The sequence below is a fragment of the Paraburkholderia sp. WS6 genome, assembly GCF_030464835.1.
Lineage (GTDB): Bacteria > Pseudomonadota > Gammaproteobacteria > Burkholderiales > Burkholderiaceae > Paraburkholderia > Paraburkholderia madseniana.
The window spans coordinates 112,728-169,755 of record NZ_JALQCK010000013.1 but is presented as its reverse complement, the minus strand read 5'-3'; the positions used below and the strand labels follow the sequence as shown (position 1 = coordinate 169,755).

Here is a 57,028-nt window from a genome sequence, read left to right as displayed (position 1 = left end):
AAGACGAAAAAGAACTCGGCGTGGTGCTGGTCGATATCGGCGGTGGCACGACTGATATTGCGATTTTCAGCGAAGGCGCGATTCGTCACACGGCGGTGATTCCGATCGCCGGCGACCAGATCACCAGCGACATCGCGATGGCACTGCGCACGCCGACGCCGGACGCGGAAGACATCAAGGTCGACTACGGCATTGCAAAGCAAGCCTTGGCCGATCCGGACGAAATGATCGAAGTGCCGGGTCTCGGCGAGCGCGGTCCGCGCACGCTGTCGCGTCAGGCATTGGCGGCGGTGGTCGAGCCGCGGGTCGAAGAACTGTTTTCGCTCGTGCAGCAGGTGGTGCGCGAGTCGGGTTACGAGGAACTGTTGAGCTCCGGCGTGGTGCTGACCGGCGGCGCGTCGATGATGCTCGGCATGGTCGAACTCGGCGAGGACATTTTCCTGAAGCCGGTGCGCATTGGCGTGCCGGAATACGCGGGCGGTCTCGCTGATGTCGTGCGTAATCCGCGTTATTCGACGGCGATGGGTCTGCTCTTCGAAGGACGCTCGCAACGGATGCGCGGCCGCAAGGTCGCTGTGCAGTCGGGGTCGATGGGTCAGGTCTTCACGCGAATGAAAGACTGGTTCCTCGGCAACTTCTAACGAATTCGCTTTTCGAACGGTTTTACGTAAATACGCGCTGGTGCCGGCGGCTGGCGCGCGACAGGGGGTTGCCCGATCTCCTGCCGAATAACGGCCGAAGTGGCTGCAATTTTTTATCTTGACGGAGGCAACATGGAATTCCAGATGCTGGAAACCGAAACGAACGGCACCATCATCAAGGTGATCGGAGTAGGTGGCGCTGGCGGCAATGCCGTTCAGCACATGATCAACAAAGGCGTGCAAGGCGTCGACTTCATCGTGATGAACACGGACGCGCAGGCTCTGTCGCGTTCGCGCGCTTCCGCGGTGATCCAGCTCGGCAACACGGGTCTGGGCGCTGGCGCCAAGCCGGAAATGGGCCGCGCCGCAGCAGAAGAAGCACGTGAGCGCATCGCCGACGCACTGCGTGGCGCGCACATGGTGTTCATCACCGCCGGTATGGGCGGCGGCACGGGCACGGGCGCAGCACCGGTGGTCGCGCAGATCGCCAAGGAAATGGGTATCTTGACTGTTGGCGTGGTCAGCAAGCCGTTCGAATTCGAAGGCGGCAAGCGCATGCGCGTGGCAGAAGCTGGTTCGCAGCAACTGGAGGATCACGTCGACTCGCTGATCGTCGTTCTGAACGACAAGCTGTTCGAGGTGATGGGCGATGACGCCGAGATGGACAAGTGCTTCCAGTGCGCAGACGACGTTCTCAACAACGCAGTTGCCGGCATCGCGGAAATCATCAACGTCGACGGTCTGGTGAACGTCGACTTCGAAGACGTGAAGACGGTGATGGGCGAGCAAGGCAAGGCGATGATGGGCACGGCGACGGTTGCCGGCGTCGATCGCGCGCGTCTGGCTGCCGAGCAGGCTGTGGCCAGCCCGCTGCTGGAAGGTGTGGATCTGTCGGGCGCGCGTGGCGTGCTGGTCAACATCACGTCGAGCCGTTCGCTGCGTCTGTCGGAAACGCGCGAAGTGATGAACACCATCAAGAGCTATGCTGCTGAAGACGCAACCGTGATTTTCGGCGCCGTGTACGACGATGCAATGGGCGACGCGCTGCGCGTGACGGTCGTGGCAACGGGTCTGGGCCGTGCGGCGAAGAAGCAGCAATCGGCCCCGATGACGCTGCTGCGCACCGGCACGGACAATCAGCCGATCAGCGCGCACGCTGCTTACGCACCGTCGCAGTCGCACGCAAGCACGGCGGATTACGGCGCGCTGGATACGCCGGCTGTGTGGCGCACGTCGCGCGATACGGCGGCTTCGCACGTGCAGGCGCTGCAGGAAAAGGGCGTCGACACGTACGACATTCCGGCATTCCTGCGCAAGCAGGCGGACTGAGCGCACGAGCAGGCTTTCGTTGCGGTGCTGCGGGTTGTACAGCAGCGTAGCACTGGCGGACGAATGCACGAGCGTGGCGGGTGAACGGCGAACAAGCCGCGTATCGTCTGATTCGCGGCAAGGACAAGTGCCCTCTTCGGATTCGCGAAGCGGATGGGGCAACTGTCGCCGGATGGCGGAGCCTGCAGTTAGGCAGATGCTGAAATTCACTGCGACACGACGACGTGCGAACGTACTTCGCATCGATGCAAGGGACTGAGCATGATTCAAGCAGGTGAAAAGCTGCCCGACGCGACGCTCTTCGAGTTCGTCGAAGACACGCGGGCGGGTTGCACGCTGGGGCCTAACAGCTTCGACGTGCGCGAGCAGACGGCGGGTAAGCGCGTGGTGATCTTCGGGTTGCCCGGTGCGTTCACGCCGACCTGTTCAGCCAAACATGTGCCGGGTTACGTCGAGCACGCCGAGCAGTTGCGCGCGCTTGGCATCGACGAGATCTGGTGCGTGTCCGTCAACGACGCGTTCGTAATGGGCGCGTGGGGACGCGATCAGCACGCCTCGGGCAAGGTGCGCATGATGGCGGATGGCAGTGCGGCTTTCACGCGGGCGCTCGGTCTTGAGCAGGATTTGTCGGCGCGCGGCATGGGAATCCGTTCCCAGCGCTACGCGATGGTTGTCGACGACGGCGTGGTCAAGACGTTGAACGTCGAGGCTGCCGGCAAATTCGAAGTCAGCGATGTAGGGAGTATCCTCGCTACGTTGAGCTAGGCACGATTGCGTTCGATGCCTTTGCCTCGAGCCTGCGCGGTTACCGCGTTGTATCAGGGCAACGGCGCATAAGACGCTTTTGTGACGGGCCGTTACTCGGGCCGATGACCGGAAACGCCTCCGTTCCGGACATCGGCCCGTCACGCTTTCCCTGACGGGCGCGCTTTGGGTAATGCAGCGAAACAGATTGATACGTTCCGTGTAACGACGCTCCTTAGGGTATTGGAGTATACTTCGCGCTATGGAATAAAAAGTCCCGATTGGGATTTTCAATCGAATAGAAGATCACCATGTTGAAGCAGCGCACTATCAAATCAATCGTCAAGACAGTCGGCATCGGCCTGCACTCCGGCCGCAAGGTCGAACTGACGCTCCGCCCGGCGGCGGCGAACACCGGCATTGTGTTTTCGCGGGTGGATTTACCCACGCCGGTGGATATCCCTGCGTCGGCAATGGCGATTGGCGATACGCGTCTGGCTTCCGTACTGCAGAAAGACGGCGCGCGCGTGTCGACCATCGAGCATTTGATGTCCGCATGCGCAGGCCTCGGCATTGACAATCTTTATATCGACGTCACGGCTGAAGAAATTCCGATCATGGACGGCAGCGCGGGTTCGTTCGTGTTTCTGATTCAGTCGGCCGGTATTGAAGAGCAGAACGCGCCGAAGAAATTCATCAAGGTCACCAAGCCGGTTGAAATTCGCGACGGCGATAAATTCGCGCGTCTCGATCCGTATTTCGGTTTCAAGCTCAAATTCACCATCGATTTCCGTCACCCGGCTGTGGATAAAACCGGCCAGGCGCTGGAAGTGGATTTTGCCAATACGTCGTATGTGCGGGAAATCGCCCGTGCGCGTACGTTCGGCTTTGCGCATGAAGTGGAAATGATGCGCGAACTCGGTTTGGCGCGCGGTGGCAGCATGGATAACGCCATCGTGCTGGACGAATACCGCATTCTGAACAACGACGGCCTGCGTTACGACGACGAATTCGTGAAGCACAAGATGCTCGACGCGATTGGCGATCTGTACGTGGTCGGCCATCCGTTGCTGGCTTCGTACACGGCATACAAGTCGGGCCACGGCCTGAACAACGCGCTGCTGCGCGAGTTGCTGGCGCATGAAGACGCGTACGAAATCGTCACGTTCGACGACACGCAGAAGGCGCCGCGCGGCTTCGCGTACGAAACGCAGACGGCATTTGCGTAATTTGTGTAGCGCCTTCGGCTGAAATGTCCGAAACGAATGGATGAAAAATAAGCGGCCCTTCTGGGCCGCTTATTTTTTTGTTCAGCGATTTCTCCGATGCCGCGCTGCCATTTTCGCCAAAGCTTCCTGCAGCGGCGAGGGCGCGAGCGATTGGGAGAGCGCGTGCAGCGCGTCCGCGCCGACCGGCGTCATGCGCGCCTGTTTGACCGGCGGCGGCTCCTTCAAAGGCTGCGGCCGCACGCGAATTCTCAGCGCGTTGACCGGCCAGCCACGCTGCTGCAGATCCGACAGCAACCTCGGCTCGATCTGACGCAGGCGGGCGGCCAGCGCATTGTGCGCGGCAAATAGGGCCAGCACGCCTTCCTTGATAAAGCTGGGCTCCACGCTCGTGGCCAGATAGTCCGGCAGCAGTTCGCGCAAATCCTTTTCCAGCGCCGCAATTTGCTCGACGCCCGCGCGCAGGGCCACGAATGCGTCGGTGCGATTCAGCACTTCGGCGACGGGCTGCGGGCGGCGCGCTTTGAACTGCTTGGGCGGCGGCCTTGAAAAGGACGGAATACGGCTCATGTTCGATAGTGACGGCGCGTTCGCACCCTATGTGCGTTCACGCCGCGATTGTACCGCGCGGGATGCACGCGGACCCGCCTCAATGCGTACCGTCGGACGTCGCTGCGGCGGGCTTTCTGTGCCTTGCCGGCGTCGCACGGCTGACACAGGCGCGGGCGGGGGCGCGTGCTAAAATGCGCGATTCGGTGCGACACGCACGCTCGTGTCCGTTAGCTCACGTTACGAGCATCGACTGTAGTAGATGTGCTTTAGGCCCTTCGGGGCACTTTCTAGTAGCTGAGTGTGTGGCCCCTCGGGGTTGCGCCCCATATTTTTGTGAAGCGTGATTCGGGCCATCTCGGCCGATTGATCGCATTGTATTGACCTGATTACCGTCAGGTCCCGCCCAGTCAGCGGCTTCATCTCCGCCGACTGGGCGGGGTGATGTATGCAATTTCCTGCGCCGTCATCGGCAACGGATTCGCGAACTGATACGAGCGAAAGCTCGGTGTGTCATTGTTCGACCTCGTCAGTTTTACGGCGAGGGTAGTGAACCTGCTGTACGACCAGCAGTAGCCTAGGAAGACACGCGTCACTGGCAACGGTGGGGTATGAAGCTCTTCTGACAATGTAGCCCCCGGATGTTTCGGGCAAATCGGTTCCGCGAGGATACGGTTTGGACACTCCCAGCAGCAACGGGGTTGAGGCGCTAGGCTGGCTGATAGGGTTAACGGAAGTGAACTGCTGATAAACCTCGTTAGCATTGCAGTGCCTAAGCTGCTGTCAGGCACTAACCAAAAGGTGTGCGGTTGGATAGCCCGCTCGAATCTCGGGCTACGTCGTTGTCAACGCCGCCGGGGAATAGGCAGAACCTAAGTCAGTCGTGTGACATGCCGGGAACGTGGTAAGCCTGTATGGTTGCCAGCGCATTGAGGCTGGCAGGCGAACCGTAAGGGACGCTGTTGATTGTGCAGGTATGGGAGGACGGAAAAAGCGAACGTCGGGCTGTAATGGCCCGGATAGGGGTTGAGACATCACCCCACGCGAAAGCGGGCAGACTTCCGTCTGGTCTACCGTCGCGAGACGCCTGACTAGCCCTTTAGCTGGATAGAGTGAACGTCGGCCTTGTCTAGCCGTATATGCATACGTTTAGTCATTGCTGAATATTTTTACCCCCTTGCGGGAGCAGATCGCTCCCGCAAGGGGCGATCTGTTCTCCGTTCGGGATTCATTTCTTCGAGCAGGAGAGCAGCATGAAAGTATCTGGTCGAAAGACCGGATCTGCGCTTTCCCACGCGCCAGACAGCTGGTACGCCGTAGATTGGCGTCGGGTTGAACGGAACGTGAGAGGGATGCAGATTCGAATTGCGAAGGCGACGCGGGAAGGTGACTGGCGCAGGGTGAAAGCCCTGCAACGGATGCTGACCCGCACGTTGTCTGCAAAGCTGTATGCGGTACGACGTGTTACGCAAAACCAGGGTGCGCGAACGGCTGGAGTCGATCGCGAGCTATGGGATTCGCCTGAAAGCCGGTGGGAAGCCATCGGCAGGTTGAAGCGGCGCGGATACAAGCCTCTGCCATTACGGAGAGTCTTCATCCCCAAGGCAAATGGGAAGGAACGTCCACTGGGCATTCCGACCATGCGGGACAGGGCGATGCAAGCTCTGTATCTGCTGGCCTTGGAGCCAGTGTCGGAATCGACGAGCGACCTGAACTCTTACGGGTTCAGGCTGAATCGTTCGACAGCCGACGCGATGTCCCAAATCCGCGTCTGTATGTCCCAAGAGGCCTCGGCCAAGTGGGTCCTAGAAGCGGATATCAAGGGGTGCTTCGACCACATCAGTCATGACTGGCTGGAAAACAATGTCCCGATGGACAGAGGAATCCTCCGGAAATGGTTGAAGGCTGGCCTGATTTATCAAGGCCAGCTACGGGCGACTGAGGCCGGTACGCCGCAGGGAGGCATCATCTCCCCGACGTTGGCGAACGTAACGCTGAACGGGCTGGAACGAGAACTGGTGGTGCATCTCGGTGCAAAACTGGGGATCATGAAAGCTAGAAGGCTGAAGGTGAATGTGGTGCGGTACGCGGACGACTTCGTGATAACCGGTGACTCGAGAGAGATACTGGAGCAAGAGGTCCGACCTTGGGTGGAGGCATTCCTTGCGGTTCGAGGGCTGCAGTTATCGGAGGAGAAAACGCGGATCACTCACATTGATGACGGCTTCGATTTCCTTGGGTGGAATTTCCGGAAGTACACGGGAAAGATGCTCATCAAACCGAGCAAAAAGAATGCGCAAGCGTTCTACAGCAAGGTGGCGGAAACGATTAGCAGCAACAAGACGGTGAAGCAGGAGGACATGATCCGACTGTTAAACCCAATGTTGCGCGGGTGGGCGCAGTATCACCATCCGGTTACGGCCAAAAAGGCGTACACCCGCATGGAGCATCTGGTGTTCCGGAGGCTCTGGTGGTGGTCCAAGCGGCGGCATCCGCGAAAGAGCAGCAGTTGGGTGCGACAGAAGTACTTCCACTCAATCGACGCTCGACAATGGGTGTTCGCGGTCCGGACGGTTCGGGACGATGGCAGTTGGGGCCTGACAGAGTTGTACCAACTCAGCGGTACGGCGATCAGGAGACACAAGAAGATCCAAGGAGAATTTAATCCCTTTGATCCGAAGTGGGAGCAATATGGCGAGCAACTGCGGCAGACGCGTCTGTGGGACTCGATGCGTTACCGGAAACAGTGGGCAAAGCTGTACATGTCGCAGAGCGGGTTGTGTGCGCTCTGCGGCTGTGCCCTGACGGACGAAACAGGCTGGCACGACCATCATCTGGAATATCGGATGCACGGCGGGTCAGACAAGTTGTCCAACCGGGTTCTGCTTCACCCGCACTGTCACCAGCAGGTACACGTTGGTAAACTTGCAGTAACTAAGCCGGTTCTGTCGTAGACAGAACTTTGTTTGTAGATTTGAGCCGTATGCGGGGAAACTCGCACGTACGGTTCTCGGGGGGCCCGATCTTCGTAAGAAGGTCGGGCTACCCGACAATTCACTCTTGGACTAAGCCGCCGAGGCCCTTCCGACCCCGGAGCGCACGTGCATGAACTGCACGCCGCGAACCAGCCGAAGCCGCGACGCAGACACCGATCCGATGACCACCGGTTTTCTACAGAAGATTTTTGGCAGCCGCAACCAGCGGCTAGTCAAGCAATATCAAAAGACCGTCACGGCGATCAATGCGCTCGAGCCGCAGATCGAGCAATTGACGGATGATCAACTGCGCGCCAAAACGGGTGAATTCCGCCAGCGCGTCGCGAGCGGCGAGTCGCTCGACAAGCTCCTGCCGGAGGCCTTCGCGGTGTGCCGCGAGGCCAGCAAGCGGACGCTGAAAATGCGCCACTTCGACGTGCAGTTGATCGGCGGCATGGTCCTGCACTACGGCAAGATCGGCGAAATGCGCACCGGCGAAGGCAAGACGCTCGTCGCTACGCTCCCGGTGTACCTGAATGCGCTGTCCGGCCGTGGCGTGCACGTCGTCACCGTCAACGATTACCTGGCCCAGCGCGACGCCGAATGGATGGCGCGTCTGTACAACTTCCTCGGTCTGTCGGTCGGCATCAATCTGTCGCAGATGGATCACGGCGCGAAGCAGGAAGCGTACGCCGCTGACATTACCTACGGCACCAACAACGAATTCGGCTTCGACTACCTGCGCGACAACATGGTCTACGAGACCGATGCGCGCGTGCAGCGAGCCCTGAATTTCGCGGTGGTCGACGAGGTCGACTCGATCCTGATCGACGAAGCCCGCACGCCGCTGATCATCTCCGGCCAGGCCGAAGATCACACCGAACTCTACGTGCGCATGAATGCGCTGCCGCCGTTGCTCGAACGCCAGATCGGCGAAGAGAAAGCGGACGGTACCGGCGTCGAAAAGCCGGGCGACTACACGCTGGACGAAAAAGGCCGCCAGGTCTTCCTGACGGAATCGGGCCACGAAAAGGCTGAGCGTCTGCTCGCCGAATGGGGCCTGATTGGCGAAGGCGAAAGCCTGTACGCGCCGCAGAACATCACGCTGATGCACCACGTGTACGCCGCACTGCGCGCGCACACGCTGTTCTTCAAGGATCAGCACTACGTCGTGCAGAACGGCGAAGTCGTGATCGTCGACGAATTCACCGGCCGTTTGATGTCGGGCCGCCGCTGGTCGGATGGCTTGCACCAGGCTGTCGAGGCGAAGGAGCACGTCAAGATCCAGAGCGAGAACCAGACGCTCGCGTCGATCACGTTCCAGAACTACTTCCGCATGTACGCGAAGCTGTCCGGCATGACCGGCACGGCCGATACCGAAGCGTACGAATTCAACGAGATCTACGGTCTCGAAACGGTCGTGATCCCGACCAACCGTCCGCCGAAGCGGATCGACAAGCAGGATCAGATCTACAAGACCGCGAAGGAACGCTATGACGCGGTGATCCGCGACATCCGCGATTGCCACGAGCGTGGTCAGCCGGTGCTGGTCGGCACGACCTCGATCGAAAACTCGGAACTGCTGTCGCATCTGCTGAAGCAGGCCGGGTTGCCGCACGAAGTGCTGAACGCCAAGCAGCACGCGCGTGAAGCCGAGATCGTCGCCGAAGCGGGCCGTCCGAAGCGTGTCACGATCGCCACGAACATGGCCGGTCGCGGTACCGACATCGTGCTCGGCGGCAATGCCGAAAAACAGGCGTCCTTCATCGAAAAGGACGAAGCGCTTTCTGAAGACGAGAAGCAACGCCGTATCCAGAAGCTGCACGACGAATGGCAGGCGCTGCACGATCAGGTGAAGGCCGCGGGCGGTCTGCACATCATCGGCACCGAACGTCACGAGTCGCGCCGGATCGACAACCAGTTGCGCGGCCGTGCCGGCCGTCAGGGCGACCCGGGTTCGTCGCGTTTCTATCTGTCGCTGGAAGATCCGCTGCTGCGCATTTTCGCGGGCGATCGCGTGCGCGCGATCATGGACCGCCTGAAGATGCCGGAAGGCGAAGCGATCGAGGCGGGCATCGTGTCGCGTTCGATCGAATCGGCGCAGCGCAAGGTTGAAGCGCGCAACTTCGACGTTCGCAAGCAATTGCTCGAATACGACGATGTGTCGAACGACCAGCGCAAGGTGATTTATCAGCAGCGCAATGAATTGCTCGAAGCGAACGACATCACCGAAACGATCGGCGCGATGCGCGGCGGCGTGATCGCCGATATCGTTCACCAGTTCGTGCCGGCCGGCAGCATCGAAGAGCAGTGGGACGTGCCCGAGCTGGAGGAAGTGCTGCGCAACGAATGGCAGCTCGACCTCGCGATCCAGGAAATGATCAACGAGTCGAACTCGATCAGCGCCGACGAGATTCTCGAAGCTGTCGAAGCGGCCGCGGACGAAGCGTACGAATCGAAGGTCGAACAGGTCGGCCGCGAATCGTTCAGCGCGTTCGAACGCTCGATCATGCTGCAAACGCTGGACCGTAGCTGGCGCGAACATCTGGCCGCGCTCGACCACCTGCGCCAGGGTATCCATCTGCGCGGGTATGCGCAGAAGAATCCGAAACAGGAATACAAGCGCGAGGCGTTCGAACTGTTCGCCGCGATGCTCGACGCCGTGAAGCTGGAAGTCACCCGGGTGGTGATGAATGTACAGATCCAGTCGCCGGAACAGTTGGAACAGGCCGCCGAGCAATACGAAGAGCAAGGCAGCCACCTCGAAAACGTCGAGTTCCGTCACGCCGAATTCGCCGAAGCTGCAGCAGCAGCGCCTGCCGCTGCGGAAGCGGCTACCGCCGCCATGATCGGCGACGCGATGAGCCACGGCGCCTCGCACGCCATTGGGTCGGACGTGAGCGTGGACAACGTGCCGAAGGTCGGCCGTAACGACCCGTGCCCGTGCGGCAGCGGCAAGAAGTACAAGCAGTGTCACGGCAAGATCGCATAATGCCGAAAGCGGCGCGCTTTAAGCGCGCCGCTTCGTTTTACACGTTGTTTTGTTGATGATTTCGCGGTGGTTCGGCTACAGGCTCGAGCCATCAGTTACCGATCCCTCGATGCCGGCGCCACGCCGGCATTTTCTTCGACAGGTCGCGACCATGGCTGTCAATTTCCCCTCGATCGATCCCGCTCAACTTCACCCTGTCGCCGGCGTCACGCTGGGCTGGGCGGAGGCGAATATCCGCAAGCCGAACCGCAAGGACGTGCTGGTCATTTCCGTTGGCGAAGGCGCGACTGTTGGCGGCGTGTTCACGCAGAACCGTTTTTGCGCCGCACCCGTCACGGTGTGCCGTGAGAATCTGGAGCGCGTGCGCGCGGGCGGCAAGCCGATTCGCGCGCTGGTGATCAACACGGGCAACGCGAACGCGGGCACGGGTGAGCCGGGCCTCGTGGCCGCGCGCGAAACCTGCGTTGAGCTCGCGCGCCTCGTTGACATTGCGCCGGAACAGGTGTTGCCGTTTTCGACGGGCGTGATTCTGGAACCGCTGCCGGTCGATCGTCTGAAGGCCGGTCTGCCTGCCGCGCTGGCGAACCGCAAGGAAGCCAACTGGTACGACGCCGCCCAGGCGATCATGACCACGGATACCTTGCCGAAAGCCACCTCGCGTCAGGTCGCGATCGACGGCCACACGGTCACGCTTACCGGTATCAGCAAGGGCGCCGGCATGATCAAGCCGAATATGGCGACCATGCTCGGCTTCCTCGCGTTCGACGCCGCCGTCGCCCAGCCGGTGCTCGACGCGCTGGTCAAGCACGTGGCGGACCGCTCGTTCAACTGCATCACGATCGACGGCGATACGTCGACCAACGATTCTTTCATCCTGATCGCGTCGGGCAAATCGAGCCTGCCGGCGATCACGTCCACCGATTCGCCCGCTTATGAAGCGCTGCGCGACGCGGTGACCGAAGTCGCCCAGACCCTCGCCCAACTGATCGTGCGCGACGGCGAAGGCGCGACCAAATTCATGACCGTGCATGTCGAAGGCGGCTCGAGCGTCGGCGAATGCCGCCAGATCGCGTACGCGATCGGCCACTCGCCGCTCGTGAAGACGGCCTTCTATGCATCGGATCCGAATCTCGGCCGCATTCTCGCGGCCATCGGCTATGCCGGCGTGGACGATCTCGACGTCGGCAAGATCGATCTGTATCTGGACGACGTGCTGGTCGCCACCGCCGGCGGCCGCAATCCGGCCTACCGTGAGGAAGATGGTCAGCGCGTCATGAAAAAGAGCGAGATCGGCATTCGTGTCGTACTCGGCCGCGGTAATGCGCAAGCCACGATCTGGACTTGCGATTTGTCGCACGATTACGTGAGCATCAACGCCGACTATCGTTCGTAACCAGGTTTATTGCGCGGCGTTTTGGCCGCTTACCTTACAGCCATGGACAAACTCGAAAAGTTTCTGACCCGGGCCGAAGCCGTACTCGTCCGCCTCGAAGCGATGCTTCCTCCTGCCGAACCGGAGATCGACTGGTCGGCAGCGGTCGCCTTTCGCTGGCGCAAGCGTCAGGGGCGCGGCTATCTGCAGCCGGTGCCCGCCATTTCGTCGATCACGCTCGGCGACCTGCAAAACATCGATCGCCAGAAAGGGTTGATCGAGCAGAACACGCTTCAGTTCGTGCGTAAGCAGCCGGCCAACAACGTGCTGCTGACGGGTGCGCGCGGCACGGGCAAGTCGTCGCTGATCAAGGCTTGCCTGAACGCCTATGCGAAAGACGGCCTGCGCCTGATCGAAGTGGATAAAGACGATCTGCACGATCTCGGCGACATCGTCGATCTGATCGCGCAGCGGCCGGAGCGCTTCGTGGTGTTCTGCGACGACCTGTCGTTCGAAGACGGCGAGTCGGGCTACAAGGCGCTGAAGGTCGCGCTCGACGGCTCGATCTCTGCGCAGTCAGACAACGTGCTGATCTACGCAACGTCCAACCGCCGCCATCTGCTGCCCGAGTACATGAGCGACAACGAGACGTACAAGCACATGGCCGACGGCGAGATTCATCCGGGCGAACTGGTCGAAGAAAAGATCTCGCTGTCCGAGCGCTTCGGCCTGTGGGTCAGCTTCTATCCGTTCAAGCAGGACGACTACCTGTCGATCATCGGTCACTGGCTGCGCCATTTCGGCTGCGACGACGCGGAAGTCGAAGCGGCGCGCGGCGATGCGCTGGTGTGGGCGCTGGAGCGCGGCTCGCGCTCCGGGCGCGTCGCGTGGCAATTCGCTCGCGACTGGTCAGGACGGAAGACCCCGGCATGAACGATGCGCAGAAGAACGTGGCTGGCCGCCCGGTGACTGAAGTCGCCGTCGGCGTGCTGATTCAGCCGGATGGACGCTATCTGCTGGCGCAGCGCCCGGCAGGCAAGCCGTACGAGGGGTACTGGGAGTTTCCGGGTGGCAAGCTGGAGGCGGGCGAGTCGGTCGAGGCCGCGCTAACCCGCGAGCTGCACGAGGAACTGGGTATCGACGTCAAGACGAGCCATCTTTGGCACACGCTCGAACACGATTACCCGCACGCCTACGTGCGGCTGTTCTTCTGCAAGGTCACGCAGTGGTCCGGCGAACCGCACGGCCGCGAAGGCCAGGCATTTGTGTGGCAGGCGCTGCCGGCGGATGTCTCGCCACTGTTGCCGGCGACGATCCCCGTGCTGGAATGGCTCGCGGCTGAGAAAAACTAGGGAAATTATCGGCGGTTTTAAACGGCGCTGCGTGCGCAGCGCCGTCCTGCGCAACTGCGACACGCCGCGCATGCGGTGTGCGTCTGCAACCTGCAGTGCTCAATGCGGGGTGTAGTCCCCGCCAGGCGATTCATCAGACGGCGTTTCTTCCTCCGTGCCGCCTATCTTGTACTTCTCAGCGGCCCAGGCGCCGAGGTCGGTCTGCTTGCAGCGGTCAGAGCAGAACGGGCGGAAGCGGCTTTCTGGAGTCCAGCGGACATCCTTGCCGCAAGTGGGGCATTTGACGACGGTAGGCATACGGTCAGGCAGTCAATCGGAAACGGAACAAGTTACGAATATAGGGGCATTTTTCGCCGCTTTAAAGGCGCGGCCCCGCGATTCAGTTCTACAGGGCAAGCGTTACAGGCTGCAAAGCGTGAGCTGGAACGGCACGTCGACATCCACCGCGCGCGGACGCAAATCGCCGTCCTGCACCGTGAATCGCACCCAGAGCATGTACTTGTTAGCGCTAGCCTCCGGAATCACCCGCAATTCAGGTGCCACCCGTACCTGCATCAACTGGTATGAACGGCCCGACAGCATCTGCTGATAGCTGCCCTGCATCGCCATGACCTTGGACGCCTGACCCGATTCGCGCGCGAGGCGCAACACGATTGTTGCCGCATCGCGCAACGGCAGCAGCGGCGTGACCCATTTGGCGATATCCTGCCGACGCTGATCGGGATGGATCTGCTGCCACGCGTAGTATGAAGGCAAATCGAACTTGCAAGTGCCGCCCGGGATGATCGCGCGGCTACGGATGCTGGCAAGCCACTCGTTGTCGGCCAGATGCTGGCCGGTCTTGCCCTGCATCTGTGAAAGCCCTGACAAGGTCTGCTCGATTTCCCCTAGCACGGCCTCCAGCGCGTTCTGCTCGATCCCCGGATTGCCCCGGAACGGCGCCAGAGTTTGCCGTTGGCGCTCGAGCTCCTTCATCAGATCGGACTTCAGATCCGCGCGACCTGCAACCTCTGAGATTTCGAACAACGTTGTCAGTGCGACGTGATGTTCCCTGGCGTCTTCCTGAGTCAGAAAGAACGTGAAGCGCTCGAACAGATCTTCGAGGCGCAATAGCGTCCGGATTCGCTCGTTGAAGGGATACTCGTAAAGGATCAAGCGGGCTCGCCTCGGGCGTGGTCGGTGACGGGAATGCAGAACATTCTAATGCCGTGAGACTACCCTAGCAATCACGCACTTTTTCAGCGCGCTTTCGCAACTTTTTTCACGTGTTTCAGGCGGTTTGGCGCGTGCTTTGCATGCGTGCCGCTGCATGGCTGAGCAAACCACGCACGCTACAAGCCATGTTCAGCGTATTCTCACGCGCTCGCTAGGGACAGATAGACGCGATGCTGCGCATCGACCTGCGTCTTGAGTGCGTCGAGCGGCGCGTTGTCGTTGTCGTTGTCGATGATGTCGTCGGCTGCGGCGAGGCGTGCTTCGCGCGTCGCCTGGCGGGCGATGATCGCCAGCACCTGTTCACGGCTAAAGCCGTTGCGGCTCATCACGCGAGAGATTTGTGTCTCGACGCTGCAATCGACCGTCAGCACACGATTCACGCGAGTCTTCCAGCTACCTGACTCCACCAGCAACGGCACTACTACGATCACGTACGGCCCTTGCGCCTCGCGTTGCTCGCGTTCGGTCTCCGCACGAATCAATGGATGCGTGATGCGTTCGAGGCGTTTGCGCGCGCCGTCGTCGCTGAATACCAGCGTGCGCATGCGGGCGCGGTCGAGCGAACCATCTGCCGCCACGAACGAATCGCCGAACTCCGCGGCAATCTGCGGCATCGCAATGCCGTGCGGCGCCGTGATGCGGTGCGCAATCAGGTCCGTGTCGACCAGCGGCACGCCGTGCGCGGCGAACAGGTCAGCCACGGTCGATTTGCCGCTGCCGATGCCGCCGGTCAATCCCACAGCAAACATGCTTCAGCCTCCCAACGCCAGATAAAGCGGTGTGCCGAGAAATAGCGTAACAGCACCGCCCGCTGCAAGAAACGGCCCGAACGGTAGGGGTTCTTCAAAGCGCATGCGGCCGCGCCACGTCGCCGCGAGGCCGACCACCGCGCCAGCGACCGCCGCGATCAGCACGATCTGCGGTAGCGCCGCCCAGCCGAGCCACGCGCCGAGCGCCGCCAGCAGTTTGAAATCGCCATATCCCATCCCTTCGACGCCGCGCACCAGACGGAACAGCCAATGCACGACCCACAGCACCAGATAGCCGAAGATCGCACCAAGCACGGCATCGTGGAGGTTCGCGAACATGCCGTTGAAGTTCACGATCAAGCCGGCCCACAGGAGCGGCAGCGTCATCGAGTCCGGCAGCAGGTGGGTGTCGATGTCGATCGCGCTCATTGCGAGCAACGCGGCGCACAGTCCGAAGGCGGCGAGTGCCATGCCGGTTGGCCCATACAGCGCGAGCGCCCCGGCCGCGAAGGCGGCGCTGGCGATTTCGAGCAGCGGGTAGCGCAGGCTTACGCGTGTCTTGCATGCGGAGCAGCGCCCGCGCAACAGCAGATAGCTCAGCACCGGCAGGTTCTCCCACGCGCTGAGCACATGGCCGCAATGAGGGCACGCGCTGCGCGGCACCCACAGGTTGTAGCGGGCGGGCAAGCCGTCGTCTTCGAGCGCTTGTTCGGTGGCCTCGCTGACTTCCTCGCGCCACGCACGCTCCAGCATGATCGGCACCCGATGCACGACCACGTTCAGGAAACTGCCGATCACCAGACCGAACACGATCGCGAATGCGATCTGCAGGCCGTTGGGCAAGCTGCCGAACGCCAGGCCGAGACTGGTTGTGACGTGGCCGGACAGCAGGCCCGAAAACAGGCTGGAAGAAGTATCTGACACGGGTGGAAGGGTAGCCTGCATATAAAGGGTGGGATTCGGCTGCGATGCTACACCACGTTGCCGAGTTGAATAATGGGAAGATACATCGCGATCACCAGGCCGCCGACCAGCGTGCCCAGCACGATGATGACAAGCGGTTCGCACAGGCTCGAGAGCGTGCCGATCTTTTCGTCTACCTGACGATCGGCGAGCGACGCCACATCGATCAGCATCGTGTCGAGCGTCCCGGACTCCTCGGCAACCGCAACCGGCTGCACTACCTCCGGTGGAAAGCAGTGCGCCGCGCGCATCGCGGCGGCGAGCCGTTCGCCGCGCCGCAGCCGGGCGGCGATCTCCACCGTGGCGCGATCGAAGAAAGCGTTGCCGGTGGCGTGAGTCAGTGAATCGAACGCATCCGCGAGCGGTGTGCCGGCCGACAGCAAGGTACCGAGTGCGCGGCTCCAGCGCGCCGCGCACAACGTGCGCAGCAACGAACCGGCGACCGGCATTGTCAGCGATAAGCGGGCGAACCGAATGCGCGCAGCTTCGGAACGTCGCAGCAGAAACGTCATAGCCGAGCCCGCGGCGAAAACCGTGACGACCAGAGGAATGCTCCAGCGCGCGGCACCCGCTGACAAGGCCAGCACGAACTGCGTGGGCGCGGGTAGTTTCGCGCCGAAGCCGTCGAAGATTTGCTTGAAAGTCGGCACGACCCAAACCAGCAACGCGGCGGTTATTGCGATCGCAAGCAACAGGATTGCGACCGGATAGGTGAGCGCCGCGCGCACCTTGGCACGCTGCGCGGCGGCGCGTTCGCGGTCGTCCGCGATCCGGGCGAGGACGGCGGGCAGCGCGCCGGCTGCTTCGCCGACTTCGACAAGTTGACAGTACAGCGCGTTGAACTGAGCAGGGTGCCGTTGCAATGCTGCGGAGAAGCGCAGGCCACCGGTGATGTCGCGTGCCAGCGCGCCGACGATCCGCTGCATACCTTGGCCGCGCGAACCATCCGCTTGCGCCAGCAGTTCCAGCGAAGGCGCGAGTGGCAAGCCTGCGCGCAGCAGACTGGCGAGCTGCCGGGTGAACACCGTGACGTCGGTGGTGCGGATTTGAGGGCGTGGCGCGTGCCCGCGTGCCGCGAGTTCGACGATGAACAGCTTTTCGCGTTTGAGTATGGCTCGTGCGGTGCTGACGTCCGGCGCAATGAGCGCACCGGTTTTCTGTACGCCGTCGGCATCGACGCCGCGCCATCTGAAGCGCATCTCGGCCGCTGGCGGTGGGTGAGTCGTCGCTGTGTTCATGTGACCTCGGTGGCGGCCAGCGCTTCGGTCAGGCTCGTCGTGCCGTCGCGTACACGCGCCAGGGCTGCGTCGCGCAAGGTGGCGACCTGTTCGGTTTGCGCGAGCCGGGCCAGCTCATGGGTGCCTGCGCGTGCCACGATCAACTCGCGCATCGCATCGGAGACCGGCATTACCTGGTGAACTCCGACGCGGCCGCGGTAGCCGATGCCGTGGCAGGCTTCGCATCCGGTGGCGGCGAATGGTTGCCAGCCGTCGAGACGATCGTCGGCGAAGCCCGCTGCTCGCAGCGCCGCTGCCGATTGCGGCGCCGGTGCGCGGCATGCCACGCAGAGTCGCCGCACCAGCCGCTGTGCCGTCACCATCCTTAGCGCGGCGGCCAGGTTGTAAGGCTCGACGCCGATGTCGATCAGGCGCGCGACAGCAGCAGGTGCGTCGTTCGTATGCAAGGTGGACAGCACCAGGTGACCGGTTTGCGCTGCCTTCACGGCAACATCGGCGGTTTCGTCGTCACGGATTTCGCCGACCATGATCACATCGGGGTCCTGACGGAGAAACGCACGCAGCGCCACCGCGAACGTCAGGCCAGCCTTTTCGCGCACGCTCACCTGATTGATACCCGCCAGTTGAATCTCCGCCGGATCCTCTACCGAGCACAGATTGCGCGCCTCGTCGTTGAGCATGTGCAGGAAGCAGTACAGCGAAAGCGTCTTGCCGCTACCGGTGGGCCCGGTGACGAGTACGAGGCCGTGCGGCGCGCGAATCGCGGCATCGACGGCTTCACGTTGCCGTAGATCGAGGCCGAGCGAGTCGAGCGATAGATCGGTGGGCAGTGCGTCGAGCCTGCGTAACACCAGCTTTTCGCCGAACAGCGTAGGCAGCGAGTTGACGCGATAGTCTTCGACGCGACCGGGCGACGTGGCAATACGCAGCCGTCCGTCCTGCGGTACGCGCCGCTCGGCGATATCCATGCGCGCCAGCACCTTCACGCGCGTGATGAACGCATCGCGCAGATGCGCAGGGGGCTGAGGGATTTCATGCAGTACGCCGTCGATGCGCAAGCGCACGCGCCAGCCATGCTCCGCCGGTTCGATGTGCAGGTCCGACGCATTGCGGCGGGTTGCCTCCTGCAAGGTGTCGGTCAATAGGCGTACGGCAGGCGCGTTGTCGGAATCGGGGAGACTCGAGTTGAGGTTGGAGCTGGCACTGGTGTCGGCGGCAAAGGCGTTATGTCTGGGTTTCGCTGGACTTTCGCTATCGACGGCGACAGGCCGCAACGACGCCGCGCGTTGAAAAGAATCTTGCATGAGAGACCGGTGATGAGCCGCCTGTAGAACACGACGACTCCATCATCCGGTAACGCCGCAGGCACCACCATTCAGCCAATCGGCTAATGGCGCGTTTCGAGCCGATGTGCGACGCTGCGCAGCGTGTAGGCCTTAACCGCGCGCCGCCTTGACGGCTTTCGCGCCCGTGCGAGTGGGCGGTTTGAACAGCTTGACGGTGCGGATCGCCTGGTCGTCGCTGCGCATCACTTCGAGTTTCACCTCGCGGATCTGCACGCAGACGTCGCCGTCCGGAATCTCTTCGAGAATCTCGAGGATCAGGCCGTTGAGCGTTTTCGGTCCGTCGGTCGGCAGCGTGAGATGCAGCCAGCGGTTCAGCTCGCGCAGCGGCATGCTGCCCGCCACGATACATTCGCCGTTCTCGTTCCAGCCGCCGCGCGAATTGGCGCTACGCGGAATCGACGTAGTGAATTCGCCGATCAGCTCTTCGATGATGTCTTCCGGCGTGACCAGCCCTTGCAACTCGCCGTATTCGTTCACGACCAGCGCCGTGCGGTGACGGCTTTCCTGGAAGTACTGTAGTTGCTGGAATACCGGGGTGCCGCTCGGCACGAAATACGGCTCGGCCAGCAGTTCGCGCAGCGTCTCGCGCTCCAGTTCCTGGTTGTGCAGCGCAGCCAGTGTCTTGCGCACGTGGAGCACGCCGAGCACCCGGTCGATGTCGCCTTGATAGACGATCAGCTTGTTGTGATAACAGGTTTCCAACTGATGCAGGATCTGTTCGAACGGTGCGTCAAAGTCGAGCGCTTCGATGCGGCGGCGCGGGATCATCACGTCGTCGACAGAAATGTTTTCGAGGTCGAACAGGTTCAACAGAATGCTGCGGTGCTTGGTCGGCATGAAGCTGCCCGATTCGAGCACGATAGTGCGCAGCTCTTCGGTGGAGAGCCGCTGATCTTGCGCGCCTTTGGTATTGATATGCAGCACGCGCAGGATCGTGTTCGCGAACAGATTGACGAACCAGACGAGCGGCTTGCCGACGCGCATCATCGGCGCGATCAGCAGGCTGGCCGGCAGGGCGATCTTCTCGGGGAACGTCGCGCCGACGATCTTCGGCGTGATTTCCGCGAACACGATGATCAGGAACGCAACGATGCCGGTCGCGATCGACAGCACCACATTGTTATGGCCGAAGGTATGCAGCGCGATCGAGGTGGTGAGCACCGGGATGATCGTGTTGAACAGATTGTTGCCGATCAGGACCACGCTCAACAGTTGGTCGGTGTGCGCGAGCAGGCCCTGAGTGGTCTTTGCGCCGAGCGCATTCTGGTTGGCAAGGTGTTTCAGGCGATGGCGGTTGATCGCCATCATCGCCGTTTCGGAAATCGAAAAGAAGCTGGAGCAGATAAGCAGCAGAAAGACGGCGCCGATCTGCGCCCATAAGGGAAGTTGTTCCACGCGTAGTGAAGGATAGGGGACGGGATGGAGAGAATATAGCAGAGGGGGCTGGGCGAGCCGCCTCCGCGGATGGTCTATGAAGACTGGGACAAATCGTATGTTGTGGCAAGGCGTCGGCGGGGCACAAAAAATCGCGACCCAAAACAAAAAAACCGCCAAGCAAGCTGGGCGGTTTTTCGAGCCTTGAACTAACAAGGCAAATCTGGTCGGGGTGAGAGGATTCGAACCTCCGGCCTCTACGTCCCGAACGTAGCGCTCTACCAGGCTAAGCTACACCCCGATTTGGTACTGGACTCTTACGGTGTTTCAGTCTCGTTCAAGACTGTCTTGCCGTCGAGTAAGAACATAATTCTAGCAGGCTATCTTTGAAAATGGAATCCGGAAATGAAGAAATTGCTGCAGCTGCGGCCAGCGCTTCCTGCTTCGCGCACTCAAGCGTGTGATCCAGTGCACCGGAACGCGTGATCGCTTCAAAAATGGTGTCGAAACGATCCGTGCCGCCTTGCTCGATGGCTTCCCGCGCGAGCGCCGACTGTTCGGGCGTGCCGCGTTCGATCAGATAAATCAGCGGGAGCGTGGGTTTGCCTTCGCGCAGATCGTCGCCGGCGTTCTTGCCCATCGATTCAGCCGTGCCCGTGTAGTCGAGCCAGTCGTCCATGATCTGAAACGCGGTGCCGATGCGGCGGCCGAATTCCGCGGCGGCGGCTTCCGTCTTCGCGTCCGACCCTGCCAGCACCGCACCGAGTTGGGCGGCCGCCTCGAACAATTTGGCGGTTTTGTAGCGGATCACCTGCATGTAACGCGCTTCGTCCACGTCGGCGTCGTGCATGTTCAGCAACTGCAGCACTTCGCCCTCGGAGATGATGTTGGTCGCCTCTGACAGGATTTCCATCACGCGCATCTTGCCCACGCCGACCATCATCTGGAACGAGCGAGAGTAGAGAAAATCGCCGACCAGCACGCTCGCAGCGTTGCCGAACAGCGCATTGGCCGTCTGGCGGCCGCGCCGCAGGTCGGATTCGTCGACCACGTCGTCGTGCAGCAGCGTGGCCGTGTGAATGAATTCCACCACCGCGGCGAGTTCGTGTCGATGCCCGGTGGTTTCGCCCAGTGCGCCCGCCACCAGCAGCAGTAGCGCTGGCCGCAGCCGTTTGCCCCCGGCGCTGATGATGTACTCGGAGATCTGATTGATCAGCATCACGTCGGACGCCAGACGGTGCCGTATGACGCGATTGACCTGCTGCATGTCTTCGGCGATCGGAGCGAGCAGGCTGGCGGCGTTGGAGGAGGAGGTGGCAGTCGACGACATGATGGCTGAATTGGGTAGTGCCGCGAATTATAAGGCGAATCGCGACAGTTCCGGGTCGCAGGCTGCGGCACGGCGCGACGGAGGCAACGGCCAGGCCGTGTGCCGGGGCTGGACGGCAAGGCGCCGGGCGGTGCGCGCGGCGACTCTCAATGAGTTTTGACCGAGCAGCTAACTCTATGTATAATCACGGGTTTCCGCGCGCGGTGCGTGGGAAAAATGAACACAGAGTGAGGTTCTCAATGTACGCGGTCATAAAAACCGGTGGCAAGCAGTATAAAGTTGCCGTCGGCGAAAAACTTAAAGTAGAACAGATACCGGCAGACATTGACGCTGAAATCACGCTCGACCAGGTTCTCGCAGTGGGCGAAGGCGAATCGATTAAGTTCGGTACGCCACTGGTCAGTGGGGCTTCCGTCAAGGCTACCGTCGTGTCGCAAGGTCGTCACGCAAAAGTGACCATCTTCAAGATGCGTCGCCGGAAGCACTACCAGAAGCATGGCGGCCACCGCCAGAACTATACCGAACTGCGCATCGACGCGATCAACGCGTAAGCGCAACGGTTAAGGAGCAAATCAAATGGCACACAAAAAGGCAGGCGGATCATCCCGCAACGGCCGCGACTCTGAATCGAAGCGTCTCGGCGTCAAGGTTTACGGCGGTCAGGCCATCAACGCTGGCGGCATTATCGTTCGCCAACGTGGCACGCGTATGCACCCGGGCGAAAACGTCGGTATCGGCAAGGATCACACCTTGTTCGCGCTGACGGACGGCCACGTCAATTTCTCGACGAAGGGCGCAGCGAAGAAGCACATGGTCAACGTCGTCCCGGCAGCAGTCTGAGTTTAATCAGGCACGGGCTTCAGGACCGGAAAAAGGCCCCGCGAAGTTTGCGGGGCTTTTTTTATTGCAGCGCTTTTTGTCCGAAGAATTGGCGGATTGCATGGCCATATCGGCGTGGTTAGCCGATCGGCTGATTGCCCACCGCACGGCGGGCGCGGCAAAATAGCAGCATCTGAAAGCATCAACCCAGCAGCACCATCTAGCAGCACACCACGGGACGGAGTTACGCATGAAGTTCATTGACGAAGCGAGGATTGAAGTCATCGCCGGCGACGGAGGGGATGGCAGCGCGTCGATGCGCCGCGAGAAATTCGTTCCGTTCGGCGGCCCGGATGGCGGCGACGGCGGCCGGGGCGGCAGCGTGATCGCGGTTGCAGACCGCAACATCAACACGCTGATCGACTACCGCTACGCGAAAAAACATTTGGCGCGCAACGGCGAAAACGGCCGCGGCGCGGACTGCTACGGCAAGGGCGGCGACGACATCACGCTGCGCATGCCGGTCGGCACGACTATCACCGATATGGAAACCGGCGAGCTGATCGCCGATTTGACCGAGCACAACCAGAGCGTGCAAATCGCGCAGGGCGGTGCGGGCGGTCTCGGTAACCTGCATTTCAAATCCAGTACGAACCGCGCGCCGCGTCAGAAAACCGACGGCAAGCCCGGCGAGCGCCGCATGGTGCGCCTCGAATTGAAGGTGCTGGCCGACGTCGGTCTGCTCGGCATGCCGAACGCCGGCAAGTCCACCTTCATCTCGTCGGTGTCGAACGCGCGGCCGAAGATCGCCGATTACCCGTTCACAACGCTCGCGCCGAATCTCGGCGTGGTGCGTGTCGGGCCGAGCCGCAGCTTCGTGATCGCCGACATTCCTGGCCTGATCGAAGGCGCGGCGGAAGGCGCCGGCCTCGGTCACCAGTTTCTGCGCCACTTGCAGCGCACGGGCTTGCTGTTGCATATCGTCGACCTCGCACCGTTCGACGAAGCCGTCGATCCCGTCGCGGAAGCCAAGGCGATCGTCAACGAGCTGCGCAAGTACGACGAGCTGCTCTATGAGAAGCCCCGCTGGCTGGTGCTAAACAAGCTCGACATGGTCCCCGAAGACGAGCGCGAAGCGCGAGTGTCGGCCTTCCTTGAAGGCTACGGTTGGGAGGGCCCAGTGTTCGAAATCTCGGCACTGACCGGCCAGGGTTGCGAGAGTCTTTGCTACGCGGTGTATGACCACATCGCCGCGCATTCGGACGCGCAGCGGGCGGCGGAAGCCGAAGATCTCGCTGCTGACGTGCGTTTCCGCGCAAAGCCGGAAGCACCGGCCGCTGCGTCGGACGACTCCAGCGTCGACCCGCAGTAATAACAAGCCTGAGCGCCGGCGCCTGCACGGGCCGCCGGCATGCATCACGCGTCATCTTGGGAGACCGCGCACAATGCGTTCCGTCATCGCAGATTCACGGCGATTGGTAGTGAAAGTCGGCTCGAGCCTCGTTACGAATGACGGGCGCGGCCTCGATCATGCTGCAATCGGCCGCTGGGCCGCGCAGATTGCCGCACTGCGCGCACAGGGCAAGGAAGTGGTGCTGGTCAGTTCAGGCGCTATTGCCGAAGGAATGCAGCGGCTCGGCTGGACCAAGCGGCCACGCGAAATCGACGAATTGCAGGCGGCCGCGGCTGTCGGTCAAATGGGTCTCGCGCAAGTCTACGAAAGCCGCTTCGCTGCGCATTCGATCCAGACCGCGCAGATTCTGCTGACCCACGCCGATCTGGCCGACCGCGAACGCTATCTGAACGCGCGTTCCACGTTGCTGACCCTGCTGCGTCTGGGCGTCGTGCCGATCATCAACGAGAACGACACGGTCGTTACCGACGAAATCAAGTTCGGCGACAACGACACGCTAGGCGCCTTGGTCGCCAATCTGATCGAAGGCGATGCGCTCATTATCCTCACCGATCAGCAGGGGCTTTTCACCGCAGACCCGCGCAAGGATCCGAACGCGACGCTCGTTCAGCAGGCGGATGCCGGTGCGCCGGAGCTCGAAGCAATGGCCGGCGGCGCGGGTTCGAGCCTGGGCCGAGGCGGCATGCTGACCAAGATTCTCGCGGCCAAACGCGCGGCGCACAGCGGCGCCAATACGGTAATCGCGAGCGGGCGTGAAGCAGACGTGTTGTCACGGCTTGCCTCGGGTGAGGCGATCGGCACACAGTTGATCGCGCGCACTGCACGCATGGCGGCGCGCAAGCAATGGATGGCCGATCATCTGCAGGTGCGCGGCCACGTGGTGATCGACGACGGCGCAGTCGAAAAGCTGACCGAAGGCGGCAAGAGTTTGCTGCCGATCGGCATCGTCGGTGTGCAGGGCGCGTTTGCGCGCGGCGAAGTGATCGCTTGCCTGAGCGCGGCAGGGCGTGAAGTAGCGCGCGGCCTGACGAACTACAGCAGCGCGGAAACCAAGCTGATCCAGCGGCGTCCGAGCGGCGACATTGAATCGGTGCTCGGCTATATGCTGGAGCCTGAGGTGATTCACCGCGACAACCTTGTGCTGGTCTGACTCCCGAGCACGGTTCGCACGACGGAAAAAAAGCCGTTCCGGCGTGAGCTGGAACGGCTTTTTCACATTCGCGGCGGCTTCCACATTCGAAGAAGGACGCTCGCGAAAACGGCCTTAATGAATCAACGAGGTCTGCGTGCGCTTGTAGCGGATGTTCTCGACAATTTGCTTGGCGTTGCCCGTGGGCATCTTGTTCGCACACAGGTAATCCTGATACAGCGCAGCCTGATAGGCGTTCAGCGCGCCATTCTCAATGCGCCTGAAGTCGTTGGCGACGGTTTGATCCCAGCCGTCGTGATCGGCGTTCAGCCCCGCGTACTGGCGCCATTCGTACGTATCGCAGCGAATCCCTTCGTAGTTCACGTTGCGCGCGCCGCTCGGGCTCGTTACGACGACGGTGTAGCGCACTACGCCGTCGGTGCCGACGGTAAGCGAATTTCTATCGATCGCGAAATGCAGCGGCGTATTGCCCGAAACCTCGAAGGGCAGAAGATTCGAGTCTTGCGGCAGCGGCGGCAAGGCGTCCACCTTGTTTTCAACCCAGGTGCTCGGCCGGTCCAACAGGTAGGCAAACTCGCTGTCGTCTTTATTGGTAGGTTTGCCGGCGCTCGAACATCCAGCCAGCAGGGCGCCGGTGGCGACGCACGCCACGACGAGAGCAAGTGCTTTCAATATGGTTTCCTCGAAACACTGGTGCGGCTCATTGAGCCGCACCAGCAGAAGCGGCGTGGACAGCCGCACAGAATTGTTAATTGCGCACGCCAGGGCGGAACAGCGAGCCGGCGGTTTCGCGCTCCGATTCGTCTTCGTGTTCCGACGCGGAGCCAACTTCGGCAACCGACCCGGAGCCCGGACCGCAATCAGACGCGAACGTCGTGTGAATCGACGTTTCGATGCTGACTGTGGTCACCGAGGTGGTGACCGTCATCATCGTCGAATCCGGCGGACTTTCCATCGACGACGCTATCCGGGGATAACGCGGCCCATGGTGCCCGCCAGGTTTTTCCGCACGCGGCGCAGCCCGGCGCATGAAACGGGATAGCTCCGTCAGCGCCAACTGATACACATCCCGCTTGAACTCGATCACACAGTCGAGCGGCACCCAGTACTCGTTCCAGCGCCACGCATCGAACTCAGGGTGGTCGGTGGCGCGCAAGCAAATGTCGCAATCGCGTCCAACCATCCGGAGCAAGAACCAGATTTGTTTCTGGCCGCGGTAATGACCGCGTACTTCGCGCTTGATGAACTTGTCAGGCACCTCGTAACGCAACCAGTCGCGCGTGCGACCGATCACCTTGACGTGCTCAGGAAGCAGCCCGGTTTCTTCGTGTAACTCCCGATACATCGCTTGCACGGGGGTCTCTCCGTACTTGATGCCCCCTTGCGGAAACTGCCAGGAATGTTCACGGAGCCGTTTGCCCCAAAACACCTCGTTGTGCGCGTTCAAGAGGATGATGCCGACGTTCGGGCGAAAGCCTTCACGATCCAGCATACAACCACCTTCGAATCCTTTAAAATTGCTTTGATTATAAACAGATAACGGACCCGACGCACCGATTCGCACCAGATTGGAACGATTCGCCGCAAAAGGCCCGCGTTTGCGGTAGCCTGTCAGTCTTTCCGTGCCTTATCCCTTGCTGCAAAGGCTTTGCGCGGCGGCTTCGGCGCCGCGATCGGGCCGGTTTTGCCGGGGTTTTGCCTGGTATACGCGGACCATTTGCCGGGTCTGAGCCGGATTCCTGGACAGACTTTGGCCGGGTATGTGGCAAGTCCGTGCCGGCGCGAGGCCGGGTCTGTGTCGGTTTCCCCACCGTTTTCACCTTTCGGGCGGTCCCTCCGGAGCCGCCGCTTTTGGAAAATCTGAATGAAAGCTTCCCGTTTCTTTATCGGCACACTGAAAGAAGCGCCCGCCGACGCCGAGATCGTCAGCCACAAGCTCATGGTGCGCGCCGGCATGATCCGCCGCGTTGCCGGTGGCATCTATAACTACCTGCCCATCGGCCTGCGTTCGATCCGCAAGGTGGAAGCCATCGTGCGCGAAGAAATGAACCGGGCAGGCGCGATCGAACTGTTGATGCCTTCGGTGCAGCCGGCTGAACTGTGGCAGGAATCGGGCCGTTGGGAAAAATACGGCCCCGAGCTGCTGCGCTTCAAGGATCGCAAGCAATCCGATTTCGTGCTCGGACCGACCCACGAAGAAGTGGTCACGGATATCGCGCGCGGCCAGATCAAGAGCTACCGCCAGTTGCCCGTGAACTTCTATCAGGTCCAGACGAAGTTTCGCGACGAGATCCGTCCGCGTTTCGGCGTGATGCGTGGCCGCGAGTTCATCATGAAAGACGCGTACTCGTTCGACAAAGACGCGGAAGGCCTGCGCGAGTCGTATCGCAAGATGTATGACGCGTACGTGCGTATCTTCACGCGCCTCGGTCTGGATTTCCGCGCAGTGGCAGCGGACAACGGTTCGATCGGCGGCAGCGGTTCGCATGAATTTCACGTGATTGCCGACACCGGTGAAGACGCGATCGCGTATTGCCCGACCTCGGAGTTCGCCGCGAACGTTGAAGCGGCCGAAGCGTTGCCGCTGTACGCGGAACGCGCAGCGCCGACCGAAGAGATGAAGAAGACCGCGACGCCGGGCAAAGCAAAGTGCGAGGCCGTGGCCGAGCTGCTGAACATCCCGCTCGAGCGCACGATCAAGTCGATCATCCTCGCCACGGAAAACGAAGGCGCCGAACCGACCATCTGGTTGCTGATGCTGCGTGGCGATCACGAGCTGAACGAGATCAAGGCAAGCAAGCTGCCGGGTCTGGCGGACTTCCGCATGGCGACCGAAACCGAGATCATCGAGACCTTCGGCACGCCGCCGGGTTACCTCGGCCCGATCAACACGAAGAAGCCGATCAAGGTCATCGCGGATCGCACGGTCGCCAACATGAGCGACTTCGTGGTGGGCACGAACGAGGTGGATTACCACACCACTGGCGTGAACTGGGGCCGCGATCTGCCGGAGCCGGTCGTCGCCGATATCCGTAATGTGAAGAAGGGCGATCCGTCGCCGGACGGCAAGGGTGTGATCGACATCTGCCGTGGCATCGAAGTCGGCCACGTGTTCCAGCTCGGCAAGAAATACTCGGAAGCGATGAACGCGACCTGTCTCGACGAGAACGGCAAACCGCAGCCGATGGAAATGGGCTGCTACGGCATCGGCATCACGCGTATTCTGGGCGCGGCGATCGAACAGAATTTCGACGACAAGGGCATCATCTGGCCGGAGTCGATCGCACCGTTCGAGGTCGTGCTGTGCCCGATGGGTTACGACCGCAGCGAAGCGGTGCGTGAGCAGGCCGACAAGCTGTACGCGGAGCTGGTCGAAGCCGGTGTCGACGTGATCCTCGACGATCGCGGCGAACGTCCGGGCGTGATGTTCGCCGACTGGGAACTGATTGGCGTGCCGCATCGCTTGGTGATCGGCGATCGTGGTCTCAAGGACGGCAAGCTCGAGTATCAAGGCCGCCGCGACGCTGAAGCGACGCTGCTGCCGGTCGAAGACGCCGCCCAAACGGTGATCGGCAAGGTTCGCGCAGCATTGGCGCAATAAGCGGAGCGGACGGTGGAGTACACCTTCGTATCTGCGACCGTCCTGCTGATTCTGATCACTGATCCGTTAGGCAATATTCCGCTCTTTATCAGTTGCCTGCGCAGTGTTTCGCCGAAGCGGCGCACGATCGTCATCCTCCGTGAGGTGGCGATCGCCTTCGCGATCCTGCTGGTCTTCATGGTGGTCGGCGACCGCTTCCTGCGCATGATGAGTCTGACCGACCAGTCTTTGCGCATCGGTGGCGGGATTGTGCTGTTTCTGATTGCGCTCAGGATGGTGTTTCCGCATCCTGACGGTCCGTTCGGCGGTGACACGCGCGGCGGCGAGCCGCTCATCGTGCCGCTCGCCATTCCGGCATTAGCAGGCCCGTCGGCGCTGGCGACGGTGATGTTGTTGACGTCGCAGGCGCCCGGCAAGATGTTCGAGTGGATCGGTGCGCTGACCGTCACAATGATCGTCTGCGCGATCGTGCTGATGCTGGCGGAGCGCATTCAGGCGTGGCTCGGCGAGCGCGCGATGATGGCCTTTGAGCGGCTAATGGGATTGGTGCTGGTGGCGATCTCAGTCGAAATGATGCTCGGCGGTATCCGCTCTTTTGTGCATCAACTTTGAGTGAGATCGGGTATGGGGTTCAGCGCGGTAGCGCAGCAGTGCTATCACCTGCCTGATAAACAAAAAGCGGCCAGTGGGCCGCTTTTTTTACGCCGGTGCGCGCCGTAAATGGCGCCGCCAAACCAACGTGGCTTTAAGTTAAGCCCCTTCGGTCAACGCCCGAATAGTCGGCAGGTTGCGCCAGTAGCCTTTCGCATCCATCCCGCAACCGAACACGTAACGGTCCGGCACTTCGAAACCACAGTAATCCGGGCGCAGCGGCTTGGCCTTCGGAATGATCTTCTCGCACAGCACCGCGCTCAGGAAGCGCTTCGCGCCCATCGCGAGGATGCGATCGCGGATCGCGGCCATCGTCTCGCCTTCGTCGAGGATGTCGTCGAGCACCAGCACGACGCGATCCTTCACCGACTCAGCCGGCGCCACGCGCCACTGCATCTCATTGCCACCCTTGGTGGTGTTGCGATAGCGGGTCAGGTGGATGTAGTCGAACTCGAGCGGGAAATCGAGGTGCGGCAGCAACATGCCGGTGAACACCGCCGCGCCGCCCATCACCGACAGCACGAGCGGGAAGTCCTCGCTCATCTCGTTGCGGATGGCGGCAGCCATGCCGCTGATCGACGCGTTGACGTCGTCGGCCGAAACGATTTCTTCGGAGTGGCTAAAAATATGGAGAGCTTCTTCGCGGTTCATGACGTCTGACGGGCGGTAACTGTATACATAGTGTGGGTGAGAACGACGGCGTGCGGTACAGAATAAACCCGCACAAATCCGGAGTCAGCCGCGCGTGCCGTTGTTTACGCACGGAAGCACGCGCGCCGCCGTCTTGCTAAAGCTTAGCGCATGCCGGGCATCATGCCCTTCATGCCGCGCATCATCTTTTGCAGATTGCCGCCCTTCAGCTTTTTCATCATCGTGCGCATCTGGTCGTACTGATTCAGCATGCGGTTGACTTCCTGCACCTGCACGCCCGCGCCAGCGGCAATGCGGCGCTTGCGGGTGGCCTTGATCAGATCGGGCTTGGCGCGCTCCAGCGGTGTCATCGAATTGATGATGCCTTCCATGCGGCGCATCTGCGATTCGGCCATGCTCATATTGGCGCCGGCAGCGGCCTGCTGGAACTGCGCGGGCAGCTTGTCCATCAGCGACGACAGGCCGCCCATGCTCTTCATCTGCGTAAGCTGCGCGCGGAAATCGTTGAGGTCGAAGTCGCCGCCTTTCTTGACCTTGTCGGCGAGCTTCTGCGCGGCCTGAACGTCCACACCGCGTTGTGCTTCTTCGACGAGGGCGAGAATGTCGCCCATGCCGAGAATCCGGTTCGCCATGCGATCCGGGTAGAAAATTTCGAGGCCATCGAGCTTTTCGGCGACGCCGACGAACTTGATCGGCTTGCCCGTCACGTGGCGCACGGAGAGCGCCGCGCCACCGCGTGAATCGCCGTCGAGCTTGGTGAGGACGACGCCGGTGAGCGGCAATGCGTCGCTAAAGGCCTTCGCGGTGTTGACCGCGTCCTGGCCGAGCATCGCGTCGACGACGAACAGCGTTTCCGCCGGTTTCAGCGTGCTGTGCAGCGCGGTGATTTCGGCCATCATCGCTTCGTCGATACCCAGACGGCCGGCCGTGTCGACCAGCAGCACGTCGTGGTAGTGGCGCTTGGCCCAATCCACCGCGGCGATCGCGATATCCACTGGCTTCTGATCCGGTTCCGACGGGAAGAAGTCCGCGCCGACCTGCTCGGTCACCGTCTTCAACTGCGCAATAGCAGCCGGGCGGTAGACGTCGCACGAAACCGTGAGGACTTTCTTCTTGTACTTCTCGCGCAGGAGCTTGGCGAGCTTGCCGACCGTGGTCGTTTTGCCGGCGCCTTGCAGACCCGCCATCAGGATGACGGCCGGCGGCGTGACGGCGAGGTTCAGCTCGACAGCCTTGCCTTCATAGTCGCCGCCGATGATCGCGGTCAGCTCGCGCTGCACCACGCCGACCAGCGCCTGACCCGGGGACAGGCTGCTGATCACCTCCTCGCCGAGCGCTTTTTCCTTCACCTTGGCGATGAACTCGCGCACGACGGGCAGCGCCACGTCCGCCTCGAGAAGCGCGAGGCGCACTTCGCGCAGCATTTCCTGGGTGTTCGCCTCGGTGAGCCGGGCTTCGCCGCGCAGCGTCTTGACGACGCGCGCCATCCGTTGAGTCAGATTGTCGAGCATGGGGAGCGATGAACAGTGCGGCCGGAGCGGGGCGCGATGAGGGAGACGTCGCGGAGCAGGGGCCTAGTGTAAACTTCGAATATGGATATTGTACTGTATGCCCTCACTGCGCTCCTCTACGGCGGTCTAGCCGTGGCCGGCTGGCGCTCGCACCGGCACGCCGCCTTGCGCCCCATGCTCGAGAGCGTGCCGCCGGTGCACGTCTCCGCGGGCATCCCGGCCTCATCGGCCGCTTCGGGCATGAGCACCTCGGGCCGCGCGCTGCTGTTTGTCGCGCTGCTGGCCCACGGCGTGCTGCTGCACACCACCATCTTTCCCCAAAACGCGATGGTGTTCGGTTTCGCGTTCGCGCTGTCGGCGATGTTCTGGCTCGGCGCCGGCATCTACTGGATCGAGAGCTTTTTCTTTCCACTCGACGGCTTGCGCCTGCTGGTGTTGCCGCTTGCCTGCGTCGCTTCTTTATTGCCGCTGGCGTTCAATGGCGTGCGCGTGCTGCCGTATTCAGCCGCGCCGATGTTCAAGCTGCATTTTCTGATCGCCAATATCGCGTACGGCTTGTTCGCGATCGCGGCGCTGCACGCGGTTCTGATGCTGCTGGTCGAGCGGCGTCTGCATGCCATGCGCGGCGGCATGTCGCAACGCAATGCGGCTGCGGCGGGCAACGGCTGGCTGTCGAGCTGGCTCGACACCTTGCCGCCGCTGCTGACACTTGAAAAGCTGCTGTTCCGTCTGATCGGCGCCGGCTTCGTGCTGCTCACGCTGACGCTGGTATCGGGCATCCTGTTCAGCGAGCAACTGGTCGACCGCGCCTTGCGGCTCGATCACAAGACCGTCTTCGCGATTCTTTCCTGGGTGATGTTCGGCGCGCTGCTGACTGCGCGCAAGGTTTCCGGCTGGCGCGGCCGTGCGGCATTGCGCTGGGTGCTGGCGTCGTTCGTCGCGCTGTTGCTGGCGTACGTCGGCAGCCGTTTCGTATTCGAGGTGCTGTTGCACCGTGCTGTAGTTTGAGTGTCCTGCTATGCGACAAATTTTTCTGCTGATCCTGTTGTTCATCGTTGGCCAGTGGCTGGTCAAGGCGCTGCGTCGCCATGACGCGCAAGCGTCGCAACGCACCGGCGCCGGTGCGAATGGCGCCGCGGGTGCCGGCGGTGCAAGAGGCCAGAGCGGTCCGAATGGCGGCGCGCGTGGACCCAATGCGCCGCGAGCGCAGCCCCAGCTCGCCGAGCCGATGATCCGTTGCGCCGAGTGCGGCGTGCACGCGCCGAAGAGCGACTCCGTGGTGGTGGCGGGGCAGCCTTTCTGCAGCGCCGCGCACGCGCAGCGTCATGGCGCGCGTCCCTCGGGCCGCGACGCTCGATGAGCGTCGCGTTCACCGTCGATGCCGACGGTTGGGTTGCCGCCGCACGCAAACTGCCATCGCCGAATTTCGAAGCGCGGCCCGAAGGGGCCGTGCCGACGCTGATCGTTGTCCACAACATCAGCCTGCCGCCCAATGAGTTTGGCGGCACGGCGATCGCCGAACTGTTCCTGAACACCCTCGACTGCGACGCTCACCCCTACTACGACACGCATCTGCGCGGCGTGCGGGTGTCGGCGCATTTCGTGATTCATCGCGACGGCGCGCTCGAGCAATTCGTGTCCTGCAACGAGCGGGCATGGCACGCCGGGCCGTCGAATTTTTTCGGCCGCGAGCGCTGCAACGATTTCTCGATCGGCATCGAGCTGGAGGGCAGTGATACGACTGCTTTCGAAGCGGCGCAATATCGCACGCTCGGTACACTTGTGACGGCGCTCAAGGCCCGCTATCCGGTCGAAGGGCTTGCCGGTCACTCGGACATTGCCCCCGGCCGCAAGACCGATCCTGGGCCGCATTTCGAGTGGCAGCGTCTGCAGCGCGACACCGCGTTAGCGGATCAGTACTTCCCCTATCTCAAGTTTTCCAAAACGCTGTAACGACCCTTCGCGCAACCTCGCGTGATGCGAGGAGAACAAGGCGCTGCCTTGTTCTCCGGGGAGTCGGCTTCGCGTCGCGCTATGCAAAAGTCAAGCCTTTGAAAGCAAATAAAACGATTTGACCTGTCTTGAAACTACACTATACTTGGTGCCAGAAATTCAGTTTCGCACTATATCTTGTGTCCGGTGTGTATAACTCTGTGCATAACTGAGTGCATAAGTCTGCGGCGCCCCGCTTCCCGAGCATGGCGCCGCAAGCATTCCGGGCAGCGAAAAATATTCCTGCGGCGTGGCCGGTCGAGAGAACCGGCAGCGTCCAGAAGCATTCAGGAAAAGGGCATAGCAAGTGATCGCGACACACATGGTGAAGACCGTTATCAATTCGAATCAGGCTTCATCGCTGTCGCATCCCGCCACCCGGCTCAGCCGGCCTTTTTCCTGCACCCCATCGCTTGCGCACGCGGCGGCGCAGCGTTCGTTTTAATCCGCGGTTATCTCCGCAACATTTCCAAGACCAGGAGCTTTGCACATGCAAACCACCGACAACGCGACGACCCGGTACGAGGGTTCACCGGCTGGCCAGGCCTTCGGCCAGACACAAGGCGCTCAGGCGCTCGCGCCGCAAGTGACCTACGCCGACTACAAGGTGATCCGTCGTAACGGCAGCGTGGTGTCGTTCGAGCCGTCGAAAATCGCCATCGCCGTGACGAAGGCATTTCTGGCCGTCAACGGTGGTCAAGGCGCGGCGTCGGCTCGCGTGCGCGAACTGGTCGAGCAACTCACGCAGAATGTGGTGCGTGCGCTCGTGCGCAGCCGTCCGAATGGCGGCACGTTCCATATCGAAGACATCCAGGATCAGGTCGAACTCGCGCTGATGCGCGGCGGCGAACACAACGTCGCGCGTGCGTACGTGTTGTATCGCGAGAAGCGCACCCAGGCGCGCGGTCATGACGACCAGATCGTCGCCAGCACGCCGGGTCTGAACGTCACCGACAACGGCGTGACGCGTCCGCTCGACATGGCTGCGCTGCGCGGCATCATCGAACTGGCCTGCTCGAACCTGGGCGACGCCGTGAGCGCCGATCCGATCATCGCGGAAACGGTCAAGAATCTGTACGACGGCGTGCCGATGAGCCAGGTCTACGACTCGGCAATTCTGGCTGCCCGCACGATGATCGAAAAGGACCCGGCTTATAGCCAGGTCACCGCACGCATCCTGCTGCACACGATCCGCCGCGAGATCCTCGAAGAGGAAGTCACGCAAACGGAAATGGGCGAACGCTACGCCGAGTACTTCCCGCAATTCATCAAGCGCGGCGTGCAAGCCGAGCTGCTCGACGACAAGCTGCTGCAGTTCGACCTGAAGCGCCTCGGCGCCGCACTCGACAACAACCGCGACCTGCAGTTCGGCTACCTCGGTCTGCAAACGCTGTACGACCGCTACTTCCTGCATCACGACGGCGTGCGCATCGAAATGCCGCAGGCATTCTTTATGCGTGTGGCGATGGGTCTGTCGCTGAACGAGATCGACCGCGAAGCGCGCGCGATCGAGTTTTACAAGGTGCTGTCGAGCTTCGACTTCATGTCGTCCACGCCCACTTTGTTCAACTCGGGTACCCGCCGCTCGCAACTGTCGTCGTGCTACCTGACGACGGTCGACGACGACCTCGACGGCATCTACGAAGCGCTGAAGGAAAACGCGCTGCTGTCGAAATTCGCCGGCGGTCTGGGCAACGACTGGACGCGCGTGCGTGCTCTGGGTTCGCACATCAAGGGCACCAATGGCAAGTCGCAAGGTGTCGTGCCGTTCCTGAAGGTCGTCAACGACACGGCTGTCGCTGTGAACCAGGGCGGCAAGCGCAAGGGCGCGGTCTGCGCGTACCTGGAAACGTGGCACCTGGACATCGAAGAATTCCTCGAGCTGCGTAAGAACACCGGCGACGATCGTCGCCGCACCCACGACATGAACACGGCGAACTGGATTCCCGACCTGTTCATGAAGCGCGTGCATGAAGGCGGCGACTGGACGCTGTTCTCGCCGTCCACCTGCCCGGACCTGCACGACAAGTTCGGCGCCGAATTCGAAGCGGCTTACACGGCTTACGAAGACAAGGTTGCGCGCGGCGAGATCAAGCTGTTCAAGAAGATCCCGGCGGCGCAACTGTGGCGCAAGATGCTGGGCATGCTGTTCGAAACCGGCCACCCGTGGATCACGTTCAAGGATCCGTGCAATGTGCGTTCGCCGCAACAGCACGTCGGTGTCGTCCACTCGTCGAACCTGTGCACGGAAATCACGCTGAACACCAGCGACGCCGAAATCGCAGTCTGCAACCTGGGCTCCGTGAACCTCGTCGCTCACCTGAAGGAACAGGCCGACGGCACTCTGGCGCTCGACCACGACAAGCTGAAGCGCACCGTCAGCGTCGCGATGCGCATGCTCGACAACGTGATCGACATCAATTACTACGCAGTCGCCAAGGCGCGTAACTCGAACCTGAAGCACCGTCCGGTCGGCATGGGCATCATGGGCTTCCAGGACTGCCTGCACCTGCTGCGCACGCCGTACGCGTCGCAAGAGGCGGTTGCGTTCGCCGATACGTCGATGGAAGCGGTCTGCTACTACGCTTACTACGCGTCGACGGAACTGGCGCAGGAACGCGGCCGTTACTCCAGCTACCGCGGCTCGCTGTGGGATCGCGGCATCCTCCCGCAAGACTCGGTGAAGCTGCTGGCCGAAGCGCGCGGCGGTTACGTCGAAGTCGATTCGAGCGAATCGATGGACTGGACCGAACTGCGTTCGCGCATCGCCACCTACGGCATGCGCAACTCGAACTGCGTCGCCATCGCACCGACGGCGACCATCTCGAACATCATCGGCGTGTCGGCCTGTATCGAACCGACGTTCCAGAACCTGTATGTGAAGTCGAATCTGTCGGGCGAATTCACGGTGGTCAACGACTACCTGGTGCGCGACCTGAAGGAACGCGGTCTGTGGGACGAAGTGATGGTCGCCGACCTGAAGTACTTCGACGGCACGCTCTCGCGCATCGACCGCATCCCGGCCGACCTGCGCGCGATCTACGCGACCGCGTTCGAACTCGATCCGGTGTGGCTGGTCGAGGCGGCTTCGCGTCGCCAGAAGTGGATCGACCAGGCCCAGTCGCTGAACATTTACATGGGCGGCGCGTCGGGCAAGAAGCTCGACGAGATCTACAAGCTCGCATGGGTGCGCGGTCTGAAGACGACCTACTACCTCCGCACGATGGCGGCGACGCACGTCGAGAAGTCGACGGTGGCGCACGGCGCGCTGAACGCGGTGAGCTCGGGTGGCGGCGAAGGATCGGGCGGTGCGGGTGGTGTCGGCGGCGGCGCGGCCGGCGGCTTCGGCGCGAGCGGCGGTGCAGCTTCGGGCGGCATCCAGGTCGCGGCGGCAGCGCCGGCAGTTGCGGTCGAAGCAGCGCCGGAAGCGGATGGTCCGGTGTGCATGATGCGTCCGGGCGATCCTGGTTTCGACGAGTGCGAGGCTTGCCAGTAAGAAGCCTGGCAACTGCCGGGCAAGCACGAAGCAGGCGGAAGGATCGCCGCCTGGCTAAGGGTTGTAGGTAAAGACCCGAATGCAGCGATCAGCAAGCCTCATAGAAGTGATGCATAAGTGAAGTAGACGAGCGGCGCAGCGAAACGAAATCGACGTTGCGCCGCTCGTCGAAAAGCAGCGAAGCACGGCAAGCAACTGAAGTCGTGAAGCGGCAGGCAAACAGCAGGCAAGCGGTAAGCAAGTAGTAGATGAAGCAGACAGCAGTCGGCAGCACAGACGAAGCGCTCGACATGAAGCGCTCAGCAAACGCCCCGGTCGAAGGTCGATCGACACAGCCGGCCAGATGCATCGCTCGACATTGCATTGAACTTCACCTCGCCGGCACTGACGAACAGGCAACCACGGGACAGCCGGAACGTCAGCACGAGGCAGCAGGAAGCAATCGCAAAACGCTGCAAGCACGCTCCGCAATACAGATAGATAGAGCAGCGAAACGTCGCTTTAACACGTTGCTCTTCGAGTTCGCGAAGCACCTCGACGACACACGTTCAACACGCTTCACATGAGGCGACACACACAGTCTGTTGAACAAAGTGTTGTATGAACGTAGCAACGCGAATCGAAAACAGGATTTTTCATCAGCGAACTCTTTTATCGCTCGTGAAAAGATGGTACAAACCGTTCTAAATTGATGGTGACATTTATGCTCAACTGGGATGACGAGATCACTGCCGTAACTCCCTCGAGCGCTACGCAACAGAATGTGTTGCGCAACGCTGCGGGATCGGCTGTCGGTTCGCAAGTCGGAACGCGTTCCGCTCCTCACGCTCCCTCGGCTCAAGACATCTTCGCGAACGACATCGCTGTCGCTCCCGTCGCTCATGTGACCCACGCTGCTACCGGAACGGCTGCCGCCTCCGAAGCGCGAGTCAATGTCGCCGACAAACGCATCATCAACGGCCAGACCGACGTCAATCAGTTGGTGCCGTTCAAATACAAGTGGGCCTGGGAAAAGTATCTGGCTGGTTGCGCCAACCACTGGATGCCGCAAGAAGTGAACATGTCGCGCGACATCGCCCTCTGGAAAGACCCGAACGGGCTGACCGAAGACGAGCGCCGCATCGTCAAGCGCAACCTGGGCTTCTTCGTGACGGCTGACTCGCTGGCTGCCAACAACATCGTGCTGGGCACCTACCGCCACATCACGGCGCCCGAATGCCGCCAGTTCCTGCTGCGCCAGGCGTTCGAAGAGGCGATTCACACGCACGCTTACCAGTACATCGTCGAGTCCCTGGGTCTCGACGAAGGCGAAATCTTCAACGCGTATCACGAGGTTTCCTCGATCCGCGCGAAAGACGAATTCCTGATTCCGTTCATCCATACGCTGACCGACCCGGCCTTCAAGACCGGCACGCTCGAGGCAGACCAGACCCTGCTGCGCTCGCTGATCGTGTTCGCCTGTGTGATGGAAGGCCTGTTCTTCTACGTCGGCTTTACGCAAATCCTGGCGCTGGGCCGCCAGAACAAGATGACCGGCGCGGCGGAACAGTACCAATACATCTTGCGCGACGAGTCGATGCACTGCAATTTCGGCATCGACCTGATCAACCAGATCAAACTCGAAAACCCGCAACTCTGGACGGCTGAGTTCCGCGCGGAAATCCGCGAGATCTTCCAGCAAGCGGTCGAACTTGAATATCGTTACGCAGAAGATACGATGCCGCGCGGGGTGCTCGGCCTCAATGCGTCGATGTTCAAGAGCTATCTGCGCTTCATCTGCAACCGCCGTTGCCAGCAGATCGGTCTCGATCCGCTGTACCCGAACGAGGAAAACCCGTTCCCGTGGATGAGCGAGATGATCGACCTGAAGAAGGAACGCAACTTCTTCGAGACGCGAGTGATCGAATATCAGACTGGCGGCGCGCTGACCTGGGAGTGATCCGGGTTCGTGTCGCAGATGCATTCATTTTGGGGATGCCGGCAGGCTTCGGCCGCGGCAATTTAGTTAGGAGCAGAACCGCCTGATGCAAATTGTGCCCAGTGCGCCGCGTGCCTTCGCGGCCCACAAACATGACTGGCACTTTGCGAACCCTTCAGTGGGATGGGCAAACTTCCCCCCGGAAAAAGCCGCTGGCGTCGCCGCCAGCGGCCCGATCAAGCAATTGCCGGCGTTGAGATCCAGCGCCGACCAGATCTGGCGCGCGGTGCCCAAGGGCACGGCGCGCCTTACCGCATTCATTAGCGTAAGCGCGCAGCACCTGCGTACGCCGATGAATAGCCCGCTTCGTAGCGCGCGCCCTGAGAAGCGTCCGCGGGAAGCGGGTTTTGACGAAGGGTGTAGTTTGAACTGACTCTCATCTGAAAACCTGAAGGAGAAAATGATGGCAACTATCAAGAAAGCAGCAGCTAAGAAACCCGCAGCTAAGAAAGCTGCTCCGGCAAAGAAGGCTGCTCCGGCGAAAAAAGTCGCTGCTAAGAAAGTCGCAGTGAAGAAGGTTGCAGCGAAGAAGGCTGCTCCGGCGAAGAAAGTCGCTGCTAAGAAAGTCGCAGTGAAGAAGGTTGCAGCGAAGAAGGCACCGGCAAAGAAGGCAGCGCCGGCTAAGAAGGCAGCAGTGAAGAAGGTTGCAGCAAAGAAGGCAGCACCGGCGAAGAAGGCTGCAGCAAAGAAGGCGCCGGCTAAGAAGGCTGCTGCCAAGAAGGCTGCGCCTGCCAAGAAGGCTGCTGCCAAGAAAGCTGCGCCTGCCAAGAAGGCTGCCGCCAAGAAGGCTGCGCCTGCGAAAAAGGCTGCCGCTAAAAAGGCTGCGCCTGCCAAGAAGGCTGCCGCGAAGAAGGCCGCTGCTCCTGCCAAGAAGGCTGCCCCTGCGAAGAAGGCTGTCGCCAAGAAGGCTGCTCCTGCTCCCGCTGCGACTTCTGTCTCGAGCGCACCGGCGGCGACGGTGAAGACCGCGCTGAACCCGGCAGCGGCATGGCCGTTCCCGACGGGCAGCCGTCCGTAAGCAGTAGAAGTACTTCGACACGTCGTACTGTGTGTCGATGATCGAGTAGCGCTTGAAGCAACATCACCGAGCGCTACTCGGTCAGGGTCCCGTTGCCGGGTTTCTGGCGACGGGATTTTTTTTGCTCGGGCGAAGGCGCCGGTTTTGAGAAACGAGTGCAAAACCCGCAGGCGAAAAAAAACGCATGCACAGAGGGCATGCGTTTGAGGTCGTCACGGCGGCGCGTGAAGCGCGACCGCACGAGAGGGGAAACTTAGTGCGTGACGCGCGTGACGCCGCCGCTGGAAAGCAGACGGACGCGCTCGCCGGCGCGGAAGATTTCGCCGGTGGCGCTTTGGGTGATCGCGCGCATGTCGCCGTTATCGAGTCGCACGGTGATCTCGAGGCCGTCGTGCACCGCGACGCCGTTCTCGACTGCATTGCCTGCCACTGCGCCAGCCAGGCCGCCGATGATGCCCGTCACGATCGAGCCGCGACCGCCGCCGATCGCGCTGCCGGCCACCGCGCCCAACGCACCGCCGCCGATCGCACCCAGGCCGCTCGGCTGGCCGTTGTTCGAACTGATCTTCACGGCCCGAACGCTGTCGACCGTGCCCATGCGGACCGTCTCTTCGCGCTGTGCCTGCGACGCGGTGTAGACGTCGGCAGAACTGCTGTTGTACGCACACCCCGACATGGCCAGCGAACCGGCAATCAAGGCGGCCACTACCAGACGACTCGTTGTTCTCATTCCCTAACTCCAATAGCTTGCGGCATTACTGCAGGTCGTATCCGAACGCCTGCTTGAACCGTTCGTTGATCTCCGCCCGGTTGGGCGCGTAGTTTTGCGGGCCCTGGTGTTCGATCTTCAGCGCGCCCATCAGGCTCGCCAGGCGCCCCGTGGTCGCCCAGCCCAGCTTGTTCTCGATGCCGTACAGCAAACCGCCGCGGAACGCGTCGCCACAGCCCGTAGGATCGAGCACCTGCTGTGCCTTCACCGCCGGAATGGCTTCGACGCCGCCGGCGTGATGGATCTGCGCGCCTTGTTCGCCGAGCGTGACAATCAGCGCTTCGACCTTGCCGGCGATCTCTTCGATCGACCAACCCGTTTTGTTGCTCACCAGTTTGGCTTCGTAATCGTTGACAGCTACGTAAGTAGCAAGTTCAATCATGCGGCGTAGCGACTCACCGTCGAACAGCGGCAAACCTTGGCCCGGATCGAAGATAAACGGCACGCCGGCCGCTGCCAGGTGCTCGGAATGCTGGATCATGGCGTCGTAACCATCCGGTCCGACGATGCCGAGCGTGATGCCCTTCGCTTGGTCGGCGCGGTTCAGATGCGCCTGCATCATCGCGCCCGGGTGGAACGCCGTGATCTGGTTGTTTTCGAGGTCGGTGGTGATCATCGCCTGGGCCGAATACGCGTCCGGCACCACCAGGACGTTTTCCGTCGAGAGGCCGAGTTGCGTGAAGCGGTCCATGTAGAGTTGCGCGTCGATCGCGCCAAGCGCGCCCATGATGCGCGCGTTGCCACCGAGCAGATGCAGCGAGTAGGCGATGTTGCCCGCGCAGCCGCCGAACTCACGGCGCATCGTCGGCACGAGGAAGCTCACGTTCAGGATGTGGACCTGCTCCGGCAGGATGTGCTCCCGAAAGCGGCCTTCGAAGGTCATGATGTTGTCGTAGGCGAGCGAACCGCAAATCAGCGTAGCCAAGGCGAGCGTTCCTGTAAAAATCGATAAAGAGAATGGGCGCGACGACGTGACAGCGCCGCGCATGAAGCGCGGCGCCGGGGTTCGTGCGCGAAGGTTTACTTCAGCGCGGCAAGCGCTGCGTCGTAGTTCGGTTCGTTCTTGATTTCGCCGACCAGCTCAGCGTGCACGACCTTGTCGTTCTCGTCGACGACCACCACGGCGCGTGCCGTCAGACCCGTCAGCGGGCCGCTCGTGACGTCGACGCCATAGGCTTGCGCGAACTCATGGCCGCGGAACGTGGACGCCGTCACGACGTTCTCGATGCCTTCGGTCGTGCAGAAACGCGATGCGGCGAACGGCAGGTCGCCCGACACGACGATCACAGCCGTGTTGCTCAGCTTGGCCGCGGCCTCGTTGAACTTGCGGGTCGACGTGGCGCAGGTCGGCGTGTCGAGGCTCGGGACGATGTTCAGCACCTTGCGCTTGCCGGCGAAGTCGGCCAGCGACAGCGGCTTCAGATCCTTGCCGACCAGCGAGAAAGCGGGGGCATTCTGGCCCACGCTCGGGAACGTGCCGGCTACTTCGATCGGGTTACCACCCAGCGTGACTTGACTCATGTTGTCGTGCTCCGAAAATTCGTCAGTAATGACGGTGAACACGCCCGGTCAGTGCCGGGCGCGAGGATGCGTTACGGATAAAAAATCTGTACGCGGAAATTGGACGCGACCGCATTGCCCGTGTCGAGGTGCACGATCATGGTCTGGGTCGTGTGCGCCGGCAGTCCGGCCGCGATCGGCGTGCCGGGTGCGACGTAGTCTTGCGGCCACAGCACGCGGCGCACGGCGACATTGTTCTGGTCGTCGAGCAGCGTGAGTTCGATGGCCGGGTAGGCCAGCGCAACATTGGCGCGGTTGCGCAGCGGCATCTTCAGTTCGAGCTTGTGTGGGCCGTCGATCTGCCGCAGGTCGGACGGTTCGACCTGCAAACCGTCGATGTCGTGCGGCGGCGTGATCTGGCAGCCGAGCTGCGCGCAGGCCTTTACGTAGAGCGTCTGCGAACGTGGGAAGTAGACCTGCACGGTTTCACGCTGCCACCAGGCGAGTTGCGCGAGCAGGGCGATAACCAGCAGCGCGGCGACCACCGAGCCGAAGATGATCCAGCCGAGGCGGCGCGGTTCGGCCGGACGCGTTTCGCGTACCACCGGGAAGGGATCGACGCCGTCATGCACCGGCTGGACCGCGAAGGGTTCGCCGCTCGATCCAAAGGTGGCTGGGCCTGGACCTGAGCCACCGCCCGCGGCGGCGGCACCCAGTCCGGCTGCCGCAGCTACGCCTGCAGCGCCTAAACCGGCCCCACCTAAGCCGGCCGCACCGAAATGCGGTTCATTGTCAGGAATGCCATGCAAGCTGGCCGGTTCGTGCAAAACCGGCTCGTCAGCATCAGCGAGATGTTCAGAAGGACGCTCGGTCTTGTGCCAGACGCGCGGCGCTGCGTCCGCAGACGGATTGGCCTCGTAAGCGAAAGGCTCACGCGGCAGGTCCGGGGGCGCCTCGGCCTCGTGGGCAACGGGTTCGAGCGGCGCGTTCGCGAGACTGGGTTCGTGGTCGGCAGCAATCGGCGCGGTGAAGGCGCTCGCCGGCAGTTCCGGCTCGGTAGCGTGGCGCGGCGTGACCGCGACGCCTGCACCGGTGGAAATCGGCGTGAGCGGCAGGTTGCTGGCGTTGTGAAGCAGGCGGTTGTCGATCGCGGCGTCAGGCGCCGGCGCCCACGGATCCCATGCTTCAGCGCTGAAATCGGGGCCCTTGGGGCGTACGCCGGACAAAGCCTCGATCGCCGCAGCGGCGGCAACCGGCTTGGCGGTGGAGAAGTCGCCGTCCTCGTTCAGTTCGAACAGGCTGCTCGATGCGTCAAATACTTCATGGCATTGCCCGCACCGCACGAGGCCGCGGCGCAGCGCGAGCTGCGCCGGTTGCAGGCGGAAGACGGTTTCGCAGAAGGGGCAACGCGTCGCCAGGAGCATATTGAGCCGGTAAGCCGAAAGGCCGTTGGTTGGACAATACGCCTTATTCTAATGGCTTTCGCGGCGCGTTCCCGTCAGGCATACCCAACCTTCGTGTTCGCGCCATACGCCGATGTCGATCCATCGCGAATAGACCTGCGCCACTTCGTCCGCCTGGCGCGCCAGAATGCCTGACAGCGCGATCCGGCCGCCCGGCTTGACCTTCGACGACAGCATCGAGGCCATCAGCTTGAGCGGGTTGGACAGGATGTTGGCGACCACGATATCGAACTCGCCGGTGGGGCATTCGTCAGGCAAACCGTACGTGACTTCCGCCCGGTTGCGCTCGCTGTTGTGACGGGCCGATTCGACCGCCTGCGGGTCGATATCGATGCCGTACACCGGGTTGGCGCCGCACTTCTTCGCGAGGATTGCAAGGATGCCCGAGCCGCAGCCGTAGTCGAGCACGGATTGCTCCGCCTTCACCGACTGCTCCAGCCATTCCATGCACAGACGCGTGGTGGGGTGGCTGCCGGTACCGAATGCGAGGCCCGGATCGAGTTCCAGCACGAGTGCGTTAGGGTCCGGTGCGTCGTGCCACGAGGGCACCACCCAGATGCGCTCGCCGATCGAAATCGGATCGAATTGCGACTGTGTGAGACGCACCCAATCCTGCTCTTCGACTTCACGCACGGTAAACGATGGCGCGCTTTCCAGTCCCACCTCATTGGCCGCCGCCGCGAGCAGCACACCCGGCTCCTGTTCCGGCGCGAGCAGTGCGATCACGCGCGAACGCTGCCACGCCGTGCGATCCGGCGTGAGACCGGGCTCGCCGAACAGCGGCTGCTCGTCGGGCGTGTCGGCGTCCGCATCTTCGACCGATACGGACAGCGCACCCAACTCGAGCAGCGCGTCGGAGAACTCCTCCGCGTGCTCGCGTGCCAGCTCGGCGATCAGTTCCCGGTAGCTCATGACTTACGCTTCTTCCGGCGCGGCCTGCTGCTTCGCGGCCAACCGGTTTTCGAGGTAGTGAATGCTGGTGCCGCCTTCCACGAACTTCGCGTCCAGCATCAGCTCGCGATGCAGCGGGATGTTGGTCTGGATGCCTTCCACCACCATTTCCGACAGCGCGATGCGCATCCGCTTGATCGCCTGTTCGCGCGTTGCGCCGTAAGCGATCAGCTTGCCGATCATCGAATCATAGTTCGGCGGCACGAAATAGCCATTGTAGGCGTGCGAATCGACGCGGATGCCGGGGCCGCCCGGCATATGCCACGACGTCAAACGCCCCGGCGACGGCGTGAACTTGAACGGATCTTCCGCGTTGATCCGGCATTCGATCGCATGACCCTTGAACACGATGTCGCGCTGACGGAACGCGAGCTTCTCGCCCGCTGCGATGCGAATCTGTTCCTGCACGATGTCGACGCCCGTGATCAGCTCGGTCACCGGATGCTCCACCTGCACGCGCGTGTTCATCTCGATGAAGTAGAACTCGCCGTTTTCGTACAGGAATTCGAACGTACCCGCGCCAAGATAGCCCATCTTCTTGCAGGCGTCCGCGCAGCGATCGCCGATGCGATCGATCAGGCGGCGCGCGATACCGGGCGCCGGCGCTTCTTCGATCACCTTCTGGTGACGGCGCTGCATCGAGCAATCGCGCTCGCCGAGCCAGACTGCGTTCTTGAACGAGTCGGACAGGATCTGAATTTCGATGTGCCGCGGGTTCTCCAGGAATTTCTCCATGTAGACCTGCGGGTTGCCGAAGGCACGGCCGGCTTCCTCGCGCGTCATGTTGACCGCGTTGACCAGCGCCGCTTCGGTGTGGACCACGCGCATGCCGCGGCCACCGCCGCCGCCGGCGGCCTTGATGATCACCGGGTAGCCGACCTGGCGGGCAATTTTCACGATCTCTTTCGGATCTTCCGGCAACGCGCCTTCAGAACCCGGCACGCAGGGCACGCCGGTCTTGATCATGGTTTGCTTGGCGGTCACCTTGTCGCCCATCATCCGGATCGTTTCCGGGCGCGGGCCGATAAAGGTGAAGCCGGACTGCTCGACGCGCTCGGCGAAGTCGGCGTTTTCCGACAGGAAGCCGTAGCCAGGGTGGATCGCTTCGGCGTCCGTCACTTCTGCCGCGCTGATCAGCGCCGGCATGTTCAGGTAGCTCAGATTCGAAGGCGCCGGGCCGATACAGACCGCCTCGTCGGCGAGCTTCACGTACTTGGCTTCCTTGTCGGCTTCCGAATAGACGACGACCGTCTTGACGCCCAGTTCGCGGCAGGCGCGCTGGATACGAAGCGCGATCTCGCCGCGATTGGCAATGAGAATTTTTTCAAACATAGCGGATTTTCGACTCATCAATGGGCGCCCGGTTGATCACAACACAGGCTGCCTCAGAGGATCGGTCGCGCGCCTTGGACAGCAGACGCGCGGGCGGCAGGCGCAAAAAAGCGCAAAGCGTGCCGCGTTAGCCGACCACGAACAACGGTTGGCCGTACTCGACCGCCTGGCCGTTTTCGACGAGGATTTCCTTCACCACGCCGGACTTGTCCGACTCGATTTCGTTGAGCAGCTTCATCGCTTCGATGATGCAGATCGTCTGGCCTTCCTTGACCGTGTCGCCCACCTGGACGAACGGATCGGCGCCCGGCGACGGCGCGCGGTAGAAGGTGCCGACCATCGGCGAGGTCACCACGTGGCCTTGCGGCGCGACGGCGGCCGGCGTCGCCGGGGCGCCCACTGCGGCAGCCGGTGCTTCGCCGCCCGGCAGCGGTACCGGCTGGGCATATTGCGGAGCGTACGAAGCGGACGGTTGCACGTAAACCGGCGGCGCATTCTTGACGATGCGGACCTTGCCTTCGCCTTCGGTCACTTCGAGTTCGGAAATACCGGACTCCGAGACGAGGTCGATCAGAGTTTTCAGTTTACGTAGATCCATCAGGAAGCCCCTTTCAATGCGTAAAGTGCCGGCGCGTGCAATCGCAGTACCCGGCTTAAATTGGACGTGTTTGGAATCAGCCGCGCGACGAGCCGGCCGACAGCCGGTCGAGCGCGAATTCGAGCGCGTACATATATCCCTTCCAGCCGAGGCCGCAAATCACGCCTTCAGCCTGGTCGGAGAAATACGAGTGATGCCGGAACGGTTCGCGGCGATGTACGTTCGACAGATGAATCTCGACGAACGGGATGCCGACCCCCGCCAGTGCGTCCCGAATGGCCACGCTGGTGTGCGTGTACGCGGCGGGATTGATTAGTATGAAATCGGTTTTTTCAGTCCGGGCGGATTGGATGCGATCGACGAGAGCGCCTTCATGATTGCTCTGGAAGGATGCGAGTTCGACGCCCGCGTCCGCTGCGCGGTCCGCGAGTGCCTGATCGATCTGCGGCAGCGTTACTCGACCATAAACCTCGGGTTCCCGGGTGCCGAGAAGGTTGAGGTTGGGGCCGTGCAGTACCAGCAGTCGCGTCATGGTCGCTTCTTTTTCCGTGGAATTGGGCGCACTTTAGCGCTGATTAGAGAAACTTGTCTAGTTTCCTGCGCGTTGGAAACGACCCCGGCGACCTTTCGCAGCCTCTCCGGACGCCCATCTTCTTCCAAATTTGAGCGATTTGCGCGTAATTTCGCGCCTTTTGCCCCGATCTGATCGTCAAAAGAATGTGAAATTTAGAGCGCGTCGAGCGTCTGTTTCAGCGCTTGCGGGTCGATTTGGCCTAATTTTGTCGAGCGTATGTTGCCTTTTGCGTCGATTACGACGGTAAAGGGCAGGCCGCCGGCAGTATTGCCGAACGCGCGCGCGAGGTCGGCGCCGCCGAACCCGGTGACGTAGACCGGGTAGGCCACTTTCACCTTCTGCAGGAACGTCTGGACGTTTTTCTCCGAATCGACGCCAAGTCCTACGAACTGGATTCCTTTCTTTGCATATTCGCGTTGAAGTTGCGAAAGGGCGGGCATTTCCTCGACGCACGGTCCGCACCACGACGCCCAGAAGTTGACGACGATTGGGTGACCTTTGAGCAAACTTAGCGATTGCGGTTTACCGTCGACATTCGTGACGGGCGCGGTCCAAAGTTGCTCGACTGCGCTTTGCGTGGAACCGGGCTGCGCCGCGTGGGCGACTTCCGGGTCGCCGTTCAGCCAATGATTGGCCAGCACCCCGCCACCCGCAGCGGCGATCGCGACAAGCGCGCCTGCCAGAATCCGTGTCGTATTCATTCCAGGTCTGTCTAATTAGTTGAAGAGGTGACGTTGCTGCTGTCGAGCAGCGCCTGAACGGCCTGCTGATTCGCCCGGGCCGTGCGGCCGCGCGCGTCGGCCCGAACCGCGCCGCGCAAGTCGTCCGTTTCGTACAGGGCGACGTGGATGCCGGTCGGCTCCGCATCGCGCCCTTCGTTTGTGGGGCGCCAGAGGAAGCTCAGCGTCTCGACGTAACCGCGGCCGGCAAAATGCCGCGTCTCCGAAACGTCGTACTGGATGTTGGCGTTCAGAAAGTAGATCGCGACTTCTTTCGGGTTGTCGCAGAACACCTGCAGGTGAATATCCGAGTGTTCACCCGCTGTGCCGCCGAGCACCGCGCCGGTCAGATAGGGATTGAACGGCGCAAGCCGCTCCATCCAGTCGATCGCGATACGGCGCAGCCGCCGCAGCAGCGCCGGCTGGCTGTCACCCTGGAAGAGCGACTGATATTCACGGATTTCTTCTTCAATCTGGTCGTTATCCGGCAGCCATTCGCCGGCAACACGGCTCTCGCCGACTACCTGCCGTGCCGCTTTACGCTTGGCCGTTGCGTAGTCCAGACCGTCTTCAGCGATCATCCGGGCAGCCGCAATGGCGATTTCCTCGCGCACGCGCTGCGGATCGAAATGTGATTTGCGAACCATCTCTCAATCATACTAGAGATTGATGGCAGCCCTTTCTGGGCGGTTCATGCCGGGCATTTTGCGGGGGCGGGGCGGGCAGCCATCCTGGCGGCCCCGTTCGTAGGGCGATTCGGAGGCGTCGGTTACAATAGCGTCCTTTGCGGACGGTCGTTTCGACCGCTCTTCTGCACTCCCATCCCTCGCAAAATACGCCCGCGCGGCACGACAGGCTTATGCACATCCACATCCTCGGTATCTGCGGCACGTTCATGGGCGGACTCGCGGTCCTCGCGCGCGGCGCGGGCCACACTGTGACGGGCTGCGACGCCGGCGTCTATCCGCCGATGAGCACGCAGCTCGAGGCGCAAGGCATTCGTCTGATTGAAGGCTACGACGCCGAGCAGTTGAACAGCCTCAATGCCGACCTGTTTGTGATCGGCAATGTGGTCTCGCGCGGCAACCCGCTGATGGAAGCGATCCTCGATCGCGGCCTGCCTTATGTCTCCGGTCCCCAGTGGCTCGGCGAGCATGTGCTGAACGGCAAGTGGGTGCTGGCGGTGGCCGGCACGCACGGCAAGACCACCACCAGTTCGATGCTGACCTGGCTGCTCGAAGACGCGGGTCTCAATCCGGGCTTCCTGATCGGCGGCGTGCCGCTGAACTTCGGCGTGTCGGCGCGGCTGACCGATTCGAGCTTCTTCGTGATCGAAGCCGACGAATACGACACGGCCTTCTTCGACAAGCGCTCGAAGTTCGTCCACTACCGGCCGAAAACCGCGGTCCTGAACAACCTCGAGTTCGATCACGCCGACATTTTCCCGGATCTGGCGGCGATCGAAACGCAGTTCCATCACCTGATCCGCACGGTGCCGGGCATTGGCCGTATCGTCACGAACGGTCGTGAAGACGCGCTGGAGCGCGTGCTGACGCGCGGTTGCTGGAGCGAAGTCGAACGGTTCGGCGTGCAAGGCGGCTGGGAAACCTTGCCGGCGGAAGACGGCGTGCCGGTCGACGAGCGTTTCGCCGTGTATCACAACAGTGAGCGCGTCGGCGTGGTCGATTGGCAGGTGCAGGGCGAACACAACCGCATGAACGCGCTTGCTGCGATCGCCGCCGCGCGCCATGTCGGCGTGCCGCCGGCGCAAGCCGCGAAATCGCTGGCGAGCTTCCGGAATGTGAAGCGCCGTATGGAAGTGCGCGGAAGCGTCGACGGCGTGACCGTCTACGACGATTTCGCCCACCACCCCACGGCGATCGAAACCACGGTGGCCGGACTGCGCGCACGCGTCGGCCATGAAAACACACGAATCCTGGCTGTGCTGGAACCGCGCTCGAACACCATGAAGCTCGGCGTAATGAAAGCGCAACTGCCGGCGAGTCTGGGCAACGCCGATCTCGTGTTCGGCTACGGCGCGCCGGCCGGCCGCGACGCACTCGGCTGGGATCTTGGCGAAGCGCTCGCGCCGCTCGGCGGCAAAGCGCAAGCTTTCGACAATCTCGACGCGCTGGTGAAGGCGGTGGTTCACGCAGCGCGCCCCGGCGACCAGATTCTGGTGATGAGCAACGGCGGCTTCGGCGGCGTGCATCAGAAGCTGCTCGACGCACTTTCCGCACGAGGCGCTTCGTGATCCTTTATCTGCACGGTTTCCGCTCGTCACCTAATTCGTTCAAGGCGCGCGTGCTGGCGGCGCGCCTCGTCGAACTCGGCCGCAGCGACGAATGGTGCTGTCCGATGCTGCCGGTCTCGCCGTTCGAGACCGTGGCGCTCGTCGAATCGCTGGTGGCGGCCGCGAAGCCGAAAGACGTCACGGTGATCGGCAGTTCGCTGGGCGGTTACTTCGCCACCTATCTCGCCGAGAAGCACGGCTGGCCGGCGGTGCTGCTGAACCCGGCGGTCGTGCCGCAGCGCGACCTGAGCGCCTATCTCGGCGAGCAGCCGTTGTGGCACGGCGGCGGCAGCATTACGGTCGAGCCGCATCATCTGGACGAGCTGCGCGCGCTCGGCGTCGCGTCGATCACGCGGCCCGAACGCTATTATTTGATGGCCGCCACCGGCGACGAAGTGCTCGATTACCGCGAAATGCTTGCGCACTATCCGGACGCGCGCACTACGCTGATCGAAGGGAGTGACCACGCGATCAGCGAATTCGCGCAATACGTCGACGAGGTGCTGGCCTTTTGCGATGCCGAAGACGTCGAGCCGCCGGCGCCGCGCGAAGCGGCCTGAGCGTGCCGACGATCCCGCAGCGAGGCCGTTGCGGATCACCAGAATCATGCCGCCGGCGCGCGCGTATCGCGCCGCGGATCCACTACCACGAACACGTTGCCGTGCCGCGCACGCAGTGACCGATAGCTGAACCCAATCGGGCGCGCCGGCAGATGCAAGACAGAACGAGAGTATTGAGTGAACGTTTTCTTCGAGGAATCGGGCAGTTTCAAGGCGGGCAGCGTGCTGTCGCGCCAGGGCGATGCTTTTCAGGTCGAGCTGCCGGGCGGCCGGCGCGCCAAGGTGCGCGCGAAAGACGTGCTGATCGAATTCGAAAAGCCGGGCGCGGGCGAACTGATGCAACAGGCTGACGCCGCCGCGCAGGACATCGATCTGGACTTCCTGTGGGAATGCGCGCCGGATGACGAATTCCCGTTTGCCACGCTGGGCGCCGAGTACTTCGGCGAATCGTTCGGTGCCATCGAGCGCGCGGCGCTGGTGTTGCGCATGCACGGCGCACCGGTGTACTTCCGCCGCAAGGGCCGCGGCATGTACCAGCGCGCGCCGCAGGAGCAACTCAAGATGGCGCTCGCCGGGCTGGAGCGCAAGCGCCAGCAGGCGCTGGTGCAAGCCGGTTACGAAGACGAGCTGAAGGCAGGCCGTCTGCCGGAAGGCTTCAGCGGCAGCAAGGCGCTGGCTTTGCTCACGAGGCCGGACAAGAACACGATCGAATACAAGGCGCTCGAAGGCGCGGCAGCGGCACGAGGCATTTCGCAGGCGCGGCTGATGCTCGAATGCGGCGGAATTCCGTCGGCTCGCGCGTTGCATGAGGCGAAATTCCTCTCCGAGTTTTTCCCGCACGGCACCGGTTTTCCGCCGGTCACGGTCGGCACATTGCCGGAAGATCTGCCGGAAGCCGATGTACAGGCGTTCTCGATCGACGACATCACCACCACCGAAATCGACGATGCGTTCTCCGTCGAGCATCTGGCCGACGGCCGCGTGCGGATCGGCGTGCACATCGCCGCGCCGGCGCTCGGCATCGCGCGCGGCGACGAGGTCGATGCGATCGCGCGCACGCGTTTGTCGACTGTCTATATGCCGGGCGACAAGATCACGATGCTGCCCGATAGCGTCGTCGAAGCGTTCACGCTGGCTGAAGGCGGCTTGCGGCCGGCTCTGTCGCTGTATGTGATCATCAATCGCGAGACGCAGGAAATCGTGGCGAGCGAAACGCGCGCCGAGCGCGTGTTCGTGAAGAACAATCTGCGCCACAACACGCTGGATGAGCTGGTCACCGAAGAGGCGCTCGCCGCCGGCACAGGCGACTATCCGCACAAGGAAGACATCGCCGTGCTGTGGCCGTTCGCGCAGGCGCTGTTCGAAAAGCGTCAGACCGCGCGCGCCGGTTACGGCCTGCGCCGCGAAGTGCAGCGCAACACCGATTTCAACTTCTATGTGGAAGGCGAGCACATCACGATCACGCCGCGCAGGCGTGGCTCGCCGCTCGATACGATCGTCGCGGAGCTCGCGATTCTCGCAAACTCGTCGTGGGGCGCGTTCCTGCATGACCACGGCGTGCCGGGCATCTATCGTTCGCAGCGCGCGTTCGGCGCGCCAACCGGTCCGAAACGCACCCGCATGCAAACCAATGCGGCGCCGCACGAAGGCCTGGGCGTCACGCAATACGCGTGGAGCACGTCGCCGCTGCGCCGCTATGTCGACCTCGTGAACCAGTGGCAGTTGCTCGCCTGCGTGCAGCATGGCGTGACCGCGAAACTGGCTGCGCCGTTCAAGCCTAAGGACGCCGATCTGTTCGCCGTCGTGCAAGGTTTCGACGACACCTACACGGCGTATGCCGATCACCAGCGCCGCATGGAGTACTTCTGGTGCCTGCGCTGGCTGAAGCAGGAGAACCGGAAGCAGGTGGTGGCGTCGGTGGTGAAGGGCGATCTCGTGCGTCTGGAAGAGATTCCGCTGCTGCTGCATGTGCCGGGTCTCGGCGTGCACGCACGCGGTACGCGCTTGCAGATGGAAGTGATGTCGATCGACGAACTGACCGTCGAAGCGTCCGTGCGCCTATTGCATGTGCTCGACGCGCCGACGGTGACGAGCGGCAGCGAAGCTGAAGAAGCTGACGAGGGTGAAGAGGAAATCATCGACGTGGCGGAAGAAAGCGCCGAAGGCGAAGCCGAGGCTCAGGCTGAAGCCGACCTCGACGGCGGCGCGGCGGAACCGGGCGATGCCGAAAACGCCGCCGGCACCGGCGATGCGGTAGCCGGCCAGCAGCACGTAGCGGAGCCGGGACGATGAGCGTCAGCGAGTCGCGCGACCGCTACGCGGTCATCGGCAACCCGGTCGGCCATAGCAAATCGCCGTTCATTCATGGCCGCTTTGCTGCGCAAACCGGCGAGCCGATCGAGTACGGCCACCTGCTCGCGCCGGTCGATGGGTTCGTGCCGCATGTGCGCGCTTTTATCGAAGCTGGCGGTCGCGGCATGAACGTGACAGTGCCATTCAAGCTCGACGCGCATGCGTTCGCCAACACCCTGTCGCCGCGGGCGGCAGCAGCGGGCGCGGTGAACACACTGCGGTTCGATGGAAGCGGTGTCTACGGCGACAACACGGACGGCTTCGGCCTCGTTCGAGACATCGAGGTGAATCTCGGCGTTTCATTGAAGGGTGCACGGATTTTGCTGCTTGGTGCGGGTGGTGCCGCGCGCGGCGTCGTGCTGCCGATGCTGGACCGCTCGCCGCATACGCTGACGATCGTCAACCGTACGGCAGCGAAGGCCGAAGTGTTAGTGGACCAGTTCGCGCAGGCGGCACGCGATGCCGCTTGCCGTCTGACCGGCGGCAGCGCGCGAGCGATCGAAGCAGGCACATACGACGTGATCGTCAACGCGACGGCGGGCAGTCTGGATGCTTCGTTGCCGGAGTGCGACGACCGCGCGTTCGGCGCCGGCACGCTCGCCTACGACATGATGTACGGCGCGCATCCGACGGTGTTCATGGAGCACGCGCAGAAGCTGGGCGCGCGCGGTGCCGACGGCCTCGGCATGCTGGTCGAGCAGGCGGCCGAATCGTTTTACGTATGGCGTGGCGTGCGACCCGACGGCGCGCCGGTGCTGGCTGAATTGCGAGCGTTGTTGACGGCGCCGCCACACGCGTAGACCACCGCTTCAATTTCCGGAATACGCGACTCACCACCCCACACGTTCACCGACTCGAGGACTCCAGGCACGATGAAAACAACGCGGCGCGCGAGCCGGCCAGGTCCGGTGCGATGGATCGTTTATCTCGGCGCCGTGGTGGCGATTGCGTGGCTTGCGACGCAGGCGTTTTACTTCGCGCAGATCGCGGTGTGGAATTACACGAATCCTCAGTCGACCGCTTTTATGCGGTCGGACGCGTGGCGCTTGTCGCAGGATCGGCCTGATCTGTCGGTGCAACGCACGTGGGTACCGTACGAACAGATTTCGCACAATCTGAAGCGCGCGATTATCGCTTCCGAAGACGCGAACTTTGTGAATAACAATGGCTACGAGACCGACGCCATTTTGCAGGCGTGGGAGAAGAACAAGGCCAAGGGCAAGATCGTTCGCGGCGGCTCGACGATTACTCAGCAGTTGGCGCGGAATCTTTTTCTATCTCGTGAGAAGAGCTATATCCGCAAGGGGCAGGAGCTGATCATTACCTGGATGCTCGAGACCCTGATGGATAAGCAGCGGATCTTTGAGATATATCTCAATTCCGTTGAGTGGGGGAATGGGGTTTATGGCGCGGAGGCGGCCGCGCATTATTACTACAAGACTTCAGCTGCCAAATTGACTGCCGGGCAGTCGGCGCGCCTCGCGGTGATGCTGCCGCAGCCTAAGTATTTTGATGAGCACAGGAGCTCAGGGTATCTTGCTCAACGTTCGCGGGTGATTGCGCGGCGGATGGGGGCGGCTGAGTTGCCTGACTAGCGCCGTGCACGGCACCGGAGAACTATATGGGCGTCTGGTCAGCGACGGGAAAGCGAAGACTGATCTCGATTGGCAAGCCGTTTTTGTCCTTCAACCTGAAGACCAGGTCTTTGGTTGCCGAGGTGAGATGCAGGATGCCGATTGTGTTGTACGGGGTGAACGGTTCGCAAAACTTTGCGTTCTCGACACTGAAAACCGGTAACGCAAGATGACATAGCCAGTTGCAAAGCGACGGCAGGGGATGCACCGGAAGTGAATCAGACCAGATTGCGCCATTAAGAGCCGTTTGATCGCAAACGAGAGTGCCATGCGTCGCTCTCAATCCTTGATCGAAATGTTGGGCCCAATGCGCCCAATGCGGTGCATCTGCTGTGAGCGCGAATACGCCCGCGTTAAAGTAATTCTGCGTTAGCGATTGAGTCGAGAAATTTTCGTTGTAGTACTGAGCGAGGCGATGCGCTCGCCATGAAGCCGTTATGTTCTGTTTATAGGCTACCTGAAGCTCAGGCACGATGCCCAATTCGCCGTCTTTCGCTGCGTTGAACAACCAGTTGAAAACGAACCGCTCCTGAACCCAGGCGTCACAGTCAATCCAGACATACATGTCATAGCCGGGGAAGTACGCGGGAAGAAACGGCCGGGCCGTTAGCGATCGCAGATAAGGCATGCGTTCGCGCATTGCCGGATCGACTGGCAGGTCCCAGCCGGGTTCGACGACGTGCGCACCCTGTGAGCAAACCCAGGCGCGGTTTTCTGCATTCAGGCCCACGTCGAGACACCCGATGTCCGAGTAGGGCTGCGGATTTCCGAATTGTTTGAGGGAATTCAGTAAGCCGCGCAAGAGGGGCATGTATGCGTCGTTTGAGGCGGTTGCTATGAGTACGCGCATTGAATGTGAATCTTGAAATTAAGTCCGTTAAAGGATATTCTTTTTAATTAAATTGGCAATGAGACAATTCTTAAAATTATTATATATGGGGTGTTGCGACTATTAATTTATTTTTAAGGATAAAAACCATCTAAAAAAGATTGAGGGTAGAATGGCGTGCCTAAAAGCAGTGGCAGTATTTCGCCGCACGATTCATTGGCCCTTTCCCTGAAATGTTGAACTTCGAATTACGACCGGCGTGGACATCGGCCGCGTCTGCGGCGCCCACTATTTCCGTGGTGGTCCCGCTTTATAACCACGCCCCGTATATCGAAGCCGCGCTTGGCAGTGTGCTGAGCCAGACCTCCGCCGCTGACGAAATCATCCTGATCGACGACGGCTCGTCGGATAACGGCTTCGAGCTCGCGCAACAGGTGCTCTCGAATGTGCCTCACGCGAAGACCTTCAGGCAGGAAAATGCGGGCGCGCATACCACGATCAACCGGGGCATTGAACTCAGCAGCGGCGATTACATCGCCGTACTGAACTCGGACGACCTCTTCGCGCCGGCGAAGCTCGAATGTTGTCGGGTGATCCTTCGTGAGCGGCGAGACGTCGGCTTGATCGCGGGAAATTTGGGCATCATTGACGGTAACGGTGTTCGCCTGCAGTCGGGTTTCGCGATCGACTGGCTCGACCGTGCCCGACGCTTTCTCCATGAGACGAAGCTGCCGCAACTCGCGCTGTTGAATGAGAATTTCGTCGCGACGACATCGAACATGGTGTTCGCACGCGAGCTTTGGCGCGCGGCGGGCGGATTCCAGTCACTTCGGTATTGCCACGATCTGGACTTCCTGATGTTCGCTTGCGCTAACAGCAGCGTGTACCTCGACCTGGAAGAGGAGCACATTGCCTATCGGGTGCACCCGAACAATACGATCTGGGAAGACCAGAGCAAGGTGCGCGTCGAGGTGGCTGCGGTGATCGCACAGGCGTTATGCGCGGCTGGGCCGCGACTATTCTCGGCTGATCTCGACGAACAGGACCTGGCCGCGTTTCTGCGGGTTTTGCGCAACCGCAGGTTGACCGAATTGGTCAGCTACTTTCAGACCGTGTTTCCTGCTTTTGCGAACCGGGCGGCGTTCTACGCCCATGTCGCGGATTCCAGTCGTGTGGCTGCATTTCAGGCCGCTCTGGCTGGCGGCGGCCACTAGAACCCGTCACGAATCCGTCGCCATTGCGGCTTGAGTTTTCCCCATCCTCGCGTCGAGCCCTCGCTCGACGTTCTCCCCAAGTCTTTCGTTTCCCACGTCTCCGGGTATCCGGCCGCATAGCGAGCCCGCGCGGGCCGATCGAGCCGCGACTCGCGTTCCCACGATGTTCGCGCCCGCTTCATCGTCGGTCGCGCGCCTAGGGCTATGGCGCGGCGCATGACTGCTGCTAAATGACGTCAATATCCCAATATATGGTCCAATCATTCACATATTGGAGATTTGAAAAAAGCCGCCCTACAATGCATACCAACACGCCGGCGACGCACACAACGGATCGCCACGGCCAGCAAAAAAACCGGAGACAAGCCAGTGACGCCATCGACCTCGCGGCAGGAAGCTCGCGCTTGCAGTTCATCGCACCACGCCAGCGGCCTCGCGCCGTAGCCCACCCAAAATCCTCTGCCTATCGCCATGAACAAAGCGATGCCTACTCACGCCGCCAGCACGTCCGCCGCCGATGTCACGCCGCAGGCGGAGCTGCCCAGTGCCGCCCCGCAACTGACC

The 57,028-nt window shown here is 61.8% G+C and carries 54 protein-coding genes and 1 tRNA gene (2 of these 55 only partly in view); 29 read left to right on the top strand and 26 right to left on the bottom strand.

Annotated elements, in window-relative coordinates:
* From ftsA to lpxC, 4 genes are all read left to right on the top strand, one after another.
* Positions 1–641, top strand: partial view of a cell division protein FtsA gene (gene ftsA / locus M0D64_RS18035; protein WP_074282118.1) — the 3' portion only. It extends 592 nt beyond the left edge of the window; the window shows 641 of its 1,233 coding nt (coding positions 593–1,233); its start codon lies beyond the left edge, outside the window; its stop codon occupies positions 639–641.
* 132 nt (positions 642–773) lie between these two features.
* Entirely contained in the window at positions 774–1,970 is a 1,197-nt protein-coding gene (gene ftsZ / locus M0D64_RS18030; RefSeq protein WP_054040778.1) for a cell division protein FtsZ, read from the top strand.
* A 261-nt stretch (positions 1,971–2,231) separates the two neighbouring features.
* A complete protein-coding gene (locus M0D64_RS18025; RefSeq protein WP_266258719.1) occupies positions 2,232–2,735 on the top strand; it encodes a peroxiredoxin in 504 nt (167 codons plus the stop codon).
* 290 nt (positions 2,736–3,025) lie between these two features.
* Positions 3,026–3,943: a UDP-3-O-acyl-N-acetylglucosamine deacetylase gene (lpxC, locus tag M0D64_RS18020; protein ID WP_097390468.1), complete on the top strand. Its 918-nt coding sequence runs from the start codon at positions 3,026–3,028 to the stop codon at positions 3,941–3,943.
* A gap of 81 nt (positions 3,944–4,024) precedes the next feature.
* Here lpxC and M0D64_RS18015 read toward each other — a convergent pair whose 3' ends face one another.
* Positions 4,025–4,510 carry a DciA family protein gene (locus M0D64_RS18015; RefSeq protein ID WP_054040773.1) on the bottom strand — a complete coding sequence of 162 codons (486 nt, stop codon included), beginning with the start codon at positions 4,508–4,510 and terminating at the stop codon, positions 4,025–4,027.
* Between the two features lie 1,232 nt (positions 4,511–5,742).
* Here M0D64_RS18015 and ltrA point away from each other — a divergent pair.
* The 5 genes from ltrA to M0D64_RS17990 all read left to right on the top strand — a co-directional run bounded on the left by ltrA (position 5,743) and on the right by M0D64_RS17990 (position 13,180).
* Entirely contained in the window at positions 5,743–7,443 is a 1,701-nt protein-coding gene (gene ltrA / locus M0D64_RS18010) for a group II intron reverse transcriptase/maturase (RefSeq protein WP_200620027.1), read from the top strand.
* Positions 7,444–7,645: 202 nt separating this feature from the next.
* On the top strand, positions 7,646–10,456 hold the full coding sequence (gene secA, locus M0D64_RS18005) for a preprotein translocase subunit SecA (protein ID WP_266258736.1): 2,811 nt from the start codon (positions 7,646–7,648) through the stop codon (positions 10,454–10,456).
* A 151-nt stretch (positions 10,457–10,607) separates the two neighbouring features.
* On the top strand, positions 10,608–11,849 hold the full coding sequence (gene argJ / locus M0D64_RS18000) for a bifunctional glutamate N-acetyltransferase/amino-acid acetyltransferase ArgJ (RefSeq protein ID WP_266258718.1): 1,242 nt from the start codon (positions 10,608–10,610) through the stop codon (positions 11,847–11,849).
* Positions 11,850–11,891: 42 nt separating this feature from the next.
* Positions 11,892–12,761, top strand: a complete 870-nt coding sequence (locus M0D64_RS17995) for an ATP-binding protein (protein WP_266258717.1) — start codon at positions 11,892–11,894, stop codon at positions 12,759–12,761.
* Positions 12,758–13,180, top strand: coding sequence for an NUDIX domain-containing protein (locus tag M0D64_RS17990; RefSeq protein ID WP_266258716.1), 423 nt, complete (start codon positions 12,758–12,760; stop codon positions 13,178–13,180). Before M0D64_RS17995 ends, M0D64_RS17990 begins: the two co-directional genes overlap by 4 nt.
* 99 nt (positions 13,181–13,279) lie before the next feature.
* On the opposite strand, the gene M0D64_RS17985 is transcribed toward M0D64_RS17990, so the two are convergent.
* From M0D64_RS17985 to M0D64_RS17945, 9 genes are all read right to left on the bottom strand, one after another.
* Positions 13,280–13,477: a DNA gyrase inhibitor YacG gene (locus M0D64_RS17985; RefSeq protein WP_171926742.1), complete on the bottom strand. Its 198-nt coding sequence runs from the start codon at positions 13,475–13,477 to the stop codon at positions 13,280–13,282.
* 102 nt (positions 13,478–13,579) lie between these two features.
* On the bottom strand, positions 13,580–14,335 hold the full coding sequence (zapD, locus tag M0D64_RS17980) for a cell division protein ZapD (protein ID WP_030100922.1): 756 nt from the start codon (positions 14,333–14,335) through the stop codon (positions 13,580–13,582).
* Positions 14,336–14,535: 200 nt separating this feature from the next.
* Positions 14,536–15,144 carry a dephospho-CoA kinase gene (gene coaE / locus M0D64_RS17975; protein ID WP_266258715.1) on the bottom strand — a complete coding sequence of 203 codons (609 nt, stop codon included), beginning with the start codon at positions 15,142–15,144 and terminating at the stop codon, positions 14,536–14,538.
* Between the two features lie 3 nt (positions 15,145–15,147).
* The gene (locus M0D64_RS17970) at positions 15,148–16,089 is read right to left on the bottom strand and encodes an A24 family peptidase (RefSeq protein WP_154558144.1); all 942 of its coding nucleotides are present in this window, start codon (positions 16,087–16,089) and stop codon (positions 15,148–15,150) included.
* A gap of 26 nt (positions 16,090–16,115) precedes the next feature.
* Positions 16,116–17,345, bottom strand: a complete 1,230-nt coding sequence (locus tag M0D64_RS17965; RefSeq protein WP_266258714.1) for a type II secretion system F family protein — start codon at positions 17,343–17,345, stop codon at positions 16,116–16,118.
* Positions 17,342–18,649: a GspE/PulE family protein gene (locus tag M0D64_RS17960; RefSeq protein WP_266258713.1), complete on the bottom strand. Its 1,308-nt coding sequence runs from the start codon at positions 18,647–18,649 to the stop codon at positions 17,342–17,344. The genes M0D64_RS17965 and M0D64_RS17960 overlap by 4 nt, the downstream gene beginning before the upstream one ends.
* Positions 18,650–18,781: 132 nt before the next feature.
* A complete protein-coding gene (locus M0D64_RS17955; RefSeq protein WP_171926738.1) occupies positions 18,782–20,086 on the bottom strand; it encodes an HlyC/CorC family transporter in 1,305 nt (434 codons plus the stop codon).
* 203 nt (positions 20,087–20,289) lie between these two features.
* Positions 20,290–20,366: transfer RNA gene (locus M0D64_RS17950), tRNA-Pro, on the bottom strand.
* Between the two features lie 36 nt (positions 20,367–20,402).
* Positions 20,403–21,395, bottom strand: coding sequence for a polyprenyl synthetase family protein (locus M0D64_RS17945; protein WP_266258712.1), 993 nt, complete (start codon positions 21,393–21,395; stop codon positions 20,403–20,405).
* Between the two features lie 239 nt (positions 21,396–21,634).
* On the opposite strand from M0D64_RS17945, the gene rplU reads away from it, so the two are divergent.
* The 4 genes from rplU (at position 21,635) to proB (ending at position 24,778) form a co-directional block, all read left to right on the top strand.
* Positions 21,635–21,946: a 50S ribosomal protein L21 gene (gene rplU / locus M0D64_RS17940; RefSeq protein WP_007180329.1), complete on the top strand. Its 312-nt coding sequence runs from the start codon at positions 21,635–21,637 to the stop codon at positions 21,944–21,946.
* 25 nt (positions 21,947–21,971) lie between these two features.
* Complete coding sequence (gene rpmA / locus M0D64_RS17935) at positions 21,972–22,235, top strand: 50S ribosomal protein L27 (protein WP_007180330.1); 264 nt, start codon at positions 21,972–21,974, stop codon at positions 22,233–22,235.
* A 229-nt stretch (positions 22,236–22,464) separates the two neighbouring features.
* Positions 22,465–23,586 (top strand): Obg family GTPase CgtA, encoded by a 1,122-nt coding sequence (gene cgtA, locus M0D64_RS17930; protein WP_054040755.1) that lies wholly within the window; start codon positions 22,465–22,467, stop codon positions 23,584–23,586.
* Positions 23,587–23,659: 73 nt separating this feature from the next.
* Positions 23,660–24,778 (top strand): glutamate 5-kinase, encoded by a 1,119-nt coding sequence (gene proB / locus M0D64_RS17925; RefSeq protein WP_266258711.1) that lies wholly within the window; start codon positions 23,660–23,662, stop codon positions 24,776–24,778.
* A 114-nt stretch (positions 24,779–24,892) separates the two neighbouring features.
* Here the strand turns inward: proB and M0D64_RS17920 are convergent, their stop codons facing one another.
* The gene (locus M0D64_RS17920) at positions 24,893–25,450 is read right to left on the bottom strand and encodes a CNP1-like family protein (protein WP_154558139.1); all 558 of its coding nucleotides are present in this window, start codon (positions 25,448–25,450) and stop codon (positions 24,893–24,895) included.
* Between the two features lie 76 nt (positions 25,451–25,526).
* On the bottom strand, positions 25,527–26,270 hold the full coding sequence (locus M0D64_RS17915; protein WP_154558138.1) for an RNA pyrophosphohydrolase: 744 nt from the start codon (positions 26,268–26,270) through the stop codon (positions 25,527–25,529).
* Positions 26,271–26,642: 372 nt separating this feature from the next.
* On the opposite strand from M0D64_RS17915, the gene M0D64_RS17910 reads away from it, so the two are divergent.
* A complete protein-coding gene (locus M0D64_RS17910; protein ID WP_266258710.1) occupies positions 26,643–28,379 on the top strand; it encodes a proline--tRNA ligase in 1,737 nt (578 codons plus the stop codon).
* 12 nt (positions 28,380–28,391) lie between these two features.
* A complete protein-coding gene (locus M0D64_RS17905; RefSeq protein ID WP_054040747.1) occupies positions 28,392–28,991 on the top strand; it encodes a MarC family protein in 600 nt (199 codons plus the stop codon).
* A gap of 138 nt (positions 28,992–29,129) precedes the next feature.
* Here the strand turns inward: M0D64_RS17905 and M0D64_RS17900 are convergent, their stop codons facing one another.
* Positions 29,130–29,681, bottom strand: coding sequence for a hypoxanthine-guanine phosphoribosyltransferase (locus M0D64_RS17900; protein ID WP_012434394.1), 552 nt, complete (start codon positions 29,679–29,681; stop codon positions 29,130–29,132).
* 143 nt (positions 29,682–29,824) lie between these two features.
* Positions 29,825–31,192 carry a signal recognition particle protein gene (ffh, locus tag M0D64_RS17895; protein ID WP_266258709.1) on the bottom strand — a complete coding sequence of 456 codons (1,368 nt, stop codon included), beginning with the start codon at positions 31,190–31,192 and terminating at the stop codon, positions 29,825–29,827.
* Positions 31,193–31,273: 81 nt separating this feature from the next.
* On the opposite strand from ffh, the gene M0D64_RS17890 reads away from it, so the two are divergent.
* The 4 genes from M0D64_RS17890 (at position 31,274) to M0D64_RS17875 (ending at position 36,680) form a co-directional block, all read left to right on the top strand.
* Positions 31,274–32,200: an inner membrane protein YpjD gene (locus M0D64_RS17890; protein WP_266258707.1), complete on the top strand. Its 927-nt coding sequence runs from the start codon at positions 31,274–31,276 to the stop codon at positions 32,198–32,200.
* 10 nt (positions 32,201–32,210) lie between these two features.
* The gene (locus tag M0D64_RS17885) at positions 32,211–32,552 is read left to right on the top strand and encodes a PP0621 family protein (RefSeq protein ID WP_266258706.1); all 342 of its coding nucleotides are present in this window, start codon (positions 32,211–32,213) and stop codon (positions 32,550–32,552) included.
* Complete coding sequence (ampD, locus tag M0D64_RS17880; protein WP_266258705.1) at positions 32,549–33,145, top strand: 1,6-anhydro-N-acetylmuramyl-L-alanine amidase AmpD; 597 nt, start codon at positions 32,549–32,551, stop codon at positions 33,143–33,145. Before M0D64_RS17885 ends, ampD begins: the two co-directional genes overlap by 4 nt.
* A 529-nt stretch (positions 33,146–33,674) precedes the next feature.
* Positions 33,675–36,680: a ribonucleoside-diphosphate reductase subunit alpha gene (locus M0D64_RS17875; RefSeq protein ID WP_266258704.1), complete on the top strand. Its 3,006-nt coding sequence runs from the start codon at positions 33,675–33,677 to the stop codon at positions 36,678–36,680.
* An 88-nt stretch (positions 36,681–36,768) separates the two neighbouring features.
* Here M0D64_RS17875 and M0D64_RS17870 read toward each other — a convergent pair whose 3' ends face one another.
* Complete coding sequence (locus M0D64_RS17870; protein WP_266258703.1) at positions 36,769–37,044, bottom strand: hypothetical protein; 276 nt, start codon at positions 37,042–37,044, stop codon at positions 36,769–36,771.
* 339 nt (positions 37,045–37,383) lie between these two features.
* Between M0D64_RS17870 and M0D64_RS17865 the strand changes: the two genes are divergently transcribed.
* From M0D64_RS17865 to M0D64_RS17855, 3 genes are all read left to right on the top strand, one after another.
* A complete protein-coding gene (locus tag M0D64_RS17865; protein ID WP_054040807.1) occupies positions 37,384–38,619 on the top strand; it encodes a ribonucleotide-diphosphate reductase subunit beta in 1,236 nt (411 codons plus the stop codon).
* 85 nt (positions 38,620–38,704) lie between these two features.
* Positions 38,705–39,031 (top strand): hypothetical protein, encoded by a 327-nt coding sequence (locus M0D64_RS17860; protein WP_093645212.1) that lies wholly within the window; start codon positions 38,705–38,707, stop codon positions 39,029–39,031.
* 30 nt (positions 39,032–39,061) lie between these two features.
* Positions 39,062–39,676: a histone H1-like DNA-binding protein gene (locus M0D64_RS17855; protein ID WP_093645210.1), complete on the top strand. Its 615-nt coding sequence runs from the start codon at positions 39,062–39,064 to the stop codon at positions 39,674–39,676.
* A 253-nt stretch (positions 39,677–39,929) separates the two neighbouring features.
* Here the strand turns inward: M0D64_RS17855 and M0D64_RS17850 are convergent, their stop codons facing one another.
* The 10 genes from M0D64_RS17850 to M0D64_RS17805 all read right to left on the bottom strand — a co-directional run bounded on the left by M0D64_RS17850 (position 39,930) and on the right by M0D64_RS17805 (position 48,229).
* Complete coding sequence (locus M0D64_RS17850) at positions 39,930–40,406, bottom strand: glycine zipper 2TM domain-containing protein (RefSeq protein ID WP_054040737.1); 477 nt, start codon at positions 40,404–40,406, stop codon at positions 39,930–39,932.
* A gap of 25 nt (positions 40,407–40,431) precedes the next feature.
* Positions 40,432–41,370: a carbohydrate kinase family protein gene (locus tag M0D64_RS17845; RefSeq protein WP_266258702.1), complete on the bottom strand. Its 939-nt coding sequence runs from the start codon at positions 41,368–41,370 to the stop codon at positions 40,432–40,434.
* Positions 41,371–41,465: 95 nt separating this feature from the next.
* Positions 41,466–41,966: a thiol peroxidase gene (gene tpx, locus M0D64_RS17840; protein WP_097390444.1), complete on the bottom strand. Its 501-nt coding sequence runs from the start codon at positions 41,964–41,966 to the stop codon at positions 41,466–41,468.
* A 71-nt stretch (positions 41,967–42,037) separates the two neighbouring features.
* Entirely contained in the window at positions 42,038–43,369 is a 1,332-nt protein-coding gene (locus tag M0D64_RS17835; RefSeq protein WP_266258700.1) for a zinc-ribbon and DUF3426 domain-containing protein, read from the bottom strand.
* A 48-nt stretch (positions 43,370–43,417) separates the two neighbouring features.
* On the bottom strand, positions 43,418–44,320 hold the full coding sequence (gene prmA / locus M0D64_RS17830) for a 50S ribosomal protein L11 methyltransferase (RefSeq protein WP_266258699.1): 903 nt from the start codon (positions 44,318–44,320) through the stop codon (positions 43,418–43,420).
* 3 nt (positions 44,321–44,323) lie between these two features.
* Positions 44,324–45,691 (bottom strand): acetyl-CoA carboxylase biotin carboxylase subunit, encoded by a 1,368-nt coding sequence (gene accC, locus M0D64_RS17825; protein ID WP_054040733.1) that lies wholly within the window; start codon positions 45,689–45,691, stop codon positions 44,324–44,326.
* A 127-nt stretch (positions 45,692–45,818) separates the two neighbouring features.
* On the bottom strand, positions 45,819–46,289 hold the full coding sequence (accB, locus tag M0D64_RS17820) for an acetyl-CoA carboxylase biotin carboxyl carrier protein (RefSeq protein ID WP_266258698.1): 471 nt from the start codon (positions 46,287–46,289) through the stop codon (positions 45,819–45,821).
* 76 nt (positions 46,290–46,365) lie between these two features.
* Positions 46,366–46,821, bottom strand: a complete 456-nt coding sequence (gene aroQ, locus M0D64_RS17815) for a type II 3-dehydroquinate dehydratase (protein ID WP_030100935.1) — start codon at positions 46,819–46,821, stop codon at positions 46,366–46,368.
* A 194-nt stretch (positions 46,822–47,015) separates the two neighbouring features.
* The gene (locus M0D64_RS17810; RefSeq protein ID WP_266258697.1) at positions 47,016–47,564 is read right to left on the bottom strand and encodes a TlpA disulfide reductase family protein; all 549 of its coding nucleotides are present in this window, start codon (positions 47,562–47,564) and stop codon (positions 47,016–47,018) included.
* 11 nt (positions 47,565–47,575) lie between these two features.
* On the bottom strand, positions 47,576–48,229 hold the full coding sequence (locus M0D64_RS17805) for a UDP-N-acetylmuramate--alanine ligase (RefSeq protein WP_154558123.1): 654 nt from the start codon (positions 48,227–48,229) through the stop codon (positions 47,576–47,578).
* A gap of 212 nt (positions 48,230–48,441) precedes the next feature.
* Between M0D64_RS17805 and mpl the strand changes: the two genes are divergently transcribed.
* The 5 genes from mpl (at position 48,442) to mtgA (ending at position 54,382) form a co-directional block, all read left to right on the top strand.
* The gene (mpl, locus tag M0D64_RS17800; protein WP_266258696.1) at positions 48,442–49,836 is read left to right on the top strand and encodes a UDP-N-acetylmuramate:L-alanyl-gamma-D-glutamyl-meso-diaminopimelate ligase; all 1,395 of its coding nucleotides are present in this window, start codon (positions 48,442–48,444) and stop codon (positions 49,834–49,836) included.
* On the top strand, positions 49,833–50,435 hold the full coding sequence (locus M0D64_RS17795; protein WP_266258695.1) for a YqiA/YcfP family alpha/beta fold hydrolase: 603 nt from the start codon (positions 49,833–49,835) through the stop codon (positions 50,433–50,435). Before mpl ends, M0D64_RS17795 begins: the two co-directional genes overlap by 4 nt.
* A 177-nt stretch (positions 50,436–50,612) precedes the next feature.
* The gene (locus M0D64_RS17790) at positions 50,613–52,727 is read left to right on the top strand and encodes a ribonuclease catalytic domain-containing protein (RefSeq protein ID WP_266258694.1); all 2,115 of its coding nucleotides are present in this window, start codon (positions 50,613–50,615) and stop codon (positions 52,725–52,727) included.
* Complete coding sequence (gene aroE / locus M0D64_RS17785) at positions 52,724–53,587, top strand: shikimate dehydrogenase (RefSeq protein WP_266258693.1); 864 nt, start codon at positions 52,724–52,726, stop codon at positions 53,585–53,587. Before M0D64_RS17790 ends, aroE begins: the two co-directional genes overlap by 4 nt.
* 72 nt (positions 53,588–53,659) lie before the next feature.
* A complete protein-coding gene (gene mtgA, locus M0D64_RS17780) occupies positions 53,660–54,382 on the top strand; it encodes a monofunctional biosynthetic peptidoglycan transglycosylase (protein WP_154558120.1) in 723 nt (240 codons plus the stop codon).
* Positions 54,383–54,404: 22 nt separating this feature from the next.
* Here mtgA and M0D64_RS17775 read toward each other — a convergent pair whose 3' ends face one another.
* On the bottom strand, positions 54,405–55,232 hold the full coding sequence (locus M0D64_RS17775) for a glycosyltransferase family 8 protein (protein WP_154558119.1): 828 nt from the start codon (positions 55,230–55,232) through the stop codon (positions 54,405–54,407).
* Between the two features lie 251 nt (positions 55,233–55,483).
* Between M0D64_RS17775 and M0D64_RS17770 the strand changes: the two genes are divergently transcribed.
* Together M0D64_RS17770 and M0D64_RS17765 are read left to right on the top strand one after the other, a co-directional pair.
* A complete protein-coding gene (locus tag M0D64_RS17770) occupies positions 55,484–56,464 on the top strand; it encodes a glycosyltransferase (RefSeq protein ID WP_154558118.1) in 981 nt (326 codons plus the stop codon).
* Positions 56,465–56,935: 471 nt separating this feature from the next.
* Positions 56,936–57,028, top strand: partial view of an IclR family transcriptional regulator gene (locus tag M0D64_RS17765; RefSeq protein ID WP_266258691.1) — the start only. 879 nt of this gene lie beyond the right edge of the window; only the first 93 of its 972 coding nucleotides appear in the window; its start codon is at positions 56,936–56,938; its stop codon lies beyond the right edge, outside the window.

Bases quoted from the DNA above. Each gene is read 5' to 3' on its own strand.
- ftsZ (WP_054040778.1), top strand. From the start codon at position 774: ATGGAATTCCAGATGCTGGAAACCGAAACGAACGGCACCATCATCAAG.
- M0D64_RS18025 (WP_266258719.1), top strand. From the start codon at position 2,232: ATGATTCAAGCAGGTGAAAAGCTGCCCGACGCGACGCTCTTCGAGTTC.
- lpxC (WP_097390468.1), top strand. From the start codon at position 3,026: ATGTTGAAGCAGCGCACTATCAAATCAATCGTCAAGACAGTCGGCATC.
- M0D64_RS18015 (WP_054040773.1), bottom strand. From the start codon at position 4,510: ATGAGCCGTATTCCGTCCTTTTCAAGGCCGCCGCCCAAGCAGTTCAAA.
- ltrA (WP_200620027.1), top strand. From the start codon at position 5,743: ATGAAAGTATCTGGTCGAAAGACCGGATCTGCGCTTTCCCACGCGCCA.
- secA (WP_266258736.1), top strand. From the start codon at position 7,646: ATGACCACCGGTTTTCTACAGAAGATTTTTGGCAGCCGCAACCAGCGG.
- argJ (WP_266258718.1), top strand. From the start codon at position 10,608: ATGGCTGTCAATTTCCCCTCGATCGATCCCGCTCAACTTCACCCTGTC.
- M0D64_RS17995 (WP_266258717.1), top strand. From the start codon at position 11,892: ATGGACAAACTCGAAAAGTTTCTGACCCGGGCCGAAGCCGTACTCGTC.
- M0D64_RS17990 (WP_266258716.1), top strand. From the start codon at position 12,758: ATGAACGATGCGCAGAAGAACGTGGCTGGCCGCCCGGTGACTGAAGTC.
- M0D64_RS17985 (WP_171926742.1), bottom strand. From the start codon at position 13,477: ATGCCTACCGTCGTCAAATGCCCCACTTGCGGCAAGGATGTCCGCTGG.
- coaE (WP_266258715.1), bottom strand. From the start codon at position 15,144: ATGTTTGCTGTGGGATTGACCGGCGGCATCGGCAGCGGCAAATCGACC.
- M0D64_RS17970 (WP_154558144.1), bottom strand. From the start codon at position 16,089: ATGCAGGCTACCCTTCCACCCGTGTCAGATACTTCTTCCAGCCTGTTT.
- M0D64_RS17965 (WP_266258714.1), bottom strand. From the start codon at position 17,345: ATGAACACAGCGACGACTCACCCACCGCCAGCGGCCGAGATGCGCTTC.
- M0D64_RS17960 (WP_266258713.1), bottom strand. From the start codon at position 18,649: ATGCAAGATTCTTTTCAACGCGCGGCGTCGTTGCGGCCTGTCGCCGTC.
- M0D64_RS17945 (WP_266258712.1), bottom strand. From the start codon at position 21,395: ATGTCGTCGACTGCCACCTCCTCCTCCAACGCCGCCAGCCTGCTCGCT.
- rplU (WP_007180329.1), top strand. From the start codon at position 21,635: ATGTACGCGGTCATAAAAACCGGTGGCAAGCAGTATAAAGTTGCCGTC.
- rpmA (WP_007180330.1), top strand. From the start codon at position 21,972: ATGGCACACAAAAAGGCAGGCGGATCATCCCGCAACGGCCGCGACTCT.
- cgtA (WP_054040755.1), top strand. From the start codon at position 22,465: ATGAAGTTCATTGACGAAGCGAGGATTGAAGTCATCGCCGGCGACGGA.
- proB (WP_266258711.1), top strand. From the start codon at position 23,660: ATGCGTTCCGTCATCGCAGATTCACGGCGATTGGTAGTGAAAGTCGGC.
- M0D64_RS17915 (WP_154558138.1), bottom strand. From the start codon at position 26,270: ATGCTGGATCGTGAAGGCTTTCGCCCGAACGTCGGCATCATCCTCTTG.
- M0D64_RS17910 (WP_266258710.1), top strand. From the start codon at position 26,643: ATGAAAGCTTCCCGTTTCTTTATCGGCACACTGAAAGAAGCGCCCGCC.
- M0D64_RS17900 (WP_012434394.1), bottom strand. From the start codon at position 29,681: ATGAACCGCGAAGAAGCTCTCCATATTTTTAGCCACTCCGAAGAAATC.
- ffh (WP_266258709.1), bottom strand. From the start codon at position 31,192: ATGCTCGACAATCTGACTCAACGGATGGCGCGCGTCGTCAAGACGCTG.
- M0D64_RS17890 (WP_266258707.1), top strand. From the start codon at position 31,274: ATGGATATTGTACTGTATGCCCTCACTGCGCTCCTCTACGGCGGTCTA.
- M0D64_RS17885 (WP_266258706.1), top strand. From the start codon at position 32,211: ATGCGACAAATTTTTCTGCTGATCCTGTTGTTCATCGTTGGCCAGTGG.
- ampD (WP_266258705.1), top strand. From the start codon at position 32,549: ATGAGCGTCGCGTTCACCGTCGATGCCGACGGTTGGGTTGCCGCCGCA.
- M0D64_RS17875 (WP_266258704.1), top strand. From the start codon at position 33,675: ATGCAAACCACCGACAACGCGACGACCCGGTACGAGGGTTCACCGGCT.
- M0D64_RS17870 (WP_266258703.1), bottom strand. From the start codon at position 37,044: ATGCAATGTCGAGCGATGCATCTGGCCGGCTGTGTCGATCGACCTTCG.
- M0D64_RS17865 (WP_054040807.1), top strand. From the start codon at position 37,384: ATGCTCAACTGGGATGACGAGATCACTGCCGTAACTCCCTCGAGCGCT.
- M0D64_RS17860 (WP_093645212.1), top strand. From the start codon at position 38,705: ATGCAAATTGTGCCCAGTGCGCCGCGTGCCTTCGCGGCCCACAAACAT.
- M0D64_RS17855 (WP_093645210.1), top strand. From the start codon at position 39,062: ATGGCAACTATCAAGAAAGCAGCAGCTAAGAAACCCGCAGCTAAGAAA.
- M0D64_RS17850 (WP_054040737.1), bottom strand. From the start codon at position 40,406: ATGAGAACAACGAGTCGTCTGGTAGTGGCCGCCTTGATTGCCGGTTCG.
- tpx (WP_097390444.1), bottom strand. From the start codon at position 41,966: ATGAGTCAAGTCACGCTGGGTGGTAACCCGATCGAAGTAGCCGGCACG.
- M0D64_RS17835 (WP_266258700.1), bottom strand. From the start codon at position 43,369: ATGCTCCTGGCGACGCGTTGCCCCTTCTGCGAAACCGTCTTCCGCCTG.
- prmA (WP_266258699.1), bottom strand. From the start codon at position 44,320: ATGAGCTACCGGGAACTGATCGCCGAGCTGGCACGCGAGCACGCGGAG.
- accC (WP_054040733.1), bottom strand. From the start codon at position 45,691: ATGTTTGAAAAAATTCTCATTGCCAATCGCGGCGAGATCGCGCTTCGT.
- accB (WP_266258698.1), bottom strand. From the start codon at position 46,289: ATGGATCTACGTAAACTGAAAACTCTGATCGACCTCGTCTCGGAGTCC.
- aroQ (WP_030100935.1), bottom strand. From the start codon at position 46,821: ATGACGCGACTGCTGGTACTGCACGGCCCCAACCTCAACCTTCTCGGC.
- M0D64_RS17810 (WP_266258697.1), bottom strand. From the start codon at position 47,564: ATGAATACGACACGGATTCTGGCAGGCGCGCTTGTCGCGATCGCCGCT.
- M0D64_RS17805 (WP_154558123.1), bottom strand. From the start codon at position 48,229: ATGGTTCGCAAATCACATTTCGATCCGCAGCGCGTGCGCGAGGAAATC.
- mpl (WP_266258696.1), top strand. From the start codon at position 48,442: ATGCACATCCACATCCTCGGTATCTGCGGCACGTTCATGGGCGGACTC.
- aroE (WP_266258693.1), top strand. From the start codon at position 52,724: ATGAGCGTCAGCGAGTCGCGCGACCGCTACGCGGTCATCGGCAACCCG.
- mtgA (WP_154558120.1), top strand. From the start codon at position 53,660: ATGAAAACAACGCGGCGCGCGAGCCGGCCAGGTCCGGTGCGATGGATC.
- M0D64_RS17775 (WP_154558119.1), bottom strand. From the start codon at position 55,232: ATGCCCCTCTTGCGCGGCTTACTGAATTCCCTCAAACAATTCGGAAAT.
- M0D64_RS17770 (WP_154558118.1), top strand. From the start codon at position 55,484: ATGTTGAACTTCGAATTACGACCGGCGTGGACATCGGCCGCGTCTGCG.